General features: G+C 75.0%; 50 protein-coding genes, 1 tRNA gene and 3 pseudogenes (1 of these 54 cut by a window edge). 26 read left to right on the plus strand and 28 right to left on the minus strand.

Features of this window, described 5'->3' with window-relative positions:
* Positions 1 to 190 precede the first annotated feature (190 nt).
* Both ACFPBZ_RS15785 and ACFPBZ_RS15790 read left to right on the plus strand, forming a co-directional pair.
* Positions 191 to 1561 (plus strand): LCP family protein, encoded by a 1371-nt coding sequence (locus tag ACFPBZ_RS15785; protein WP_378037033.1) that lies wholly within the window; start codon positions 191 to 193, stop codon positions 1559 to 1561.
* Positions 1562 to 1650: 89 nt separating this feature from the next.
* Positions 1651 to 2364, plus strand: a complete 714-nt coding sequence (locus ACFPBZ_RS15790; RefSeq protein ID WP_378037034.1) for a TIGR03089 family protein — start codon at positions 1651 to 1653, stop codon at positions 2362 to 2364.
* Here the strand turns inward: ACFPBZ_RS15790 and ACFPBZ_RS15795 are convergent.
* Together ACFPBZ_RS15795 and ACFPBZ_RS15800 are read right to left on the minus strand one after the other, a co-directional pair.
* On the minus strand, positions 2354 to 3511 hold the full coding sequence (locus ACFPBZ_RS15795) for an acyl-CoA dehydrogenase (protein WP_378037035.1): 1158 nt from the start codon (positions 3509 to 3511) through the stop codon (positions 2354 to 2356). The two genes, ACFPBZ_RS15790 and ACFPBZ_RS15795, sit on opposite strands and share 11 nt — an antisense overlap.
* Before the next feature lie 88 nt (positions 3512 to 3599).
* Positions 3600 to 4109 carry a CGNR zinc finger domain-containing protein gene (locus tag ACFPBZ_RS15800; protein ID WP_378037036.1) on the minus strand — a complete coding sequence of 170 codons (510 nt, stop codon included), beginning with the start codon at positions 4107 to 4109 and terminating at the stop codon, positions 3600 to 3602.
* Between the two features lie 26 nt (positions 4110 to 4135).
* Here ACFPBZ_RS15800 and ACFPBZ_RS15805 point away from each other — a divergent pair, with 26 nt between their 5' ends.
* Positions 4136 to 4312 (plus strand): hypothetical protein, encoded by a 177-nt coding sequence (locus ACFPBZ_RS15805; RefSeq protein ID WP_378037037.1) that lies wholly within the window; start codon positions 4136 to 4138, stop codon positions 4310 to 4312.
* Here ACFPBZ_RS15805 and ACFPBZ_RS15810 read toward each other — a convergent pair.
* From ACFPBZ_RS15810 to ACFPBZ_RS15830, 5 genes and pseudogenes are all read right to left on the minus strand, one after another.
* Positions 4234 to 4440: pseudogene (locus ACFPBZ_RS15810) on the minus strand (LLM class F420-dependent oxidoreductase); the annotation flags it as partial. The gene ACFPBZ_RS15805 and the pseudogene ACFPBZ_RS15810 sit on opposite strands and share 79 nt — an antisense overlap.
* Positions 4441 to 4452: 12 nt before the next feature.
* Positions 4453 to 5748 (minus strand): DUF222 domain-containing protein, encoded by a 1296-nt coding sequence (locus ACFPBZ_RS15815; protein WP_378037038.1) that lies wholly within the window; start codon positions 5746 to 5748, stop codon positions 4453 to 4455.
* Between the two features lie 182 nt (positions 5749 to 5930).
* On the minus strand, positions 5931 to 6434 hold the full coding sequence (gene purE / locus ACFPBZ_RS15820) for a 5-(carboxyamino)imidazole ribonucleotide mutase (protein WP_378037140.1): 504 nt from the start codon (positions 6432 to 6434) through the stop codon (positions 5931 to 5933).
* Positions 6435 to 6509: 75 nt separating this feature from the next.
* On the minus strand, positions 6510 to 7685 hold the full coding sequence (locus ACFPBZ_RS15825) for a 5-(carboxyamino)imidazole ribonucleotide synthase (RefSeq protein ID WP_378037039.1): 1176 nt from the start codon (positions 7683 to 7685) through the stop codon (positions 6510 to 6512).
* A gap of 12 nt (positions 7686 to 7697) precedes the next feature.
* Positions 7698 to 8654 (minus strand): GGDEF domain-containing protein, encoded by a 957-nt coding sequence (locus ACFPBZ_RS15830; protein WP_378037040.1) that lies wholly within the window; start codon positions 8652 to 8654, stop codon positions 7698 to 7700.
* Between the two features lie 145 nt (positions 8655 to 8799).
* On the opposite strand from ACFPBZ_RS15830, the gene ACFPBZ_RS15835 reads away from it, so the two are divergent.
* Complete coding sequence (locus ACFPBZ_RS15835; RefSeq protein ID WP_378037041.1) at positions 8800 to 10293, plus strand: sigma-70 family RNA polymerase sigma factor; 1494 nt, start codon at positions 8800 to 8802, stop codon at positions 10291 to 10293.
* 65 nt (positions 10294 to 10358) lie between these two features.
* On the opposite strand, the gene ACFPBZ_RS15840 is transcribed toward ACFPBZ_RS15835, so the two are convergent.
* Positions 10359 to 11552: an FAD-binding oxidoreductase gene (locus ACFPBZ_RS15840; RefSeq protein WP_378037042.1), complete on the minus strand. Its 1194-nt coding sequence runs from the start codon at positions 11550 to 11552 to the stop codon at positions 10359 to 10361.
* A gap of 102 nt (positions 11553 to 11654) precedes the next feature.
* On the opposite strand from ACFPBZ_RS15840, the gene ACFPBZ_RS15845 reads away from it, so the two are divergent.
* Complete coding sequence (locus tag ACFPBZ_RS15845; RefSeq protein WP_378037043.1) at positions 11655 to 12329, plus strand: DUF1707 SHOCT-like domain-containing protein; 675 nt, start codon at positions 11655 to 11657, stop codon at positions 12327 to 12329.
* 3 nt (positions 12330 to 12332) lie between these two features.
* Here the strand turns inward: ACFPBZ_RS15845 and ACFPBZ_RS15850 are convergent, their stop codons facing one another.
* Positions 12333 to 13589, minus strand: a complete 1257-nt coding sequence (locus ACFPBZ_RS15850; RefSeq protein WP_378037044.1) for an alpha-hydroxy-acid oxidizing protein — start codon at positions 13587 to 13589, stop codon at positions 12333 to 12335.
* Positions 13590 to 13837: 248 nt separating this feature from the next.
* Between ACFPBZ_RS15850 and ACFPBZ_RS15855 the strand changes: the two genes are divergently transcribed.
* A complete protein-coding gene (locus ACFPBZ_RS15855) occupies positions 13838 to 14122 on the plus strand; it encodes a DUF1540 domain-containing protein (RefSeq protein ID WP_378037045.1) in 285 nt (94 codons plus the stop codon).
* Here the strand turns inward: ACFPBZ_RS15855 and ACFPBZ_RS15860 are convergent.
* The gene (locus tag ACFPBZ_RS15860; RefSeq protein ID WP_378037046.1) at positions 14107 to 14532 is read right to left on the minus strand and encodes a hypothetical protein; all 426 of its coding nucleotides are present in this window, start codon (positions 14530 to 14532) and stop codon (positions 14107 to 14109) included. The two genes, ACFPBZ_RS15855 and ACFPBZ_RS15860, sit on opposite strands and share 16 nt — an antisense overlap.
* 122 nt (positions 14533 to 14654) lie before the next feature.
* Between ACFPBZ_RS15860 and ACFPBZ_RS15865 the strand changes: the two genes are divergently transcribed.
* Positions 14655 to 15134 carry a GtrA family protein gene (locus tag ACFPBZ_RS15865; protein WP_378037047.1) on the plus strand — a complete coding sequence of 160 codons (480 nt, stop codon included), beginning with the start codon at positions 14655 to 14657 and terminating at the stop codon, positions 15132 to 15134.
* Here the strand turns inward: ACFPBZ_RS15865 and ACFPBZ_RS15870 are convergent.
* Both ACFPBZ_RS15870 and ACFPBZ_RS15875 read right to left on the minus strand, forming a co-directional pair.
* Positions 15131 to 16408, minus strand: coding sequence for an ATP-binding protein (locus ACFPBZ_RS15870; protein ID WP_378037048.1), 1278 nt, complete (start codon positions 16406 to 16408; stop codon positions 15131 to 15133). The two genes, ACFPBZ_RS15865 and ACFPBZ_RS15870, sit on opposite strands and share 4 nt — an antisense overlap.
* Before the next feature lie 43 nt (positions 16409 to 16451).
* On the minus strand, positions 16452 to 17126 hold the full coding sequence (locus ACFPBZ_RS15875; protein ID WP_378037049.1) for a response regulator transcription factor: 675 nt from the start codon (positions 17124 to 17126) through the stop codon (positions 16452 to 16454).
* 49 nt (positions 17127 to 17175) lie between these two features.
* On the opposite strand from ACFPBZ_RS15875, the gene ACFPBZ_RS15880 reads away from it, so the two are divergent.
* Positions 17176 to 17976, plus strand: coding sequence for an inositol monophosphatase family protein (locus ACFPBZ_RS15880; RefSeq protein WP_378037050.1), 801 nt, complete (start codon positions 17176 to 17178; stop codon positions 17974 to 17976).
* Here the strand turns inward: ACFPBZ_RS15880 and ACFPBZ_RS15885 are convergent.
* From ACFPBZ_RS15885 to ACFPBZ_RS15895, 3 genes are all read right to left on the minus strand, one after another.
* Positions 17960 to 18223, minus strand: coding sequence for a hypothetical protein (locus tag ACFPBZ_RS15885; protein WP_378037051.1), 264 nt, complete (start codon positions 18221 to 18223; stop codon positions 17960 to 17962). The genes ACFPBZ_RS15880 and ACFPBZ_RS15885 overlap by 17 nt on opposite strands.
* 45 nt (positions 18224 to 18268) lie before the next feature.
* Positions 18269 to 18997, minus strand: a complete 729-nt coding sequence (locus ACFPBZ_RS15890) for a PH domain-containing protein (protein WP_378037052.1) — start codon at positions 18995 to 18997, stop codon at positions 18269 to 18271.
* Positions 18998 to 19114: 117 nt separating this feature from the next.
* The gene (locus tag ACFPBZ_RS15895) at positions 19115 to 19954 is read right to left on the minus strand and encodes a biotin--[acetyl-CoA-carboxylase] ligase (protein WP_378037053.1); all 840 of its coding nucleotides are present in this window, start codon (positions 19952 to 19954) and stop codon (positions 19115 to 19117) included.
* 115 nt (positions 19955 to 20069) lie between these two features.
* Here ACFPBZ_RS15895 and ACFPBZ_RS15900 point away from each other — a divergent pair, with 115 nt between their 5' ends.
* The 3 genes and pseudogenes from ACFPBZ_RS15900 to ACFPBZ_RS15910 all read left to right on the plus strand — a co-directional run.
* The gene (locus ACFPBZ_RS15900) at positions 20070 to 21713 is read left to right on the plus strand and encodes an acyl-CoA carboxylase subunit beta (protein ID WP_378037054.1); all 1644 of its coding nucleotides are present in this window, start codon (positions 20070 to 20072) and stop codon (positions 21711 to 21713) included.
* Complete coding sequence (locus ACFPBZ_RS15905) at positions 21710 to 21949, plus strand: acyl-CoA carboxylase subunit epsilon (RefSeq protein WP_378037055.1); 240 nt, start codon at positions 21710 to 21712, stop codon at positions 21947 to 21949. Before ACFPBZ_RS15900 ends, ACFPBZ_RS15905 begins: the two co-directional genes overlap by 4 nt.
* A 31-nt stretch (positions 21950 to 21980) precedes the next feature.
* A pseudogene (locus ACFPBZ_RS15910) lies at positions 21981 to 22592 on the plus strand (Maf family protein); the annotation flags it as partial.
* On the opposite strand, the gene ACFPBZ_RS15915 reads toward ACFPBZ_RS15910, so the two are convergent.
* Complete coding sequence (locus ACFPBZ_RS15915) at positions 22579 to 23403, minus strand: hypothetical protein (RefSeq protein ID WP_378037056.1); 825 nt, start codon at positions 23401 to 23403, stop codon at positions 22579 to 22581. The pseudogene ACFPBZ_RS15910 and the gene ACFPBZ_RS15915 overlap by 14 nt on opposite strands.
* 250 nt (positions 23404 to 23653) lie before the next feature.
* Here ACFPBZ_RS15915 and ACFPBZ_RS15920 point away from each other — a divergent pair, with 250 nt between their 5' ends.
* The 3 genes and pseudogenes from ACFPBZ_RS15920 to ACFPBZ_RS15930 form a co-directional block, all read left to right on the plus strand.
* Positions 23654 to 25456 carry an acetyl/propionyl/methylcrotonyl-CoA carboxylase subunit alpha gene (locus tag ACFPBZ_RS15920; protein WP_378037057.1) on the plus strand — a complete coding sequence of 601 codons (1803 nt, stop codon included), beginning with the start codon at positions 23654 to 23656 and terminating at the stop codon, positions 25454 to 25456.
* A 76-nt stretch (positions 25457 to 25532) separates the two neighbouring features.
* On the plus strand, positions 25533 to 25997 hold the full coding sequence (locus tag ACFPBZ_RS15925) for a DUF1707 SHOCT-like domain-containing protein (RefSeq protein ID WP_378037058.1): 465 nt from the start codon (positions 25533 to 25535) through the stop codon (positions 25995 to 25997).
* Positions 25998 to 26145: 148 nt separating this feature from the next.
* Positions 26146 to 27603 (plus strand): annotated as a pseudogene (locus ACFPBZ_RS15930) (DHA2 family efflux MFS transporter permease subunit); the annotation flags it as partial.
* Positions 27604 to 28139: 536 nt separating this feature from the next.
* Here the strand turns inward: ACFPBZ_RS15930 and ACFPBZ_RS15935 are convergent.
* Entirely contained in the window at positions 28140 to 29858 is a 1719-nt protein-coding gene (locus ACFPBZ_RS15935) for a glycerol-3-phosphate dehydrogenase/oxidase (protein WP_378037141.1), read from the minus strand.
* A 380-nt stretch (positions 29859 to 30238) separates the two neighbouring features.
* Between ACFPBZ_RS15935 and ACFPBZ_RS15940 the strand changes: the two genes are divergently transcribed.
* From ACFPBZ_RS15940 to ACFPBZ_RS15950, 3 genes are all read left to right on the plus strand, one after another.
* Positions 30239 to 30970, plus strand: coding sequence for an MIP/aquaporin family protein (locus ACFPBZ_RS15940; RefSeq protein ID WP_378037059.1), 732 nt, complete (start codon positions 30239 to 30241; stop codon positions 30968 to 30970).
* A 44-nt stretch (positions 30971 to 31014) separates the two neighbouring features.
* Positions 31015 to 32517 (plus strand): glycerol kinase GlpK, encoded by a 1503-nt coding sequence (glpK, locus tag ACFPBZ_RS15945; RefSeq protein WP_378037060.1) that lies wholly within the window; start codon positions 31015 to 31017, stop codon positions 32515 to 32517.
* 117 nt (positions 32518 to 32634) lie between these two features.
* A complete protein-coding gene (locus tag ACFPBZ_RS15950) occupies positions 32635 to 33549 on the plus strand; it encodes a CE1 family esterase (RefSeq protein WP_378037061.1) in 915 nt (304 codons plus the stop codon).
* A 38-nt stretch (positions 33550 to 33587) separates the two neighbouring features.
* Here the strand turns inward: ACFPBZ_RS15950 and ACFPBZ_RS15955 are convergent, their stop codons facing one another.
* Positions 33588 to 34988 (minus strand): NAD(P)H-quinone dehydrogenase, encoded by a 1401-nt coding sequence (locus ACFPBZ_RS15955; protein WP_378037062.1) that lies wholly within the window; start codon positions 34986 to 34988, stop codon positions 33588 to 33590.
* A 191-nt stretch (positions 34989 to 35179) separates the two neighbouring features.
* Here ACFPBZ_RS15955 and ACFPBZ_RS15960 point away from each other — a divergent pair, with 191 nt between their 5' ends.
* On the plus strand, positions 35180 to 35647 hold the full coding sequence (locus ACFPBZ_RS15960; protein WP_378037063.1) for a gamma-glutamylcyclotransferase family protein: 468 nt from the start codon (positions 35180 to 35182) through the stop codon (positions 35645 to 35647).
* A 195-nt stretch (positions 35648 to 35842) separates the two neighbouring features.
* Here ACFPBZ_RS15960 and ACFPBZ_RS15965 read toward each other — a convergent pair whose 3' ends face one another.
* Together ACFPBZ_RS15965 and ACFPBZ_RS15970 are read right to left on the minus strand one after the other, a co-directional pair.
* Positions 35843 to 38320 (minus strand): Tex family protein, encoded by a 2478-nt coding sequence (locus tag ACFPBZ_RS15965; RefSeq protein ID WP_378037064.1) that lies wholly within the window; start codon positions 38318 to 38320, stop codon positions 35843 to 35845.
* A gap of 142 nt (positions 38321 to 38462) precedes the next feature.
* A complete protein-coding gene (locus tag ACFPBZ_RS15970) occupies positions 38463 to 39707 on the minus strand; it encodes an amidohydrolase (protein WP_378037065.1) in 1245 nt (414 codons plus the stop codon).
* A 325-nt stretch (positions 39708 to 40032) separates the two neighbouring features.
* Between ACFPBZ_RS15970 and ACFPBZ_RS15975 the strand changes: the two genes are divergently transcribed.
* The 3 genes from ACFPBZ_RS15975 to ACFPBZ_RS15985 all read left to right on the plus strand — a co-directional run bounded on the left by ACFPBZ_RS15975 (position 40033) and on the right by ACFPBZ_RS15985 (position 44901).
* Positions 40033 to 43074: a serine/threonine protein kinase gene (locus ACFPBZ_RS15975; protein ID WP_378037066.1), complete on the plus strand. Its 3042-nt coding sequence runs from the start codon at positions 40033 to 40035 to the stop codon at positions 43072 to 43074.
* 32 nt (positions 43075 to 43106) lie between these two features.
* Positions 43107 to 43898 (plus strand): purine-nucleoside phosphorylase, encoded by a 792-nt coding sequence (locus ACFPBZ_RS15980; RefSeq protein ID WP_378037067.1) that lies wholly within the window; start codon positions 43107 to 43109, stop codon positions 43896 to 43898.
* A 76-nt stretch (positions 43899 to 43974) separates the two neighbouring features.
* Complete coding sequence (locus ACFPBZ_RS15985; protein ID WP_378037068.1) at positions 43975 to 44901, plus strand: NADP-dependent oxidoreductase; 927 nt, start codon at positions 43975 to 43977, stop codon at positions 44899 to 44901.
* On the opposite strand, the gene rsmI is transcribed toward ACFPBZ_RS15985, so the two are convergent.
* Together rsmI and ACFPBZ_RS15995 are read right to left on the minus strand one after the other, a co-directional pair.
* A complete protein-coding gene (rsmI, locus tag ACFPBZ_RS15990) occupies positions 44902 to 45735 on the minus strand; it encodes a 16S rRNA (cytidine(1402)-2'-O)-methyltransferase (protein WP_378037069.1) in 834 nt (277 codons plus the stop codon).
* A gap of 14 nt (positions 45736 to 45749) precedes the next feature.
* On the minus strand, positions 45750 to 46310 hold the full coding sequence (locus tag ACFPBZ_RS15995) for a Uma2 family endonuclease (protein WP_378037070.1): 561 nt from the start codon (positions 46308 to 46310) through the stop codon (positions 45750 to 45752).
* 87 nt (positions 46311 to 46397) lie between these two features.
* Between ACFPBZ_RS15995 and ACFPBZ_RS16000 the strand changes: the two genes are divergently transcribed.
* Together ACFPBZ_RS16000 and ACFPBZ_RS16005 are read left to right on the plus strand one after the other, a co-directional pair.
* Positions 46398 to 47984 (plus strand): dolichyl-phosphate-mannose--protein mannosyltransferase, encoded by a 1587-nt coding sequence (locus ACFPBZ_RS16000; RefSeq protein WP_378037071.1) that lies wholly within the window; start codon positions 46398 to 46400, stop codon positions 47982 to 47984.
* Between the two features lie 25 nt (positions 47985 to 48009).
* Positions 48010 to 48261, plus strand: a complete 252-nt coding sequence (locus ACFPBZ_RS16005) for a ZIP family metal transporter (RefSeq protein ID WP_378037072.1) — start codon at positions 48010 to 48012, stop codon at positions 48259 to 48261.
* On the opposite strand, the gene ACFPBZ_RS16010 is transcribed toward ACFPBZ_RS16005, so the two are convergent.
* The 5 genes from ACFPBZ_RS16010 to glp form a co-directional block, all read right to left on the minus strand.
* Positions 48251 to 48916: a VOC family protein gene (locus tag ACFPBZ_RS16010; RefSeq protein WP_378037073.1), complete on the minus strand. Its 666-nt coding sequence runs from the start codon at positions 48914 to 48916 to the stop codon at positions 48251 to 48253. The genes ACFPBZ_RS16005 and ACFPBZ_RS16010 overlap by 11 nt on opposite strands.
* A gap of 83 nt (positions 48917 to 48999) precedes the next feature.
* Positions 49000 to 49072, minus strand: a tRNA-Ala gene (locus ACFPBZ_RS16015).
* A gap of 133 nt (positions 49073 to 49205) precedes the next feature.
* The gene (gene sepX / locus ACFPBZ_RS16020) at positions 49206 to 50117 is read right to left on the minus strand and encodes a divisome protein SepX/GlpR (protein WP_378037074.1); all 912 of its coding nucleotides are present in this window, start codon (positions 50115 to 50117) and stop codon (positions 49206 to 49208) included.
* Positions 50118 to 50331: 214 nt separating this feature from the next.
* Entirely contained in the window at positions 50332 to 51003 is a 672-nt protein-coding gene (locus ACFPBZ_RS16025; RefSeq protein ID WP_378037075.1) for a GNAT family N-acetyltransferase, read from the minus strand.
* A 15-nt stretch (positions 51004 to 51018) separates the two neighbouring features.
* Positions 51019 to 52251 (minus strand): molybdotransferase-like divisome protein Glp, encoded by a 1233-nt coding sequence (glp, locus tag ACFPBZ_RS16030; RefSeq protein WP_378037076.1) that lies wholly within the window; start codon positions 52249 to 52251, stop codon positions 51019 to 51021.
* Between the two features lie 97 nt (positions 52252 to 52348).
* Here glp and ACFPBZ_RS16035 point away from each other — a divergent pair, with 97 nt between their 5' ends.
* The 3 genes from ACFPBZ_RS16035 (at position 52349) to ACFPBZ_RS16045 (ending at position 54851) form a co-directional block, all read left to right on the plus strand.
* Positions 52349 to 53713 (plus strand): UTP--glucose-1-phosphate uridylyltransferase, encoded by a 1365-nt coding sequence (locus ACFPBZ_RS16035; protein ID WP_378037077.1) that lies wholly within the window; start codon positions 52349 to 52351, stop codon positions 53711 to 53713.
* Positions 53710 to 54360: a 5-formyltetrahydrofolate cyclo-ligase gene (locus ACFPBZ_RS16040; protein ID WP_378037078.1), complete on the plus strand. Its 651-nt coding sequence runs from the start codon at positions 53710 to 53712 to the stop codon at positions 54358 to 54360. The genes ACFPBZ_RS16035 and ACFPBZ_RS16040 overlap by 4 nt, the downstream gene beginning before the upstream one ends.
* Positions 54361 to 54440: 80 nt before the next feature.
* Positions 54441 to 54851, plus strand: coding sequence for an FmdB family zinc ribbon protein (locus ACFPBZ_RS16045; RefSeq protein ID WP_378037079.1), 411 nt, complete (start codon positions 54441 to 54443; stop codon positions 54849 to 54851).
* Positions 54852 to 55027: 176 nt separating this feature from the next.
* Here ACFPBZ_RS16045 and ACFPBZ_RS16050 read toward each other — a convergent pair whose 3' ends face one another.
* Positions 55028 to 55066, minus strand: the end of a protein-coding gene (locus ACFPBZ_RS16050; protein WP_378037080.1) for a DMT family transporter. Its footprint extends 864 nt past the window's final position; 39 of the gene's 903 nt are visible here — the last part of the coding sequence; the start codon falls outside the window, past its right edge — the gene reads right to left on this strand; the stop codon is at positions 55028 to 55030.

Raw genomic sequence — 55066 nt, forward strand, 5'->3', positions numbered from 1 at the left:
GCCCTCGACGGTTGCGCTCCGCGAAGGTCCTGCGCCCCGGCGTCCCCACGCCGATCGTCCCCCGGCGCGCCCGGTCGTGCGCCGGCCCGCACCGCCCCGCCCGCCCGGTCCCCCGCGTCCGGCACCGCCCGACGAGGCCCCGCGTCGCGGCCCGCTGCGCGTGCTGCGCATCGTCGTGACCGTCGCGTCCGTGCTCGTCCTCGCTCTGAGCGGCACCGCCTGGGCGGCTCTGTCGGGCAGCTTCGCGACCTCCGGGGCCCTGTCGAAGAAGGGCACCGCGGCCGACGGCGCCACCGACGTCCTGCTCGTGGGCACCGACAGCCGGAACGACGCGCAGGGCAACCCGCTCTCGCGCGACGTCCTCGCCCAGCTCGACGCGGGCTCCGCCGACGGCGAGCTGAACACCGACTCGATGATCCTGGTGCGCGTCCCCAACGACGGGAGCCGGGCGGTCGCGTTCTCGCTGCCCCGCGACAGCTACGTCTCGATCCCCGGCCAGTTCGGCAAGGGCAAGCTCAACTCGGTCTACCCCGGCGCGAAGGCGATGGAGGCCCAGCGCCTCGTCGCGGGGGGCGACGCCGACCCGCGCGACGTCGACGTCCGCTCCTCCGAGGCCGGCCGCTCGGCGTTGATCGAGACGGTGCAGGAGCTCAGCGGGATCGGCGTCGACCACTACGCCGAGATCAACCTGCTCGGCTTCTTCAACCTGACCAACGCGATCGGCGGCGTCGACGTCTGCCTCAAGAGCGCGGTCGACGACGACTTCTCCGGCGCCCACTTCGCGGCCGGGCCCCGCTCGGTCGCCGGGCACGACGCGCTGGCGTTCGTCCGGCAGCGCCACGGCCTGCCGCTGGGCGACCTCGACCGCGTGCGGCGCCAGCAGGCGTTCCTCGCCGGGCTCTCGCACAAGCTGCTCTCCGCCGGCACCCTCGCCGACCCGGTGACGCTCTCGCGGCTCCTCGACTCCGTGAAGCAGTCGGTGGTCCTCGACGGCGACTGGGACCTGCTCGGGTTCGCCCAGCAGATGCAGGGCGTCTCGGGCGGCCAGGTCACCTTCATGACGATCCCCACCGAGGGCGGGGTCAGCACCGCCGCCGGTGACGCGCTCAAGGTCGACGAGAACGAGGTCCGGCAGTTCGTCGGCGACGCGATCGGCCCGAAGGACGCCCCGGTGGTCGCCACCGGCCCCGCGCCGTCGGCGATCCCGGTCGACGTCCGCAACGCCTCGGGCACCGGCGGCGCCGCCGCGCGGGTCGTCCAGATCCTCGGCGCCCAGGGCTACACGCAGCTCCGCTCGGGCAACGCCGACGAGCAGGCGCCGACCTCGGCCGTCGTCTTCGGGCCGGGCGGGGACGCCGGCGCCGACGTGGTGGCGCGGGCCCTCGGCGGGCTGCCCACCCGGCCCGACTCGAGCGTCCCGGCGAACACCGTCCGGGTGCTGCTGGCCTCCGACTACCGCGGGCCCGGCGCGGTGCCGGTGGCGAGCGACGCGGCCGACTCCGCGCCGCCTCCCCCGCCGCAGCCGCCGATCACCGCCGACGGCATCCCCTGCGTGAACTGAGCTCGGCGACGTGTCAGCGATGGCACGTCGCTGACACCGGACGTCCGCGATCCGCCACGCTCGCCGGGCCCGGCTAGGCTCGCCGCCCGATGACCGTCACCGACGCGCTGCTGGCCCCCGTCCTCACCTCCGACGCCCGCCGGCCGCTGATCACGTTCTACGACGACGCCACCGGGGAGCGGCTGGAGTTCTCCGGCGAGACGCTGGCGAACTGGGTCGCGAAGACGGCCAACTTCCTGCGCGACGAGTGCGACCTCGAGGTCGGCGGCCGCGTCTCGGTCGGCCTCCCGACGCACTGGCAGACCGCGGTGGTGCTCCTCGGCGCCTGGTGGTGCGGGGCGCAGGTGGTCGAGGGCGCGGCGGACGTCGCGCTCGCCGACGCCGAGCACCTGGCGGACGCCGACGCGGGCGTCGTCGTCGGGCTCTCCCTCGACGCGTTCGGCCGCCCGCTGGCCGACCTCCCGCCCGACGCGGTCGACTACGCGAGCGAGGTCCGCATGCACGGCGACCACTTCACGCCCGAGCCCGTCCCCGGGACGGCCCCGGCGCTCGGCGACGCGTCGGTCGACCAGGTGGTGAGCACGTCCCTGCGTCGGGCCACGGAGCTCGGCTACGGCGCGCGGACCCGGCTGCTGTCCACGATCGACTGGCCCCTGGACCTGCAGGGCGGCCTCGTCGACGGGCTGCTCGCCGTCCTGGCCGGCGGCGGATCCCTCGTGCAGGTGCGGCACGCCGACCCCGCCCGGCTCGACCGCGTGGCCGAGTCGGAGCGGGCCGACGTGCGCCTGACGGTCAGCCCTTGAGGACCTTGCGGGCCATGACCATGCGCTGGATCTGGTTGGTGCCCTCGTAGATCTGGGTGATCTTCGCGTCGCGCATCATGCGCTCCACCGGGAAGTCGGTGGTGTAGCCGGCGCCGCCGAACAGCTGGACGGCGTCGGTGGTCACCTCCATCGCGGTGTCCGAGGCGAAGCACTTCGACGCCGACGCGATGAGCCCGATGTTGGCCTCGCCGCGCTCGGCCTTCGCCGCGGCGACGTAGACGAGGTGGCGGGCCGCCTCGATCTTCATCGCCATGTCGGCGAGCATGAACTGCACGCCCTGGAACTCGGCGATGGCCTTGCCGAACTGCTTGCGCTCGCGCACGTAGTCGACGGCCGCGTCGAGAGCGCCCTGCGCGATGCCGACCGCCTGCGCGCCGATCGTCGGGCGGGTGTGGTCGAGCGTCGCGAAGGCGGTCTTCAGGCCGGTGCCGGGCTCGCCGATGATGCGGTCGCCCGGGATGCGGCAGTTCTCGAAGTAGATCTCGGTGGTCGGCGAACCCTTGATGCCGAGCTTGTGCTCGCCCGGGCCGACCGAGAAGCCCGGGTCGTCCTTGTGCACGACGAAGGCCGAGATCCCGTTGGAGCCCTTGTCGGGGTCGGTCTTGGCCATGACCGTGTACCAGTCGGAGATGCCGCCGTTGGTGATCCAGCACTTGGTGCCGTTGAGGATCCAGTCGTCGCCGTCGGCCTGCGCGCGGGTGCGCATCGAGACCGTGTCGGAGCCGGCCTCGCGCTCGGAGAGCGCGTAGCTGATCATCGACTCGCCCGAGGCGATCGTCGGGAGCACCTTCTGCTTGAGCTCCTCGGAGCCCGACAGGATGATCGGCATCGACCCGAGCTTGTTCACGGCCGGGATCAGCGAGGCCGACGCGTCGACGCGCGCGACCTCCTCGATCACCATGCACGCGACGATCGAGTCGGCGCCCTCGCCCTGGTACTGCTCCGGGATGTGGATGGCGTGGAAGCCGGCCGACGTGAGGGCGTCGCGGGCCTCCTGCGGGAAGCGGGCGTTGAGGTCGACCTCGGCCGCGAACGGCTGGATCTCCTTCTCGCACAGCGCGCGGACCGACTCCCGCAACGCGGCGCGCTCCTCACCCAGGTCGTAGACGTCGAAATCCGGGTTCACCGCGTACTCCTCCCACCAGTCACTCGCTCGTGTCACCGTACCGCCGCAAAGGTCGGACGTCCTACCGTTCCCGACGATGGCCCGCGTCTCACCGAGCGCGGTGGCGCCGGACCGCGTCCCGGTTCGCGCAGGCCGTCGAGCAGTAGCGCTGCCGACCGGTGCGCGACACGTCGGCGAACACCCGCTCGCAGCCCTCGACCCCGCACCGCCCGAGCCGGTGCATCCCGCGCCCGGCCAGGTGCAGGGCCGTGCCCATGGCGATCAGCGAGCCCAGGACGCGGCCCACGGGCAGGTCGAAGTCGCGGAAGTGCAGGTGCCACCCCGACCCGGCGTGGTCGGTCATCCGCGGGTGCGCGCAGTGGCGGGCGAGCAGGTCGTTCGTCCGCCGTGCACGCTCGGCGGGGTCGGTGGCGTCGACGATCGCCGTCCAGTCCGCGAGGACCTCGTGGGCCCGCTCGAGGTCGTCGTCCGCGGTCGCGTCCACGACGAGCCCGGCGGCGCGACACCGCGCGACGAGCTCGCCCGCGTCCGGCGGCGGGTCGTTGACGAGGTCCGCGGCCAGGACGACGGCGTCGTGCCCGTAAGGGTTGAGGTGCACGAGGCCATGACACCAGGCTCGTTGCCATGACCGCGACCCACCGGTGGACCACCGTCTCCAGCCATCACACCTCCGAGGGCCCCGTGCGCTACCAGCGCTGCGGGTGCGGGGCGTGGCGGACGCTCTACGCCAGCTGCGGCGCCACCTCGGAGGCGACGAGCTCGATGGCGTCGAGATCGGTCAGGTCGAGCACCTGGAGGTAGACCCGGCTGATGCCGGTCTGCTCGCGCCACCGCCCGAGGGCGTCGACGATCTGCGCCGGGGTGCCGGCGAGCGGGTTGTCGGCGAGCTGCGCGGCGTCGAAGCCGAGAGCCTCCGCCCGCCGGGCGACCGGCGAGCACGATCATGGTCCGGCACGGCTGGTGTAGGTGTGTCCGGTGGGGGTGGTGGTCTCGACGGTGTGGGGGTGGTCGCCGAGCCCGTCGTGGACGACCCGGTGGTGCCAGCCGGGCATCTCCTTGACCTGGTTGCCGCGCGCGCACTCCGCCCGCGCGTTGACCAGGCTGGTGGGTCCGTCGTCGCGGGCGGGTCGGATGTGGTCGCGGTGGCGCCGCGGGGCGTCGCAGTAGGGATCCCGGCACCGTCCGTGGTCCCGGATATCGATCAACTTGGCGAGGAGCCCGTCGAAGAACCGCTGCTTCGACTCTCCCCCGACGATGCACCCGGTCTTCGGGTGGGCGAACAGCCGCCGCCACCACGTCGTGCCCTGTGTGGTGGCCAGGATGTCGGCGATGATGTCCGCCGGCATCGGCCCGTGCCCCACCAGCTCGCCCGGGGTGTCGCTCTCGGGGTCGAGCAGGGCGTCGATCGGCAGCACGATCTCCAGCTCGACGCTCACATCGGTAGCGCGGGCCTGGCCGGTGATCCGTTCGACGAGGGTGTCGGCGACGATCTGATCCCGGGTGCGGTCCCCGGCGGCCCCGGTCGCGATCAGCGAGTCGGCGTGCTTCCGTAGGGCGGCGAGGCAGGCGACTCCCTGCTCGACCGGCAGTAGCCCGGACAGGACGCTCATGGTGTCCGGGGCGGGGCGCAGGGTGACCCGGCGGTCGGTGCGGGCGGTGCGCCCACGGTTCACATATCCGGCCCGGTCGATCTCGTAGGCGGTCTTCTTGACCGTGGCTTCGGCCTCGCGGCGTCCCTGGTGCTCAAGCTCGGTGTCGGCGAGGTGTTTGTCGACCAGGCGGCGCTGCTCGGGTTCGAGGTGGCTGGTCTGGGCGACGACGTGTTCGGCGAGGTGTTCGCTGATCCGCCCCGCCACCAACAAACCCCGAACCACAGGCAGGTCCTCGGCCAGGGTCCGGGCGACCCCCAACCGGCGGGACCCGACGTGCGGGGAGACGTGCGCGGCGAGCCCGATCTGGTCACCGATACCCCGACCGACGGCGCGTGGGTCCAGTTGTCCGGCGGCGACCTGGGTGGCTTGGAGTTCGACCTGGGAGCGGGCGAAGGTGACCATCGCGGTGTGCTGCGCGGCGGCGACGGCCCCGCGGAGGCGTTCCAGGCAGGCGATCTGGTCGACGAGGGCGACGCCGCCGTCGGCGACGGGGTCGGTGGGGAGGTCGGCGAGTTCGCCGAGGCGCGCGAGGAGGGCGGTCAGCTCGTCGCTGACCGCCTCACCCACCGCCTCGTTCGAACTCATGTTCGAAGGATAGCGGGACCCTCTGACAGTCACGGCCGGAACGAGCAGGTCGGCGGCGGCCGTCGTCGGGAAGAGATGTCCGCGGTGGCACATCGCTGACATCCGACGTCAGCGACGTGCCACCGCTGACACTCGGCCGACCCAGCTCACGGCCGGAACGAACAGGCCGGCCGCTGCCGTCGTCAGGAACTTCCCGGCCCCAACTTCCGCACCGCCTCGTCCTTGCCCGCCACCGAGGTGCGCAGGTCGGCCTGGAAGTCGGCCATCCGGGCCGCGAGACCGGCGTCGGCCGCGGCCAGGATGCGCACCGCGAGAAGGCCGCCGTTGCGGGCGCCGCCGATCGACACGGTCGCCACCGGCACGCCCGCCGGCATCTGCACGATCGAGAGCAGCGAGTCCATCCCGTCGAGGTGCTTGAGCGGCACCGGCACGCCGATCACGGGCAGCACGGTCGACGAGGCCACCATCCCGGGCAGGTGCGCCGCCCCGCCCGCGCCCGCGACCACCACGCGCAGCCCGCGCTCGGCCGCCGACTCCGACCACTCCAGCATCGCCCGCGGGGTGCGGTGGGCCGAGAGGACCCGCGCTTCCCACGGAACACCGAACTCGTCGAGCGCCTCGGCTGCGGCGCGCATCGTCGGCCAGTCCGAGTCGCTGCCCATGACGATGCCGACGAGCGGGGGCAGGCGCGCGCCCGCCACCTGGGACGCGTCGTCCGACGTCGCGACCGCCTGTCCGGGGACCAGCTCCGAGCTCGACATCTAGTGCGCACTCCATCCGTCGGTCCAGACACCGGTGGCGAGGTGGTCGGCGGCCAGGCGGGCGCGCCGCCGGACCTCGTCCATGTCGTCCCCGGTGATCGTCACGTGCCCGATCTTGCGACCGGGCCGCTCGCTCTTGCCGTACAGGTGCACCCGCGCCTCGGGGAAGCGCGCGAAGGTGTGGTGCAGGCGCTCGTCGGGACCCGTCGTCGGCACCGGGTCGCCCCCGAGCACGTTCGCCATCACGCAGGCGGGCCGCAGGACGGCGGTCGACCCGAGGGGGTAGTCGAGGACCGCCCGCAGGTGCTGCTCGAACTGCCCGGTGACCGCGCCGTCCATCGACCAGTGCGCCGAGTTGTGCGGGCGCATCGCGAGCTCGTTGACGAGGAACCGGCCGTCGGGAGTCTCGAAGAGCTCGACGGCGAGGAGCCCGACGACGCCGGTCGCGGCCGCGATGCGGATCGCGAGCTCCCCGACCTCCTCCGCGGCGTCCTCGGACAGCCCGGGGGCCGGGGCGAGGACCTCGGTGTTGATCCCGTCGCGCTGCACCGTCTCCACGGCCGGGTAGACCGCGACCTGGCCGAACGGCGACCGCGCCAGCACCACCGCGAGCTCGCGGACGAGCTCGACGCGGCGCTCCACCATCAGGGGCGTGCCGGCCTCGAGGAGCTCGTCGACGATCCCGGAGTCCCCGACGATCCACACCCCGCGCCCGTCGTAGCCGCCGCGGACCGCCTTGAGCACCACCGGCCAGCCGTGCTCGGCGGCGAACGCGTCGACGTCGGCCGCGGAGGAGACGGGGGCGAAGGCCGGGACCGGTTCCCCCAGCTCGGCGAGCCGACGGCGCATGACCAGCTTGTCCTGGGCGTGGAGCAGTGCCTCCGGCCCGGGGTGCACGGTGACGCCCTCGGCGACCAGCCGGGAGAGCAGCTCGCCGGGCACGTGCTCGTGGTCGAACGTCAGCGCCTCGGCCCCCACGGCCGCGCGGCGCAGGGCGTCGAGGTCGCGGTGGTCGCCGATCACGACGTCCGGGGCCACCATCGCGGCGGGCTCGTCGGGGTGCAGCGCGAGCACCCGCAGCGACTGCCCGAGCGCGATCGCGGCCTGGTGGGTCATGCGGGCCAGCTGGCCCCCGCCGACCATCGCGACCACGGGCAGGCCGGTGCGCTCGTCCACGAGGACGGGACCCTAACCGTCGTCGGGATCGAAGCTCTCGTCGGGAACCGCCGGGACGTCGAGACCGAGGATGCGGTCGCGCCGCGGCACCGGCGGCTCGGCCTCCCGCAGCCGGGCCAGGGTCTCCTCGGCGCCCTCGATGGTGGCGGGCAGCCCAACGATGCGGGCGCCCGGCGCGCCGGTCACCCCGCCGGCCCCGGAGAGCCGGCGCGCGAGCAGCCCCCGCAGCACCCGGACGCGGGCGGCGAGCCCCTCGCGGGGGGCCAGCACGACGACGGTCGAGCGCCCGACGACCGCGATCGTCTCGCCGGCGTCGAACACCACCGACGCGGCGTCGCCGGCGACGGTCAGCGGCGCCACGCGCGACCACCCGGCCACGCGCAGGGTCACGACGACGAGGGCGTGGGAGCCGGTCACGGAGGTCCCGTGGGCGCGGGCGGCGCGGTAGACCTCGGTGAGGCGCGTGCGCAGGTAGCGGGAGCTCGCGAGCCCGGAGAGCGGGTCGAGCGCGGCCGCCTCGGAGAGGTCCCCGCACGCGACGTCGGTCCAGCCGAGCGACACGACCCGCACCAGCCGCGACCCCTCGGCGCCGGGCAGGCCGAGCCGGCGGCGCTCGCCCAGGTCGCCGAGCGCGCCGCTGACGGCCATGTGCAGCGCGGCGAGGTCGGACAGGGTCTCGTCGAGCCCGATGCCCGCCGCGGCCCGGGCCCCGGCCCACGCAGTGAGCGACCGCTCGAGCGGCGCCCCGGCGCGCCCGGAGAGGACGGTGTCGCAGACGTCGTCGACGGTGGGGTCGGGCCACTCCGACGCGACCGACCACCCGAGCGCGTTCGAGCAGGCGAACCACCGCTCCCGCAGGGAGGCCAGCGCGACCCCGGGACGCCCCACGCCGGCACCCCGGGCGAGGGGCCGCGGATCGGCGCCCAGCCCCGGGGTGTCCTCGTCCGTGCGCTCGTCCGCCAGGGTCATCGCACGCACCTCCTGTGTCCCGTTCGACGTCCGCCGCTGTGCATCTCCCCCTGGCGACGCGCGAGGCGGTCATCCGTGACGGTGACGCTGCAGGGATCCTCCCGGAACCGCCCGCAGACTCGTCGTCGAGGGGGTGGTGGGCTCAATGGCTGGTGCCGAGGCTGCGGGAGCGGGGTCACCCGGCGACCCCGACGCGCCCTCCGACGCCGACCTCCTGGAGGTCATCCGGGGCCGCCCGGCCGACCACGCCTCCACCGTCGCCTTCGGCACCCTCTACGGCCGCCACCGCGACGCCGCCCGCGCCCTGGCCCGCCAGCTCGCCCGCTCCCCCTCCGACGCCGACGACCTCGTCTCCGCGGCCTTCGCGCGCCTGCTGGAGATCCTGCGCGCCGGCGGCGGGCCCACCGAGGCGTTCCGCGCCTACCTCCTGACCTCGCTGCGCCACCTCGCCTACGACCGCACCCGCGCCGAGCGCCGCCTCGACCTCACCGAGGACATGGGCGAGGTGATCGGCGTCGACCCCGACCGCACGATCGTCCCGTTCGCCGACCCCGCCGTCGCCGGCCTGGAGCGCTCCCTCGCCGCACGGGCCTTCGCGACGCTGCCCGAGCGCTGGCAGGCCGTCCTGTGGCACCTCGAGGTCGAGGGCGACTCCCCCGCCGACATCGCCCCGCTGTTCGGCCTCACCCCCAACGCGGTGTCTGCCCTCGGCTACCGGGCGCGCGAGGGGCTGCGGCAGGCCTACCTGCAGGAGCACCTCGCGGGCGGCTCCCCCGACGGCCCCACCGGCCGCCGCCACACCGAGACCGAGGCCAGGCTCGGCGCCTACACCCGCGGGGGCCTGTCGCGCCGCGACGCCGCGAAGGTCGAGGAGCACCTGCGCGAGTGCGCGGAGTGCCGCGCCCTGGCCGCGGAGCTCCGCGAGGTCAACTCCGGGATCGTGCGCTCGGCGATCGGGCCGCTCGTGCTCGGGGCGGCGCTCGTGGGCTACCTGGCCTCGCGGTCGTCGTGGGTGGAGTTCCCGAGCACGGCGGAGTTCGTGGTCGCGGGCGGCGGTGTGGTCGGGGTGCTCGGTGCGGTCGGCGGGCTCGTCCGCACCGCCGAGGTGCCGCGGTCGCGGCGGGTGGGGGCCGCGGTCGTCGGGCTGGCCGGGCTCGGGGTCGCGACGGTCACCATGCTCGCGGGCAGCCCCGGGTCGGCGCCGCCGCTCGCGGCACCGCTGGTCATGCCGCCGGGGCCGGTCTGGGTGCCGCCCGTCGCGCCCCCGCCGCCGGTCCCGCGTCCGGCGCCGGTGCCCGTTCCCGTTCCCGTTCCCGTTCCCGACGACGAGGCGGGCACGTCGGCCGGGTCGCGCGGCACGGGCGCCGACGACGACGGCCCGAGCCGATCGCGGTCCGACGACGACGGTGGCCGCGACGACCGCGACGACCGCGACGACCCGACCGGGGTGCCGTCGTCGGGCCGGGTCAGCTCGGGGCACTGGACGGACGACTCGTCGTCGGGGTCGGGGAGCACGGACCCGATCGACCGGGAGCTCGACCGCCGCACCCGCATCGTCGAGCTCCGGGTGCTCGAGCGCGCGCCGGCGCCCGAGCGCCGGGGCCTGCTCGAGCCGGTGCTCGACGTCCTGCTGGGCTGATCGGTTCGGCCTCCGGCCCTGTGCGTGCGTTTCCGTGTCCAGAGGCGGAAACGCACGCCCGGGGCCTACGGCCGAACGCGGTCGAGCAGGGCCGCCACCGCGGGCTCGTGCACCGGCCCGAGAGCGTGCGCCCGCCCGTAGACGAACGCCGCCATCGTCCCCAGCGCCTCGTCGTGCAGAGGCGCGAGGACCCGCGCGTGGTCGGCGCCGGGCCCGGTGATCACCCGCACGATCCAGCCGGCGTCGCGGAAGGAGACCGCGTCGGGGCCCGACGCCGGGCGGGCCAGCGCCCCGCCGAGCCGGCGCACGTCGAGCACGGCGTCGCCCGCCCGCGCGACGACCGCCGCGAGCGCCTCGTCGGACAGCTCCCGGACCAGGACGTTCGTCCCCTCGTAGGCGTGCGGGACCTCCGGCTCGCCGACGATCGAGCCGCTCTCGGTCCAGGGCATCTCCCGCAGGCCGCCGAGCAGGACCGGGGCGGCCCCGCGCAGAGCAGCTTCGGCGGCCCGCGCCGAGGACCCGTCGGTGTCGACGAGGCGCACGTGCAGCACGGTGCGGCCGCGGATCGGGGCGGGGACCGCGTCGAGGTCGGGCACCGGGACCACCCCGAACGACAGGCCGAGCGTCTCCGGCGCGTCGAGCCCGAGCCGGCGCACCACGGGCAGCACGGCCGGGGCCGCGGCGGCGTCGAGGAAGAGGCCGCCGCCCACCACCGACGACACGGGCACGAGCCCGACCGTCATCGCCGCAACCACCCCCGGCACGTCCCTGCCGCCCCGCAGCGCGGCGAACAGCTCGTCACCGGGGTCGACGTGGCGCAGCTCCCCGTCGGGGGTGACCACCTCGGCCGCCCGCAGGTGGTCGCAGGCCCACCCGAACTCGCGCCCGAGCAGCCCGAGGCCGCCACCGAGCGTGTAGCCGACCACCCCGACGCCCGGGAACGAGCCCGACACCGGCGCCAGCCCGTGCGGGGCCGCGGCCGCGACGAGGTCGGCCGACCGGACACCGGCCTCGACCCGGGCGGTCCGGGCCGCGGGGGCGACCGTCACGCCCCGCATCGCCCCGGTGTCGACCACGACGCCGCCCCGCACGCCGCGCGTGTGGCCGTGGCCGGTGGCGTGCACGACGAGCGGGCCGGTCCCGGCCCGGCGCACGGCGTCGACGACGTCGGCGGCGTTCCGGGCGCGGACGACGAGATCGGGGCGGTGGGGGTCGGCGGTCTGGAACCCGACGACCTCGCGAGCTGCGGTGTTCGTCATGCGGACCAGCTTCGGAGCGGCCGGAGCAGAAGTCCAAGACACGTTCCTGACGACCGCCAGAAGCGAGCGTTATGGGTTGGTCGGACCTCCTACGCTGGGCCCATGAGTGACCCGTCGCCCGCGATCCGCGCCTCCGACGCCGACCGGGAGCGCGTCGCCGAGCTCGTCCGCGCCGCCGTCGGGGACGGGCGGCTCACGGTGGTCGAGGGCGACGAGCGCCAGGCCGCCGCCTACGGGGCCGTCTTCCGGCACGAGCTCGAGCCCGTGACCGCCGACCTCGCCCCGGTTCCCGCGCCCTCGACGACGGCCGGGACGCTCACCCGACCGGCGGTGACCGACCGCCCGGACAGCACCGGGTCGGTCGCCGTGATGAGCGGCGCCGACCGGCGGGGCGCGTGGACCCCGGGCCGCACGCACCGCGCCATGAGCATCATGGGCGGCACGAATCTCGACCTGCGCCACGCCCGGCTCGACGACACCGGGCTGACCATCCAGACGGTCTCGATCATGGGCGGGGTGGAGATCGACCTGCGCGGCGCGGTCGGCGACACGGGTCCCGGCGTGACGATCCAGGCGTTCGCGCTGATGGGCGGGTGCGCGGTGGTCGTCGACCCCGACACCACCGTCGAGGTGACCGGGATCGGCTTCATGGGCGGCTTCTCGAACGACGCCGGGCCGGCCGCGCGCCCCGACGGACCGCGCCTGCGGGTCACGGGGTTCGCGATGATGGGCGGGGTGTCGGTGACCCGCCGACCGCTCGCGATCGGGCCCGGCTGACCCTCAGCCCCGCGAGTGGATCTCCAGCTCGGCGGCCGTGCGCGCCCCGGCGAGGCCCACCGTGAGGTCGAGCTCCGCGAGCACGTCGCCGACCACCTGCTCCACCCCGGCCGCCCCGGCGAGCGCCAGGCCCCACACCCACGGCCGCCCGAGGCAGACCGCCCGCGCGCCCAGCCCGAGCGCCACCGCGACGTCCGCGCCGGTCCGCACGCCGGAGTCGAGCAGCACCGGGACCCGGTCCTCGACGGCCGCGACCACCCCGGGCAGGGCGTCGAGCGCGGCCACCGCGTGGTCGATCTGCCGGCCGCCGTGGTTCGAGACGAGCACCCCGTCGACGCCGGCGTCGACGGCCCGGCGGGCGTCGTCGGGATGCAGGACGCCCTTGAGCACGATCGGCAGCCGCGTGCGCGACCGGAGGGTGGCCACGTCGTCCCAGCCCAGGGTCGGGCGCGAGTAGACGTCGAGGAACGTCTCGACGGCGGCGCGCGGGACCGGGGAGCGCAGGTTGGCGAGCGTGTCGCCGGGGTGGTGGCGCGAGATCTCGAGCAGGGTGCGCACCGCCCGCGGGGTGACCCGCGGCGCGGGCCCGGAGCGCGGGGCGGCCGCCCGCGCGCGGGCGAGCGCGTCGAAGACCGGGTCGGCGGTGTACTGGGCGATCCCGAACCCGCGACTGAACGGCAGGTGCCCGAGGTCGAGGTCACGGGGCCGCCAGCCCAGCATCGTCGTGTCGAGCGTGACCACGACGGCCTCGCAGCCCGTCGTCTCGGCGCGGGCGAGGAAGCTGTCGACGAGGTCGTCGGAGGTCGACCAGTACAGCTGGAACCAGCGCCTCCCGATCCCGTCGAGCTCCTCCATCGCGGTGCCGGCCTGGTTGCTGACGATCATCGGCACCCCGGCGGCCGCGGCGCCCCGGGCCACCTCGAGGTCGGCGCCGCGCCGGACGAGGTCGAGCGCGCCGATGGGCGCGAGCAGCAGCGGCGAGGGGTGGCGGCGCCCGAACAGCTCGACGGACAGGTCGCGCGTCCCGACGTCGCGCAGCACGCGCGGCACGGTCTGTCGGCGGGCGAAGGCCTCGCGGTTGGCGCGCACGGTCGCCTCGGCCCCGGCCCCGCCGCTCACGTAGGCGTCGGCGGCCCGTGACATCGCCCGCCGGCCGCGGCGTTCGAGCTCGCCGGCGGCGGTGGGGACGCGGGGTCGGCGACCCGAGACGCCGTCGCGGTAGACCTGTTCCTGGCGGGCTCGCCCGGCTCCGATGCGCACCCCGGTGATCTAGCACGACGGACCGTGCGGCGCGTCCCCGGGGAAGGTCAGGCACGCCTACGACCCGGCGCGGGTGCCGTTCGCCCGATGGGGTGACGTCCCCGGCCACGACCCGGACGACCGGCGGTCCCCGACCCACGGTGGGCGGTATCGCCCCTGGTCAGGGCCGTGCGATCGGCGTGAGGACGACGGGTGAGCCGAGCCTTCGCTTCCTGTTGATCGAGGTCGGAACCGGACACTCTTCTCGCATGACCTCGATGCAGGAGATGCCCACCGTCCAGAGCTGTGCCGCCACCAGCTGTTCGTACAACCAGGACTCCAGCTGCCACGCCGGCGCCATCACGGTCGGCGGCCAGTCGTGCGGGACGTTCGTCGAGATCTCGTTCCGCGGTGGATTCGACCGCGACGGTCTCGTCGGCGCGTGCCATCGCTCCGAGTGCCGGTTCAACGACAAGCTCGAGTGCACCGCCTCGTCGGTGGAGATCGGCCAGGGCGCCGACGTCGCCGACTGCCTGACCTACGAGGCCAGGTAGCTCTTCTCGATCCCCTCGTCGGCGCGCTCCAGCGCGAGACCGCCCGTGCGGTCGGCGCGCAGGACGCCGCCGGCGACCGCGAGCGCCGCGACCGGGTCGGCGTCGTTGACGAGGACGGCGACCCCCGTCGCGGCCAGGTCGCGCAGCGCGACGAGCACCTCGCGGCGCCCGCCCGGCTCCAGCCCGTCGGTGACGCGGTCGGCCAGGACGAGGGCCCCGCGGGCCTCGCGGATCGCCGCCAGCCGGGTGGCGACCGCCGCGTGCTTCCCGAACTGCAGGCGGGTCACGGCCGCCGGGCCCCCGCCTTCGCCGCGGCCCGACCCGTCGTCGAGACCCGCCATGATGCGACAGCGCACGAGCCCCGGACCCAGCAGCGCGGTGACCTCACCGACCGGCAGCCGCAGCGCCATCCGGACCTCCTCGCACCCATCCGCCGATTTCTGAGGTGAGCCTAAGCTTGCCTTCTCCCGATGTCGATGCTGCGGGTCACCCGCGGCCGACCGTTCCCGCGACCGTCCTAGACTCGGCCGCGATGGAGCACCCGAGCGCGGCGGCGCCCTCGCGGCTCGTCGCCGCGTGGCACCGCCACGGCGAGCTGGTGCGGTTCGCCCTCGTCGGCGCCAGCACCTTCGTCGTCGACACCGCCCTGTTCCTGCTGCTCAAGACGACGGTCCTCGAGCCCAAGCCGGTGACGGCGAAGATCCTCGCGGTGCTCGTCGCGACCGTCGTCGGGTACCTGCTCAACCGCGAGTGGTCGTTCCGCTCGCGCGGCGGCCTGGCCCGGCCCCGGGAGGCGACCCTCTACTTCGTCGTCTCCGGCGTGGCCCTGGTGATCAACGCGGGCCCGCTGTGGATCTCGCGCTACGTGCTCGACCTCGCGACACCTGACGTGACGCCCCTGACCGAGCAGGTGGCCGACCTCGTGAGCGCGCAGGTGATCGGCACCCTGCTCGCGATGGGCTTCCGCTGGTGGGCCTTCCGGCGTTGGGTCTTCCCGACCGCGCTGCGCTAGCGCGGCGTCGCCGGCAGCGGTCGTCGGGACGCCACCACCTGGTCGGTGCGCGGCACCGGCAGGAACACCGCGAACACCGCGGGCTTCGTCCGGGCCAGTTCCAGACGACCGCCGTCGGCCTCCACCAGCGCCCGCGCGAGCGCCAGCCCCACCCCGGTCGACGCGGCACCCGACACCCCACGGTCGAACACGTGCGGGGCGAGCTCGGACGGCACGCCGTCGCCGTTGTCGGACACCTCGACGACGATCGTGTCCTTGTCGGAGTGCCGCGCGGCGATCGTGATCGTCCCCGCGCCGTGGCGCAGCGCGTTGTCGACCAGCACGCCGAGCGCCTCGCGCAGCCGCGCCGACGTCGCCCGGGCGACGAGCCCGTCGGGCACCCGCACGCGCAGGCTCCGGCCCTGCCCCGACGCCGGCGTCTGCCACTCCTGCGCCACCGCCTGCAGCTCCCCGTCGAGCTCGAGCGGCGAGGCGCTGGCCGCGCGCGCCGCCCGCGCCGAGCTGAGGAGCTCGTCGAGGACCTCGGCGAGCCGCTCGGCCTGCTCGAGGGCCGCCGTGCCCTCCGAGGAGACCTCCGGGTCGGGGTGCGAGGAGAGCTCGTCGAGGCGCAGCTGCAGGGCCGTGAGCCGGCTGCGGAGCTGGTGGGAGACGTCGCCGACGAGGTCGCGCTCGCGCTGCAGCAGCTCGGCCAGCGCGATCGCGGAGGAGTCGAGGACGTCGGAGACGCGGTCGAGCTCGGGGATGCCGTGGCGCAGCGGCGCCTGCTTGAAGTCGCCCGCCCCGAGCCGGGCCGCCCGCCCGGCCACCTGTTGCAGCGGGTCGGCGAGCCGCCGGGCGGTGAGGGTCGCGACGACGGCCCCGACCGCGACCGACAGCACGATCGCGGCGAGCACCAGCGCGGTCGCCTGCAGCTGCCGCGTGCGCATCTCCTCGGACGGCTCGGAGATCGCAGCCGAGCCGTTGATGCCGAACAGCGCGGTCTCGGAGACCTGCGCGGGGTCGTCGGTGGCGCCGATCGCACTGGTCCCGCGCGGGGTCCGGACGACGAGGGAGCCGCCCGGGGGCACCGCGATCGCGACCGCGGAGAGGTCGACGGGCCGGTCGGACTGCAGCTGCGCGTCGAGGGTGTTGACCACCTGGCGCAGGCGCCCGGCGAGCTCGGCGTGGGTGAAGTCCTCGACCAGGCGCCAGGTGGTGACGGCGAGCGGCCCGCCGAGGACGGTCACGGTGATCGCGACGACGAGCAGCGTCGAGATCAGGATGCGGCGGCGCACGGCCTCAGCTCACTCCCCGTCGCTCCGCCCGCCCCGACCCGGATCAGGTGTTGAACCGGAACCCGACCCCGCGCACCGTCGAGATGCGCTTGGCCGAGGCCGGGGCACCGTCGGTGTCGCCGAGCTTGCGGCGCAGCCAGGACATGTGCATGTCGAGCGTCTTCGAGGTCTTCATCTCCGGGTCGTTCCACACCTCGCGGAGGATCTCCTCGCGGGAGACCACCTGCCCGGCGTGGGCGAGCAGCACCCGCAGCAGCTCGAACTCCTTGTTCGCGAGGCCCACCTCGACGCCGTCGACGAGCACCCGGCGCGCCGAGGGCTCCATCCGCACCCCGCCCGCGTCGAGGATCTCCGGCGCGCGGCGGCGCAGCAGGGCGCGCACCCGGGCCAGCAGCTCGGCGAGCCGGAAGGGCTTGCCGACGTAGTCGTCCGCGCCGGCGTCGAGCCCCACCACGAAGTCGACCTCGTCGGTGCGGGCGGTGAGCATGAGCACCGGCAGGTCGGGCTTGCCGGCGCGGACCCGGCGGCAGACCTCCAGCCCGTCCATCCCCGGCAGCCCGAGGTCGAGGACCATGAGGTCGACCTCGCCCTCCCCGGCGCGGGTGACCGCCGACGGGCCGTCGTCGACCACGTCGACGTCGTAGCCCTCGCGCGACAACGCCCGGGACAGCGGCCCGGCGATCGCCGCATCGTCCTCGACGAGCAGCACGGTGGTCATGACCCGTGAATGTAGACCCCTCTCGCGCACCCGCCGCCCGACGGCGAGGATGCCGCCCGTGACCCCTGAGCAGGACCTCGAACTCGCCATCCGGATCGCCGACGCGGCCGACGCCGTCACCCACGACCGCTTCCGCGCGACCGACCTGCGCGTCGAGCGCAAGCCCGACCGCACGCCGGTCACCGACGCCGACGTCGCCTGCGAGGACGAGGTGCGGCGCCTGCTCGCCGAGGCCCGGCCCGACGACACCGTGCTCGGCGAGGAGCGCGGCGGCACCGCGCCCGACGCCGGCCGGTACTGGATCGTCGACCCCATCGACGGCACCAAGAACTTCTCCCGCGGCGTGCCGGTCTTCGCCACCCTGCTCGCCCTCGTCGTCGACGGCGAGCCGACCGTGGGCGTCGTCAGCGCCCCCGCGCTGGGCCGGCGCTGGTGGGCGGCGCGGGGTACCGGCGCCTTCACCTCCGACGTCGCGCGCGGGATCGCCGCCGCCCCGATCGGGGTCTCCGCGATCGCCGACCTCGGCGACGCCTACGTCTCCACCACCGACCTCGACTACTGGCGCGAGATCGGCGCCCGCGACCGCTGGGTCGCCCTCACCGAGGCCACCTGGGAGAGCCGCGCCTTCGGCGACTTCCTCCACCACGTGCTCGTCGCGGAGGGCGTGATGGACGTCGTCGCGGAACCCGGCGCGAGCGCGTGGGACCTGGCCGCGCCGGCCGTCGTCGTGCGGGAGGCGGGCGGGCGCCTGACCGACTTCGCGGGCACCGACCGGATCGACGGCGGCGACGCCCTCAGCACCAACGGCCTGCTGCACGACGCCGTGCGCGCGATCATCCGGCCGGCCTGAGCGCGCCCCGCATCATCTGGGTCCACGCGAGCCGGCCGAACAGGTGGAAGCAGGCCGCCGCCTCCTCGTCGAACCGCGTCCACGAGTACCGCTCGCCGTCCTCGGCCCAGTAGACCTCCCACGTGTCGTCCGGGCCCGGGTGCACGCACCACACCCGGTCGGCGTCCTCCGGCACGGTCCCGACGACGAGCGTCGCCGGCGGCAGGCCCAGCGCGACGATCCAGCCGGGCAGCGCGTCGATTCCCACACCGGTTCCGACGACGCCGGGGTGCCGCCGGTTCCCGCGGGATGATCAGCGGCCCGCGGGGAGCTCCCGGCGCCGCGCCGAGGACAGCCGCCGCAGCCGGGGGAACCGGCCGGAGACGTGCTCGTCCCACTGTGCGTCCTCCCATTGGGCATCCACGATGTCGTCGTCGTAGCCGTCGTCCTCGTACGCGACCGGGAGGTCGTCGTCGGGATCGTCCTCGTCGTCGTCCTCGAGGTCGTCGTCGAGGTCGTCGTCCCGGTAGGAGCCCCAGCGGTCGGGGTCGAGCCCGCCGCGGCGCTGTGCCATCCGCTCCACCTCGGCCGCCACGCGGGCCACCCGGGCGAGGCCGTCGAAGCGCCACGGCTCGCGGGCGTCGTCGACCCCCACCACCAGCGTGCCGCTGCCGAGCAGCCGTTCCGCCCGGGCGCGGACCGTGCGCACCACGGTGATCGACCGCCCCGCCACGACGATGCCCGTGCGGGAGAAGACGCCCTCGCGGACGAGGATGCGCCGGTCGGTCACGACGAAGTGGGTGGCGCGCCAGCGCATCACCGGCGCCAGGGCGAACCACCCGAGCACCCCGAGGGCCACCACCAGGACGCCGACGAGCACCGCGGTCGCCCACGGCGTGGCCTGTGTGACCGCGACCAGCCACGCCCCGGCGAACGCCGTCAGCGGAGGGGCCAGCGCGGGGACGACGAGCATCCGCCAGTGCGGTCGGACGTGGACGATCACCCGCTCGCCCGCCACGAGGAGACGCTCCGGGTACGCCACGGCTGCCCCCCTCGTCCGATCGGCGCTGTCGGCCGGGACGAGGGTATCCGCGCGCGGCCCCGGATCCGAGCACCGCGCGCGGCCCGGCCGGGTGGTCGGCCGGTGGTCGGACGATCCTCAGACGGGGCGGACGTGCACCACGTCGCCCGCGGAGACCGTGTGCAGCTCGCCGTCGGCGCGCACCAGCAGGCGGCCGTCGTCGTCCACGTCCTCGGCCGACCCGACGAGCTCCCGCCCGCCCGGCAGCGCCACCCGCACGTCCTGCCCGAGGGTCGCGCACCGGCTGCGGTAACCGGCGAGCAGGCCGGCGCGGGCCGCGTCGCCGCGGGCCGCCCGCCAGTCGGCGTCGAAGGAGGCGAGCACGGCGAGGACGTCGCCGAGCACGTCGGGCCGCGGGCGCCGCACGCTCTGCGCGAGCAGCGACGTCCCGCCCTCGGGCAGCTCCGCCTCCGGGGTCGCCACGTTGATCCCGATCCCGATGACCAACGCCTGTCCGGCCGGTCCGCCCGGCACCACCTCGGCGAGGATCCCGGCGCCCTTGCGGCGGTCGGGGCCCAGCAGCAGGTCGTTCGGCCACTTCAGCGCGGCCTCGAGCGTCGCGACCGACGCCGGCGCCCGGTAGTCCTCCATCGCCACCACCAGCGCGAGCCCGGCCAGCAGCGGCGCCCAGCCCCACCGCTCGACGGGCACCTCGGTGGGGCGCAGCAGCACCGAGAACGTCAGTCCCTCGGCCGGCGCGGCCTCCCAGACCCGTTCCCGACGACCGCGTCCGGCGTCCTGGCGGTGGGCGACGAGCACGGTGCGGTCGGGGGCGCCGTCGGCCGCGGCGACGGCCAGGTCGGCGTTCGTCGAGCCCGTGGCGTCCACCACGTCCAGCCGGGCCCAGGGGCCGGTCGGGGCGACGGCGGTGCTCTGCAGCGCCTTCCAGGCGGCGGCGTCCCTCACTCCGGGCGGCATGGCCCGCACGCTACTTCCCGGTCGAGCTCACGCTGCGCTCCGTCTCCGACGTGCCCGGTATCACTGGCCCGTTCGTCTGGGTCGGCGTCGGGGGGTGTCGCTAGGGTCCGCGACCATGACCGCCGCGACGAAGCCGCCGCCGGAGCCCGACGAGGCTGCGGACACTCCCGACGTGCACACCTCCGCGGGCAAGCTCGCCGACTGGCACCGTCGTCAGGACGACGTCGTCCACGCGGGGTCCGAGCGCGCCGTCGAGCGCCAGCACGCCAAGGGCCGCAAGACCGCCCGCGAGCGCCTCGACCTGCTGCTCGACGAGGGCAGCTTCCTCGAGTTCGACGCGATGGCGCGGCACCGCTCCACCAACTTCGGCCTGGAGGCCAACCGGCCCTACGGCGACGGGGTCGTCACCGGGCAGGGCACGGTCGACGGCCGCCCGGTGTGCGTGTTCTCCCAGGACGCCACGGTCTTCGGCGGGGCGCTCGGCGAGGTCTACGGCGAGAAGATCGTCAAGGTCATGGACGTGGCCATGAAGATCGGCTGCCCGGTCGTCGGGATCAACGACGGCGGCGGCGCGCGCATCCAGGAGGGCGTGGTCGCGCTCGGGCTCTACGGCGAGATCTTCCGCCGCAACTCGCACGCCTCGGGCGTCGTCCCGCAGATCTCGCTGGTGATGGGCCCGGCGGCCGGCGGCGCCGTGTACTCCCCCGCGCTCACCGACTTCACCGTGATGGTCGACGAGACCTCGTTCATGTTCATCACGGGCCCCGACGTCATCAAGACCGTCACCGGCGAGGACGTCGAGTTCGAGACCCTCGGCGGCGCCCGCACGCACAACACCACCTCCGGCAACGCGCACTACCTCGCCTCCGACGAGGACGACGCGATCGCCTACGTGCAGGAGCTGCTGGGCTACCTGCCGTCCAACAACCTCTCCGAGCCGCCGCGGCTGGCCGCCGACGAGGAGGCCGGCGCGGTCGAGGAGAGCCTCGGCGAGGCCGACCTCGAGCTCGACGCCCTGGTGCCCGACTCGCCGAACCAGCCCTACGACATCCGCGAGGTCGTCCGCCGCGTCGCCGACGACGAGGAGTTCCTGGAGGTCCAGGAGCTCTACGCGTCGAACATCGTCGTGGGCTACGGGCGCATCGAGGGCCGAGCGGTCGGCTTCGTCGCGAACCAGCCCTCCCAGCTCGCCGGCTGCCTCGACATCGGGGCCAGCGAGAAGGCCGCGCGCTTCGTGCGCACCTGCGACGCGTTCAACGTCCCGGTGGTCACCTTCGTCGACGTCCCGGGATTCCTGCCCGGCACCGACCAGGAGTACAACGGCATCATCCGCCGCGGCGCGAAGCTGATCTACGCCTACGCCGAGGCCACCGTCCCGCTGATCACCGTCATCTGCCGCAAGGCCTACGGCGGCGCGTACGACGTGATGGGCTCCAAGCACCTCGGGGCCGACCTCAACCTCGCGTGGCCGACCGCGCAGATCGCCGTCACCGGCGCGTCGGGCGCGGTGAGCATCCTCTACCGCAAGGAGCTCAAGAAGGTCGCCGACGAGGGCGGCGACGTCGAGGCCCGCCGCGCGGAGCTGCAGCAGGAGTACGAGGACACCCTCGCGAACCCCTACGTGGCGGCCGAGCGCGGCTACGTCGACGCGGTCATCCCGCCGTCGTGGACCCGCGGCTACGTGGCCCGGGCGCTGCGCTCGCTCTCGGGCAAGCGCGAGACGCTGCCGCCCAAGAAGCACGGGAACATTCCGCTGTGAGCGGCCCCGACGACGAGGCCGTGGAGACCCCGCGGCCCGTCCTGCGCATCGTCCGCGGCGACCCCTCCCCCGAGGAGGTGGCCGCGCTGACCGCCGTGATCGCGGCCGCCTCGGGCGGCGGGGGCGAGCCGGCGGACACCGGCCCGCGCTCGGCGTGGACCGAGCGGGAGTCCCTCGTCCGCCGTCCCCTGACGCCGGGTCCCGGGGCGTGGCGGATGTCGGCCTGGCCGCGCTGAGACCGGGGGTGAGGCCCTAGGGTCGCGCCCCGTGCGCCTCGTCCTCGGTTCCGCCTCCCTCGCCCGCCTCGGTGTCCTGCGCGCCGCGGGGGTCGACCCGACCGTGCTGGTCTCCGACGTCGACGAGGACGCGCTGCTCGCCGAGCTGGCCGACGCGAGCTCCGCCGAGAAGGTCACCGCCCTCGCGCTCGCGAAGGCCCGGGCCGTGTCGGCGCAGGTGCCCCGCGACGACGAGGAGGTCGTCGTCATCGGGTGCGACTCGATGCTCGACCTCGACGGCGAGCTGGTCGGCAAGCCGCACACCGTGGAGAACGCCCGGGCGCGCTGGGCGCGGATGGCCGGGAGGCACGGCGAGCTGCTCACCGGGCACGCCGTGATCCGGCTGCGCGGCGGCCTCGCCGAGGCCGAGATCGCCGGGCACGCCAGCACGCTGGTCACCTTCGCCGAGCCCACACCCGCCCAGCTCGAGGCCTACCTCGCCTCGGGCGAGCCGCTGGGGGTCGCAGGGGCCTTCACCCTCGACGGCCTCGGCGGCTGGCTGGTCGAGGGCATCCAGGGCGACCCGTCCAACGTCATCGGGATCAGCCTGCCGCTCGTGCGCCGGCTGCTCGCCGAGCTCGGGGTCGAGGTCAGCGACCTGTGGCGGGCGGCACCGGCGGGCTCATGCGGGACGGTGCGCCCGGCGCCGCGCAGGCCGGCGGGGCGCCCGCGCGGCCCGGCGCGGGAGGTGCGTCGGGGGCGGCGGACGACAGCGACCGCACCACCCGGTCGGCGGCGGACGCGTCCGCGTCCTGGGTACGGCCGGGGGCGGCCACGGCCAGCACGACGAGCCCGGGCCCGCCGCGGGTCCCGGCGACCGTCGAGACGCGGACGATCGCGCCGCCGGAGATCCGGCGCACCGAGGTGAAGGCGTCGCGGCCGTCGAGCGAGCCGGCGCCGTCGGAGACCGTCTCGACCTCGCCGTCCCCGTCGCCCCGCGCCCCGTCGGCGAAGGCCCCCACGAGGCGGCGGGCCTCGGCGGCGAGGGCGTCCTCCCCGGAGCCGCGGGCGGGGTCGAGGCGCCCGACGAGCACGGTGGCGCGCTCGCCCAGGGTGAGCACGGTGGGGAAGCGGCCGGGCGGGACGGGCACGAGGTCCTGGGAGCGCGCGGCCTCCCACCCGGCGGGCAGGGCCACCGTCGCGCCGAGGGCCGGGTCGCCGACCCGTCCGGGGCGGGCGGCCGGGGCCGGGGGGCGCGTGGTGACCGGCGGCGCGGCGGCCTCGGCGGCGAGGGCGGGCTCCGGGCCCGACTCCGGTGCCGACGAGGCCGTGGTCCGCTCGGCCTGGTCGCGGTCGGCCCCGGCCGCGGTCGCCACGGCGGCCACGGTCCCCGCCAGCGCGGCCACGGAGGCGCAGGCGGCCACGGCGGCGCCCCACCAGCGACCGGAGGAGCGGCGGGGCGAGGAGGCGGTCATCGGGACACGACGGTAGCGACCGCCCCCGACCCGGCTCACACCGCCGCCCGCGACCCGTCGCGCTGTGGTCATGACCACGCCACAGTCGGTGTCGCCCCGGGCGTGCGGTGCGGGAGAGTCCCCCGGAACGGTCACGCCCGACCGTTCCGCGCCACCCGGACGGTCCCCCTCCCCCGACGGCCCTACACTGCCGCCGATCGGCCCCGTCCACCCGTCATTGCCGACGTGTTCGCCCCCAGGAGGCAGTCCGATGGCCCCGCAGGCTCAGCAGGCCCCCCTGCACACCGTGCTGATCGCCAACCGCGGGGAGATCGCCGTCCGGGTGGCGCGGGCGTGCAAGGACGCCGGACTGACCAGCGTCGCCGTCTACGCCGAGCCCGACCGCGACGCCCCGCACGTGCGGATCGCCGACCAGGCCTTCGCCCTGGGCGGGGAGACCGCCGCCGAGAGCTACCTCAACATCGAGAAGCTCATCGGCGCGGCGAAGGAGTCCGGCGCCAACGGCATCCACCCCGGCTACGGGTTCCTCTCGGAGAACTCCGACTTCGCCCAGGCCGTCATCGACGCCGGGCTGATCTGGATCGGGCCCTCCCCGCAGGCCATCCGCGACCTCGGCGACAAGGTCACCGCCCGCAAGATCGCCGAGCGGGCCGGCGCGCCGCTGGTCCCCGGCACCAAGGACCCGGTCGCCGACGCCGACGAGGTCATCGCCTTCGCCGACGAGCACGGCCTGCCGGTCGCGATCAAGGCCGCCTTCGGCGGCGGCGGGCGCGGCATGCGCGTGGCCCGCGAGCGCGACGAGATCGCCGAGATGTTCGACGCCGCGGTCCGCGAGGCCGTCTCGGCGTTCGGCCGCGGCGAGTCCTTCGTCGAGCGCTACCTCGACCGCCCGCGCCACGTCGAGGCCCAGGTACTGGCCGACCAGCACGGCAACTGCATCGTCGTCGGCACCCGCGACTGCTCGCTGCAGCGCCGCCACCAGAAGCTCGTCGAGGAGGCCCCGGCGCCGTTCCTGTCCGACGAGCAGCGCAAGCGCATCCACACCTCCGCCCGCGACATCTGCGTCGAGGCCGGCTACTCCGGCGCGGGCACCGTGGAGTTCCTCGTCGGCGAGGACGGCACCATCTCCTTCCTCGAGGTCAACACCCGCCTGCAGGTCGAGCACCCGGTCTCCGAGGAGACCAGCGGCCTGGACCTGGTCCGCGAGCAGTTCCGCATCGCCAACGGCGAGGAACTGCGGTTCAAGACCGACCCCGAGCCGCGCGGGCACTCCATCGAGTTCCGCCTCAACGGCGAGGACGCCGGCCGCGGCTTCCTGCCCGCCCCCGGCACCGTCACCCGGTTCGTCGCCCCCTCCGGGCCGGGCGTGCGCGTCGACGCCGGCGTCGAGTCCGGCACCGTGATCGGCGGCCAGTTCGACTCCATGGTCGGCAAGCTCATCGTCACCGGCGAGGACCGCGAGCAGGCCCTGCAGCGCTCCCGGCGCGCCCTGGACGAGATCGTCGTCGAGGGCATGCCGACCGTCATCCCGTTCCACCGCCTCGTCGTCACCGACCCGGCGTTCACCGCCCCCGAGGGCGCCTCCTCGTTCACCGTGCACACCCGGTGGATCGAGACCGAGTGGAACAACACCGTCGAGCCCTACGTGGCCGAGGTCGCCGGGGACGACGAGGACGAGGTCTCCCCGCGCCAGACCGTGGTCGTCGAGGTCGGCGGCAAGCGGCTCGAGGTGTCGCTGCCCGGCGACCTCGCGCTCGGCGGCGGGGGCGGCGGGGCCGCCCCGGCGGCGAAGAAGAAGTCGCGCAAGCGCACCGGCGGCGGCGCCAAGGTCTCCGGCGACGCGGTCACCTCGCCCATGCAGGGCACCGTCGTGAAGGTCTCGGTCTCCGAGGGCGACACCGTCTCCACCGGCGACCAGATCGCCGTGGTCGAGGCCATGAAGATGGAGAACCCGGTCACCGCGCACAAGGACGGCACGGTGACGGGCCTGTCGGTCGAGGCGGGCGGCTCGGTGAACCAGGGCGCGGTCATCTGCGAGATCGCCGACGCCTGAGTGTCCGCACTGCGGCCATGCTGACGCCGGACGTCACGAACGGCTGCGGTACGGCGCGCTGACCTACGCTGGAGCCGTGGGCGAGCTGCGGATCGGGAACCGGGAGCGCGAGCTCGCCATGGGCGCTCTCGACGAGCACCTGCGCGAGGGCCGGCTCGAGCCGGGCGAGTACGCGGAGCGCTCGGCCGTGGCCTCCACGGCCCGGTTCCGCTCCGAGATCGACGCCCTGTTCACCGACCTCCCCGCGCCGCACCCGGGCCACCCGTGCGCCTCCGCCGCGGTCCCGCGTCCCGACGACGGCGCGGAGCCGGTCGCGTCGTCGGCCCCGGTCGGCGCCCCCGCCCGGCCCGAGGAGCTCCCGGAGCTCGTCGCGCCGCTCGGGGCCCGGCTCGGCCGGCACGCCGGGACGCTGTCGGCGCTCGCCCCCGTGCTCGCGGTGGTCCTCTTCGTGGCCACCGGGTTCCGGTTCCCGCAGGTGTTCCTGCTCGTCCCGGTCGCGATCGGCCTCCTCGCCTGGCTCGGCCACCGGCACGAGGGATGAGATCGGGGCCCCCGATGGTTGGGCTCTGCGCGGTTCCCGTCCACGACCGGGCGTAAAGCGGTCGGTGGCTGTCCGGGGTCCGTGGTTCTCTAGGTGGTGGTGGCGACGAGGCCGCCCCTCCCGCCCGCACCGAAAGGCACCCCAGCTCATGACCACGGCTCCCACCACGCCGGACGCCCCCGCGTCCGGCGACCTCGAGGCGGACGCGGCGCCCCCGCCGGGCGGCACGCGCGCCGGAGTGGTGATCGCGGTCCTCGTCGTCTCCGCGTTCGTCATGATCCTCAACGAGACGATCCTGTCGGTCGCGCTGAACGACCTGACGCGCGACCTCGGCGTCTCCACCACCACGGTGCAGTGGCTGACCAGCGGCTTCCTGCTGACGATGGCCGTGGTCATCCCCACCACCGGCTACCTGCTCGAGCGGTTCACCCCGCGGCAGGTGTTCCTCGCGTCGCTGACGATGTTCAGCCTCGGCACGCTCGTCAGCGCCCTCGCGCCGGGCTTCGGGGTGCTGCTGGTCGGCCGCGTGATCCAGGCGTTCGGCACCGCGGTGATGATCCCGCTGCTGATGACCTCGGTGATGCGTCTGGTCCCGGAGAACCGGCGCGGCTCGATGATGGGCACGATCTCCATCGTCATCGCCGTCGCGCCCGCCATCGGCCCGACGATCGGCGGCGCGGTGCTGGCCTCGCTCGGCTGGCGCTGGATGTTCTGGATCGTCCTCCCGCTCGCCGTCGCCGCCCTGGTTCTCGGAGCGGTCATGCTGAAGCTGCCCTCGGACACCCGCAAGGTGCCGCTGAGCCTGCTCTCGGTGCTGCTCTCCGCGGTCGGCTTCGGGGGCATCCTCTACGGCTTCTCCGCGATCGGGGAGTCGGGCGGCTCCGGCCCGCACGTGGCGCCGTGGATCCCGCTGGCGATCGGCGCGGTGTCCCTCGTGCTGTTCGTGCTGCGCCAGCTCGCGCTGCAGAAGCACGACGCGGCCCTGCTCGACCTGCGGCCGTTCACCCACCGGGCGTTCACGATCTCGGTGCTGCTCATCTCACTGCTGTTCATGGCCCTGCTCGGGGCGGCCGCCATCCTCCTGCCGCTCTACCTGCAGACGGTCCTCGGCCAGGGCACGCTGGTGACGGGCCTCGCGGTCCTGCCCGGCGGGCTCGTGCTCGGCCTGCTGGGCCGGCCGGTCGGCGCCCTGTTCGACCGCGTGGGGGCGCGCCCGCTGGTCATCCCCGGCGCCGCGATGATGGCGGCGTCCCTGTGGGCGTTCGCCTCCCTGGGTGCCGGGTCGGCGCTCTGGCTCGTGGTCGTCATCCACGTGGTGCTCATGGCGGGCCTCGGCCTGATGATGACGCCGCTGATGACCACGGCGCTGGGCTCGCTCCCCGGAGCGCTCTACTCCCACGGCTCCGCGATCCTCGCGACGCTGCAGCAGGTCGCCGGGGCCTTCGGCACCGCCGCGTTCGTGACGATCTCCGCGCTGGGCTCGGCCGCCGCGAGCGGTACCCCCGACGCGGCGGGTCTGCGGGCGGGCTTCATGGCTGCGGGCGTCGTCGGCGTCGTGGCGTTCGGGATCTCGCTGTTCATGCCGAAGCGCGTCTCCCCCTCAACCGAGCTCGAGACGGCGGCCGACGCCGAGGGGCCCGGGCCGGTCGACGACCACGGGTCCGGGGACCGGGACGACGACACCACGGAGTTCCCGGCGCTCGCGCGCGACACGACCGGGCACGACGCCGCGGCGGGGCCGTCGGTGGTGGGTCGGGTGACCCTCCGGCGGGCCGGCGAGGCGGTGGTGACCCTCGTCGACGAGCACGGGTGCCAGCACGGCCGGGCCGTCACCGTGGACGGCGAGTACGAGCTCGCCCTTCCCGGGTCCGGGGCCTGGCTGCTCGTGGTCAGCGCCCCCGGCCACGCGCCGCGGGCCGACCGCGTGGTCGCCGACGGCCGGCCGTCGGCGGTGCGCCACGACGTCTCGCTGGTGACCTCCGAGCCGATCGCCGACGACGCGCGGCCCACCCCGGATGGTTCCACCTCGGACGACGCGACCCGGGAGCCGCAGGTCGCCCGCCGCGGCTGAGCGCAGCCGGACACGAACGAGGCCGGGCCCCGGGGGTTCTCCCCGGGGCCCGGCCTCGTCGTCCGTGGACCTCAGCTGGTGCCGAGCGGCTCCAGCTTGGTGCCGCGGGGGTCGGGCGCCGACACGCGGAGCTTGTCGGCCTCCTCGTCGGTGTCGACCGACTGCGAACGACGCTCGGCCTCGACCCGCTCGACGTAGGAGCGGACCTCCTGCTCGCGGGTCTCCGCGCTCCAGCCCAGCAGCTCGGCCATCTGGTCGGCCACCGACTCGGCGGACTCGACGCCGCGGTGCGCGTACTCGATGGAGATGCGCGTGCGGCGGGTGAGGACGTCGTCGAGGTGCAGCGCGCCCTCGTAGGCCACCGCGTAGGCGATCTCGACCCTCAGATAGTCCGACGCGCCCGGGACCGGCTCGCGCAGGCTGGGATCGGCCTCGGTCATCGCGAGCAGGCCGTGCAGCAGCGAGCCGTAGCGGTCGAGCAGGTGGCGCACCCGGTGCGGGTGCAGGTCGTGGTCGCGGCCGATCTGCTCGGCCTGGTTGACCAGCGCGAAGTACCCGTCGGCCCCCACCAGCGGGACCCGCTCGGTGATCGACGGGGCGACCCGGGCGGGGATGTCCTGGGCCGCCATGTCGAGCGCGTCCTTGGCCATCACGCGGTAGGTCGTGTACTTGCCGCCCGCGATCGACACCATGCCCGGCATCACGCGCGACACCGCGTGCTCACGGGAGAGCTTCGAGGTCTCCTCGCTCTCGCCGGCGAGCAGCGGCCGCAGGCCGGCGTAGACGCCCTCGATGTCGTCGTGGCTCAACGGGGTCACCAGCACCTCGTTGATGTGCTCGAGCAGGTAGTCGAGGTCCTGGCGGGTGGCCGCCGGGTGCGCGAGGTCGAGCCGCCAGCTGGTGTCGGTGGTCCCGACGATCCAGTGGTTGCGCCACGGGATGACGAACAGGACCGACTTCTCGGTCCGCAGGATCATGCCGACGTCCGACGGGATCTTGTCGCGGGCGACGAGGAAGTGCACGCCCTTCGACGCATTCACCTTGAAGCGCCCGCGGGTGCCCGCGGCGTGCTGCATCTGGTCGGTCCACACGCCGGTGCAGTTGACGACGACGTGCGCGCGCACGTCGGTCTCGCGCCCGGTCTCGACGTCGCGGACGCGGACCCCGGCCACCCGGTCGACCTCGTGGATGAAGTCGACGACCTGGGTGGAGGTGCGCACCACGGCGCCGTACTGGGCGGCGGTGCGCCCGACCATCATGGTGTGGCGGGCGTCGTCGGCCTGCGCGTCGTAGTAGCGCACCGCGCCGACGAGCGCGTCCCGCTTGAGTGCCGGCGCCATCCGCAGCGCGCCGGAGCGGGTGAGCTGCTTCTGCTTGGGCAGGGAGCTCTTGCCGCCCATGGTGTCGTAGAGCGTGATGCCGGCCGTGACGTACGGGCGCTCCCACACGTGGTGGGTCAGCGGGTACAGGAACGGCACGGGCTTGATCAGGTGCGGGGCCAGCCGCGTCATGTTCAGCTCGCGCTCGAACAGCGCCTCGCGGACGAGCCCGAAGTCGAGCTGCTCGAGGTAGCGCAGGCCGCCGTGGAAGAGCTTCGACGACCGGCTGGAGGTGCCGGCGGCCAGGTCGCGGGCCTCGACGAGCGCCACGGACAGGCCGCGCGTCGCGGCGTCGAGTGCGGCGCCCACCCCGACCACGCCGCCGCCGACGACCACGACGTCGAACGTCTCGTCCTGCAGGCGCGCCCAGGCGCGGGCGCGCTCGGCCGGGCCGAGCCGGGCGGGCTCCACCGTGGCATCGAGCGCCTCGGCCTCGGGCGAGACGGACCCCCCGGACTGCTCGGCGATGGACGTCCCGTCGGCGTGCTGTGGGGAATTCGCAGCCACTGAGGGCCTCCTCGTGCGATCGGTGTCAGAGCGGTGCTCCGTGCGACGCAGCGGGATCGGACGACCGCTCCCACCTGCGACGACCGTCCGTGATCTTCCCAGGGCGGCACCATCCACGGTACCTGCGGATCACGACGCCCGGGGCGTTCCACCCATCGGGAGGAAAGCGCTTTCGGCCGCACGACGGAGGCATAGACACATGTGACGTACGCGACTAGCGTTCCGCCGCGCCCGACGGTTCCGGCACACGGGCCGCCGCCGAGGGCACGACGCGGGAGGTCGGAGTGACCCCGGTTCTCAGCGGTGGCGAGATCATCCTGTGGGAGTTCCTGGGAACGGCGGTGCTGCTGCTGTTCGGTGTCGGCGTCGTCGCGAACGTGATCCTCCCGAGGTCGAACCAGGACGGGGACACGGCACCGTGGGTGCTGATCGTCATCGGCTGGGGCGTCGGCGTCTTCGCCGGGGCGAGCATCGCCGACCCCTCGGGCGGCCACATCAACCCCGCGGTGACGCTCGGCCTCGCGATCGCCGGGAAGACCCCGTGGGCGAACGTGCCCTTCTACCTCATCGGCCAGTTCCTCGGCGCCTTCGTCGGCGCGGGCCTCGCCTGGTTGCTCTACAAGCTGCAGTTCGACCACAACCGGGAGCACAACACCGAGACCGTCGGGATCTTCGCCACCAACCCGCCGATCAAGAAGCCGGTGTGGAACCTGGTCAGCGAAACGGTCGCGACCTTCGTGCTCCTGCTGTTCCTGCTCACGGCGCCGTACGACTCGCCGGCCAACTACGCCGCGGTGACCGCCCTCGTCGTCGGGATCGGCGCGGCGCTCGGCGGCCCGACCGGCTACGCGATCAACCCGGCCCGCGACCTCGGCCCGCGCGCGGCGTACGCCGTCCTGCCGATCCCCGGCAAGGGCACGGCCGACTGGGGCTACTCCTGGGTGCCGATCGTCGGCCCCTTCCTCGGGGCGGCGCTCGCCGGCCTCGTGGCCCTCGTCCTGCCGACCTACAGCTGACAGGCTCTCCCTCCCCCGCACCGATATCGCTAGGAGCAGGCCCGATGACCCAGTACGTCGCGGCGATCGACCAGGGCACGACGTCCACCCGCTGCATGATCTTCGACCACTCCGGGCGGGTCGTCGCCGTCGACCAGCTCGAGCACCAGCAGATCTTCCCGCGGGCCGGGTGGGTCGAGCACGACGCCGCCGAGATCTGGGTCAACACCCGCCAGGTCTGCGGTGGCGCGCTCGCCCGCGCCGACCTCGACGCGTCGAACATCGCCGCCGTCGGCATCACCAACCAGCGCGAGACCACCGTCATCTGGGACAAGGCGACCGGCGAGCCGATCCACAACGCGATCGTCTGGCAGGACACCCGCACCCAGGACATCTGCGACGAGCTCGGGGCCCTCGGCGGGGGCGCCGAGCGCTACCGCGCGAAGACCGGCCTCCCCCTCGCCACCTACTTCGCGGGCCCGAAGGCCCGCTGGATCCTCGACCACGTCGAGGGCGCCCGGGAGCGGGCCGAGCGCGGCGAGCTCGCGTTCGGGACGATGGACACCTGGGTGCTGTGGAACGCCACCGGGGGCATCGAGGGCGGCCTGCACGTCACCGACCCGACGAACGCGTCGCGCACGCTGCTGATGAACATCGACACCCTCGAGTGGGACCCCGAGCTCTGCGAGGAGATCGGGGTGCCGATGGCGATGCTGCCCGAGATCCGGTCCTCGTCCGAGACCTACGGCAACATCCGGGCCCGCGGCACGTTCCGCGACGTCCCGGTGTCGGGGATCCTCGGCGACCAGCAGGCGGCGACCTTCGGCCAGGCCTGCCTCTCGGTCGGCGAGGCCAAGAACACCTACGGCACCGGCAACTTCGTGCTGCTCAACACGGGCACCGAGAAGGTCGAGTCGAAGAACGGCCTGCTGACGACGGTCTGCTACAAGATCGGGAACAACGACGCGGTCTACGCCCTCGAGGGCTCGATCGCGGTCACCGGCTCGCTGGTGCAGTGGCTGCGCGACAACCTCGGCATGATCTCCTCGGCCCCCGAGGTCGAGGACCTGGCGAAGTCGGTCGACGACAACGGCGGCGCCTACGTCGTCCCCGCCTTCTCCGGCCTGTTCGCCCCGTACTGGCGCTCCGACGCGCGTGGCGTGATCGTCGGCCTCACGCGCTACGTCAACAAGGGCCACATCGCCCGGGCCGTGCTCGAGGCGACCGCGTTCCAGACCCGCGAGGTCATCGACGCGATGAACGCCGACTCCGGGGTGCCGCTCACGACCCTCAAGGTCGACGGCGGCATGGTCGGCAACGAGGTCCTCATGCAGTTCCAGGCCGACCTGCTCGGCGTCGAGGTCGTCCGGCCCGTGGTCGCCGAGACGACGGCGCTGGGGGCGGCCTACGCCGCCGGTCTGGCCGTCGGGTTCTGGTCCTCGGAGCAGGAGATCCGCGACAACTGGGCCCAGGACAAGGTGTGGGAGCCGAACATGGACCCGGGCGAGCGCGACCGCATCTACGCGGAGTGGAAGAAGGCGGTCACCCGCACCTTCGACTGGGCGTGAGGTGCCGGAGGCTCGTGAGCACTGATCCGTGTCCCGACACGGATTAGTGCTCACAAGCTCCGCACCATGGAGTGATACCCGGGGCCGATGTGGCCAGTGGGGCCGATGATTCGCGGCGTGCGCCTCGTCCCGCTCCTGCTGGCGGTCCTGCTCCTCACCGCCGGAACGGCCGCCCTGCCCGCGGCGGCCGCTCCGGCACCCTCGTGCGCCACCGGTGACCCAGCCCTGCTGACCGGGCAGCTCCGCAGCGGCGGGCTGGTGCGCCGCTACGAGGTGCACCTGCCCGCGCGCCGGGACCCCGCCCGTCCCCTGCCGGTGCTGCTCGCCTTCCACGGGCGCGGCGAGCCGCCGGCCCGGCTGCGCGGCTACACCGGCTTCGACGCCGCCGACGCGGTGGTCCTCTACCCCGAGGGCCGCCCGACCGCGGGTCCGCAGCCGACCCTCGCGTGGGAGGGCACCCGCGACCACCCGGTCGACGGCGTCGACGTGGCGTTCGTCCGCGACCTGCTCGCCGAGGTCGGGCGGCGGGTCTGCACCGACCCGCGCCGCACGGTCGCCACCGGGTCCTCCCAGGGCGGCGGGTTCACCCACACCCTGGCCTGCGCGGCACCCGGGCTGCTCGCCGCGATCGCCCCCGTGGCCGGCGCGTTCTACCGGCCCGAGGCCGGCGGGGTCCGCGAGTGCCGGTCCGGCCCTCTCCGCGTCGTCGAGATCCACGGCGACGCCGACCCCGTCATCGCCTACACCGGCACCGAGCGCTCCCGGCCGATCCCCGAGTGGCTCGCGGAGTGGACGGCGCGCGACGGGTGCGGCCGCCCGGTCGACCGCCCGCTCCCGCCCGACGTCACCGAGCGCCGGTGGGCGCCCTGCTCCCGCGGCGGCGAGGTCCTGCACTACCTCGTCCGCGGCGGCAACCACGGCTGGCCGGGCGCCCCGGCCCCGGCGGTCGTCGGGCCCGGAATCCGGACGACGACGATCTCCGCGACCGCCGTCATCCTGACCTTCACCGGCATCCCCCGGTCGCCCGCCTGACCACCCCGCCCCGCACCGCCACGGCGTGGAGCGACTACTCAGTCCAGGTCGTCGTGCTGCATGAGGCGACGGCCGGCCTCGGTGACCGACCCCGACAGCGACGGGTAGATCGAGAACGTGTGGGCGAGGTCGTCCACCGTCAGGTTGTTCTGCACCGCCATCGCCAGCGGCAGGATCAGCTCGCTCGCCACCGGGGCCACGATCACGCCGCCGATGACCACGCCGGTGGCGGGCCGGCAGAACACCTTGACGAAGCCGCGGGACAGGCCCTGCATCTTCGAGCGCGGGTTGGTCCCCAGCGGCAGGAGCACCTCACGGGCGGCGAACTCCCCCGACTCGACCTGCTTGTGCCCGATGCCGACGGTCGCCACCTCGGGCCGGGTGAACACCGCCGAGGCGACCGTCTTCAGGCGCAGCGGGTTCACCCCCTCGCCGAGGGCGTGCCACATGGCGATGCGGCCCTGCATGGCCGCGACCGAGGCGAGCGGGAGCAGACCCGTGCAGTCGCCGGCCGCGTAGACGCCGGGCACCGCCGTCCGGGAGACCCGGTCGACGGTGATGTGGCCGGTGTCGCGCAGCTCGAGCCCGATGTTCTCCACGCCGAGGTCGCCGGTGTTCGGCACCGAGCCGACCGTCATCAGCGCGTGCGTGCCGGTGACCTCGCGGCCGTCGGACAGCGTCACCCGCACCCCCTCGGAGGTGGCCACGACCTTGTCGGCCCGCGAGCGCGGCTCGATGGTCACGCCCCGCTCGGTGAAGACCTCCTCGAGCGTCGCGGCGGCGTCGGGGTCCTCGTGCGGGAGGACCCGGTCGCGGCTGGAGATCAGGGTGACCCGCACGCCCATCTCGGCGTAGGCGGACACGAACTCCGCCCCGGTGACGCCGGAGCCGACGACGACGAGGTGCTCGGGCAGCGCGTCGAGGTCGTAGATCTGGCGCCAGGTGAGGATGCGGCGGCCGTCGGGCACCGCGTCGGGCAGCACCCGGGGGGACGCGCCGGTGGCGATGAGCGCGACGTCGGCGGTGACCACCTCGTCGCCCTGCGGTCCGGAGATGGCGATCTCGTGGGTGGCGCTGTTCGGCCCGCCCGCGCAGAACCGGCCGCGGCCGTCGACCACCCGGACGCCCGCGCGCTCCAGCGTCGCCCGGACGTCGGCCGACTGCGCGAGCGCGAGGCCCTTGACGCGGCTGTTCACCCGCGGGAGGTCGACGACGACGTCCTCGAGCTCGGACTCGATGCCCATGTCGGCGTTGCGCCGGAAGCCCGCGCGGACGCCGGCGGAGGCGATGAAGGTCTTCGAGGGCACGCAGTCGTAGGCGACGCTGGAGCCGCCGACGCTGTCCTCCTCGACGAGCACGACGTCGGCCTCGTGCTGCGCGGCGACCAGGGCCGCCTCGTACCCGGCGGGGCCACCGCCGAGGATCACGATGCGGGTCATGGGTGGGACGTCCCTCCGGAGGATCGGTGTCGGGCCGTGTGGTGGTGCCCGGGCTCGCTGACCGTGGACCGGTCACGTCCATCCTGCCCGTTCGGCGCACGGAGGGTGTTCCCGGCGTCGTTCGACGACGACTCGACGCAGGACCACGACCATCGGCACCGAACGGCTCATCCCTGGCTACCCTGTGCGCCGTGCCGCTCTACGCCGCGTACGGGTCGAACATGGATCCGGCCCAGATGATGCAACGCGCGCCCCACTCGCCCGTCTCGGGGACCGGATGGCTCGAGGGCTGGCGGATCACCTTCGGGGGCGAGGACCTCGGGTGGGAGGGCGCGCTCTCCACGGTGGTGGAGGACCCGGGCTCGCGGGTGTTCGTCGTCCTCTACGACGTGAGCCCGCTCGATGTCGAGCGCCTCGACAACTGGGAGGGCGCCGAGCTCGGCATGCACAAGAAGCTGCGGCTGCGCATCCAGACGATGGACGGCCCGCAGCTCGCGTGGGTGTACGTGCTCGACGCCTACGAGGGCGGGCTGCCCTCGGCCCGCTACATCGGGGTGCTCTCCGACGCCGCCGAGGCCGCGGGCGCACCGGACGACTACGTGCGGGCGCTGCGCGAGCGCCCCTGCCGCTCCGTGGGGCCCGGCTCCGCCTCGCTGTAGGACCGGGAGCCCGCCGCCGAGTGGGCCCCCACGGCTGGACCCGCCGCCGTGAGCGCCCACCGGGCGCAGACCCGGTCATCGAGTGGGCCCCCTCGGCCGGACCCGCGGCCGTGAGCGCCCACTCGGTGAAGCCCCGGTCACCGAGTGGGCCCCCACGGCTGGTCTCGGGACCGTGAGCGCCCACTCGGCGCGCTCCTACCGGTCGAACCCGGCGCGGCGCAGTGCCTCGGCCATCGCGTCGTTCCCCGCGGCCGGCCGCGAGTCGCGCCCACTACGGCCGCCGCCCTGGCCCTGTCCGCCGCGCTGGCCCTGTCCGCCACGCTGCCCCTGACCGCCGCCGCGGGGGCCGCCCCCGGGCTTGCCGCCCTGGGGCCGGTCACCCCGCCCCTGCCCGCCGCGGTCGTCGCGCGCCCCGCCGTTCTGGCCCGACCCCTTCTGGCCCGACCCCTTCTGACGGGGCCCCTTCTCCCCCGCCGCCGGGTCGTCGTCGAGGCGCAGCGTGAGCGCGATCCGCTTGCGCGGGACGTCGACGTCGAGGACCTTCACCCGCACCACGTCGCCGGGCCCGACGACCGCACGCGGGTCGGACACGAACTCCTTCGACATCGCCGAGATGTGGACCAGGCCGTCCTGGTGCACGCCCACGTCGACGAACGCCCCGAATGCGGCGACGTTGGTGACCACGCCCTCGAGCACCATCCCCACCGAGAGGTCGGTGATCTGCTCGACGCCCTCGGCGAAGGTGGCCGTCTCGAAGGCCGGGCGCGGGTCGCGGCCGGGCTTGTCGAGCTCGGCGATGATGTCGGTGACGGTGGGGACGCCGAACGTGTCGTCGGTGAACTCGCGCGGGTCGAGCCGCCCGAGCAGCGCGGAGTTGCCGACGAGCGACGCGACGTCGGTTCCCGTCCGCTCGACGATGCGCCGCACCACCGGGTAGGCCTCGGGGTGCACGCCCGACCGGTCGAGCGGGTCGCCCGCGTCGGGGATGCGCAGGAAGCCCGCGCACTGCTCGAACGCCTTCGCACCCAGGCGCGGCACCTTCGTCAGCGCCTTGCGCGAGGCGAACGGGCCGTGCTCGTCGCGGAACCCGACGATCGTCGTCGCGAGCCCCGACGAGATGCCCGACACCCGGCGCAGCAACGGCGCCGAGGCGGTGTTCACGTCGACGCCGACGGCGTTCACGCAGTCCTCCACCACGCCGTCGAGCGAGCGGGACAGCAGCGTGCCGGACACGTCGTGCTGGTACTGGCCGACCCCGATCGACTTCGGGTCGATCTTGACGAGCTCGGCCAGCGGGTCCTGCAGGCGGCGGGCGATGGAGACGGCGCCGCGGATCGACACGTCGAGGTCGGGCAGCTCTCGCGTCCCCTCCTCGGAGGCCGAGTAGACCGACGCGCCGGCCTCGGACACCATCGCCGGGATCAGCCCGGGCTGGGCCTTGGCGAGCTCGACGGCCAGCTTGTGGGTCTCGCGCGACGCGGTCCCGTTGCCGATGGCCACCAGCTCGACCTCGTGGGCGGTCGCGAGCCGCGCCAGCGTCTCGAGCGAGCGGTCCCACTGGTTGCGCGGCACGTGCGGGTAGATCGTGTCGTGGGCGACGACCTTGCCGGTGCCGTCGACCACCGCGACCTTCACCCCGGTACGCAGCCCCGGGTCGAGCCCCATGGTGGGGCGGGCGCCGGCGGGGGCGGCGAGCAGCAGGTCGCGCAGGTTGCCCGCGAACACGCCGACGGCGCCCTCCTCGGCCACCTCCCGCAGCCGCACCCGCAGGTCGACCGCGAGCCGCGAGGAGATGCGGGTGCGCCACGCCCAGCGGGCCACCCCGAGCAGCCACGCGTCGGCCGGGCGCCCGCGGTCGGCGATCCCGGCCACGGCGGCGATGCGCGCCTCGTAGGCCGAGGTGTCGCCGTCGTCGTCGGCGGAGCACGGGTCGAACGTCAGCGCGAGGACCTCCTCGGTCTCCCCGCGCAGCAGCGCGAGGATCCGGTGGGAGGGCAGCCGGGTGAAGGGCTCGTCGAAGGCGAAGTAGTCGGAGAACTTGGCCGCGGCCTGGTCGTCGGCCTTCCCCTCGCGCACGGCGGCGGTGAGCCGGCCACGGGTCCACATCCGCTCCCGGAGCTCCCCGACGAGGTCGGCGTCCTCCGCGAGGCGCTCGACGAGGATCGCCCGCGCGCCCTCGAGGGCCGCGTCGGCGTCGGCGACCCCGCGCTCCGCGTCGACGAACGCCGCGGCGGCCGCCCTCGGGTCGACCGTCGGGTCGCCGAGCAGGCCGTCGGCCAGCGGCTCGAGCCCGGCCTCCCGGGCGATCATGGCCTTGGTGCGGCGCTTGGGCTTGAAGGGCAGGTAGACGTCCTCGAGCCGGCTCTTGGTCTCGGCGGCGAGCAGCTGGGCGTGCAGCTCGTCGGTGAGCTTGCCCTGCTCCTGCACGGAGGCGATCACGGCCGCGCGACGGTCCTCGAGCTCGCGCAGGTAGCCCAGGCGCTCGTCGAGCGTGCGGAGCTGCGCGTCGTCGAGCCCGCCGGTGGCCTCCTTGCGGTACCGCGCGACGAACGGGACGGTCGCGCCGCCGTCGAGCAGCTCGATCGCGGCGCGGACCTGCCCCTCGCCCGCCCCCAGCTCGGTGGCGATGCGACGGGACACGGGCGGTAGCTGGGCGGGCGCGGACGCGGTCACGGGAGCCATGGTGCAACACGGGACCGACAGCCTCGGCCGGGCCCGGCGGCCGTCGTCGGGACGGGGTGTGGCAGGCGGCCCGTACCGACGGCGATCGTGACGTCCAGTGTCAGCAAGGCCGCAGTGCTGACACTCCGGAGGGTCAGCCCTCGAGCGAGAGCAGCGCCGCCTGGACCATCGTGCGCACGCCCACCGGCAGCGCCCGCTCGTCGAGCTGGAACGTCGGCTGGTGGATGTCGGACTGCGGGCCCTCGCCCGACCACACGCCGAGCCGCCCCATGGCGCCGGGCACGTGCTCGAGGTACCAGCCGAAGTCCTCGCCGCCCGACGACTGCTCGGTGTCGGTGGCCGCCCCGGGCCCCGCGGCCCGCTCGGCGGCGCGCGAGAGGAGGTCGGCCGACACGGGGTCGTTGACCACCGGCGGCACCCCGCGGCGGTGCTCGAGCACGTAGCCGACCCCCGTGGGGGCGAGCAGCGCGGTGACGAGCTGGCGCACGAGCGGCTCGAGCTCGTTCCAGGTCGCGTGCTGGGCGGTGCGCAGGGTCCCCGAGAGGGTCCCGACCTCGGGCACGGCGTTGGCCGCGTGCCCGGCGCCGACCTGGCCCCAGACGAGGACGGTGCCCGAGCGCGGGTCGACGCGGCGCGAGAGCAGGTCGGGCAGCCCGGTGATGACGGTGCCCAGGGCGTGCACGAGGTCGGCCGTCAGGTGCGGGCGCGACGTGTGGCCGCCCGGCGAGGTGAGGCGCAGCTCGAGCATGTCGCAGGCCGAGGTGATCGGGCCGACGCGCGTGCCCACGCGCCCGACCTCGAGCCGCGGGTCGCAGTGCAGCGCGAAGATGCGGTCGACGTCGGCGAGGCCGTCGGCGGCGATGACCTCGAGCGCCCCGCCCGGCTGGACCTCCTCCGCGGGCTGGAACACGAGCCGGACGCGGCCGGGCAGCTCGTCGGCGACCGAGGCCAGCGCGACGCCGGCGCCCAGGAGCACCGCGGTGTGGGCGTCGTGGCCGCACATGTGCGCGATCCCCGGGCGCTTCGAGATCCAGGGGACGTCGGCGTGCTCGTGCAGCGGCAGAGCGTCCATGTCGGCGCGGAGCGCGACCGTGCGCGAGCCGGTGCCGATGTCGCAGATGAGGCCGGTGCCGGGCAGCCGGCGCGGGCGCAGGCCGACGGACTCGAGGACGCGGACGCAGAGGTCGGTGGTGACGCGCTCGGTGCGGGCGAGCTCGGGGTGTGCGTGGATCGCGCGGCGCCAGCCGACGACGGCGGCCGTGTGCTCGGCGAGCCACGCCTCGAGCCACCGGGGTCCGTTACCTGCACCGAGGTCGGGCACGATCTCGCCGGCGGGTGCCACGGCCGGGTCCTCCGGGCGGGTCTGCAGCAGCGTCACCGTTCCACCTCCTCGAACCGCGGACGGGTACGTCCGGCGGCTGGTGATGCCCAGGATGCCCCGCCGCCAGACGTCCCGGGACGCTCCGCCGCCGAGGGCGCCGAGGGGTCCCGACGATGCTGTCAGTGGCGGAGTGACCGACCACGGAGCGGGACGAACGGCCGGTTCACGCAGGTCACCGGGTCAGCGGTGCGTAAACCCCGGTGGTCGACGGACGAGCGGTCCGACGGTCGTCGGTCGTCGCGCCTCGTGAGGTTGCACGCCACCGTTCGTAGCGGGCGGGTGGGGCGGTGGTCACCGACGGCCGAGACGCCATCATGGGGGTGTGAGTCCTCGCCCCACGGAGATCCGCCGTCTCGTCGGCCGGTACCGCCTGGACTCCGAGCTCGGACGCGGCGCGATGGGCACCGTCTGGTCGGCCTACGACGAGGTGCTGCACCGGCCGGTCGCCGTCAAGGAGGTCCGGCTCTCGCTGGTCCCGGTGTCGGAGCGGGCGATCGTCCGGGAACGAACGCTGCGCGAGGCCCGGGCCACCGCGATGCTCAGCCACCCCAACGTCGTGACCCTCTACGACGTCGTCGAGGTCAACGCCGAGCCCTACGTCGTCATGGAGCTGCTGCCCTCGCGCAGCCTCGCGTCCTACATCTCCGAGCGCGGCACCCTCTCCCCCGCCGAGACCGCCGAGATCGGCTCGGCCGTCGCGTCGGCGCTGATGACGGCCCACCGCGCGGGCATCACCCACCGCGACGTGAAGCCCGGCAACGTCCTCATCGGCACCGACGGCCAGATCAAGCTCACCGACTTCGGCATCGCCCGGAACTCCGCCGAGTCGTCGATGACCCAGACGGGCACGGTGCTCGGGTCGCCGCCCTACATCGCCCCCGAGGTCGCGATGGGCCGCGCGGTCGGGCCCGCCGCCGACCTCTGGGGCCTCGGCGCCACGCTCTTCGCCTGCCTCGAGGGCCGGCCGCCCTACGACGCGGGCGACCCGGTCTCCACGGTCTCCGCCGTCGTGCACGGCGACGTCCCCCGCCCGAAGGGCAGCGGGCCGGTGCAGGACGTCGTCCGCGGGCTGATGGTCAAGGACCCGACCCTGCGGATGCCGCTGCCCGCCGTCCGCCGCCGGCTGCGCCCGTTGATGGCCGACCCCGAGGGCCCCATGCTCTCGGCGCCGCCCTCGCCCGCCACCACGGAGTTCCGGCTCCCCACCGCCGCCCGCCCGGGCGACGACGAGGCCCGCTCCGGCCTGATCCCGGTCTCGCGCGGCCGCGACGGCACGCTCGTCGACGCGCACCCGCCCGGTCCGGCCCCGGCGACCCCGCCCGTCTCGCCGCCCGAGTCGCCCCGCACCGCGCCGCTCGCGAGCCCCCGGGCCGACTCCGGTGGTCCGGCCACCGAGGACGCCCCGGTCCAGGGCGTTCCCGACGACGCCTCGGGCGAGACCCCGGTCGAGGCCGCGGACCCGTCGTCGGCCGAGGGTGCTGCTGCCGGTGTGGTCGCGGCGGGCGCCGTGGCGGCCGGGGTCGCGACGGCCGGGACCGACGACGACGAGGCGGGCGCCGAGGACGGTGGGTCCGCCCCGGACGCGACGGCCGCCGACGAGGAGACCCCCGCGTCGAGCGAGACCCCCGTGGTCGCGGCGGCCGGGACGGCCACCGTGGCGGACGACGCCGCGGAGACCTCCGACGAGGAGGAGGTCCCCGACGAGGCCGAGGCGGCCTCGGGTGAGGTCGCCGTCCCGACCCGCGCGACGAAGCCCGGTGAGACCGAGGCGGACGCGACGAGCGCCGACGCCGACCCGGAGGCTGAGGCCGACGCGGCCGAGGCCGACCCGACGCCGGCCGACGAGGGCCCGGCCACGGCCGATCCCGCCGAGGCCGACCCGGAGGAGGGCTCGGCAGGCTCGACGTCGACGGACGAGGGCACGTCGGACGAGGACCCGGCGCCCGAGAGCCCGGCGAAGGACGGCCCGCACGGGAGCCGACCCCTCGGCAAAGGCCCCGCGGCGAAGGGCCCCGCGGCGAAGGGCCCCGCGGCGAAGGGCCCCGCGGCGAAGGGCCTTGCGGCGAAGGCGCCGACGAGCCCCGCCGGGAAGGCCTCGACCGGGGAGACCCCCGCCGCGACCGACGAGCCCGCGGGCCCGGCAGCAGGCGGGGCGGCAGCGGTGGCCGCCAGCGCGGCGGCCGGCACCGGCGCGGAGGCCGCGGCGACCGCGGGCAAGACGGCAGGGTCGACGGACGGCTCGGCGGAGCCCGCGACCACCGACCCGGACCAGGACCCCTCGCCCGACGAGCCCGACACGGGCGACGACGACCCGACCCCACCCCGCAGCGGGACCACCACCTCGTCGGGACCCGGCACCTCGTCGGGACCCGGCACCTCGTCGGGACCCGGCACCCCGGCGGGCGGCACCCGTACCTCCACCGGCCCCGGCACCCCGGGGCGCGGCACGCCGTCATCGGGACTCCCGCGCCCGGGGACGCCGCCGGGCGGCACGCCGACCGCCGCCGAGACCACGATGGTCACGCCGCGGCTGCCCCTCGACGGCGGACGACCGCGTCCGCCCGGCGGCCCGACCACGCCCGGCGCCTGGCCGATGGCCGGCGGCCCCGGCTACCGGCGGCCCCCGCCTCCCCAGCCCCGGCGACCCGGTCCCCCGCAGGCGCTGGCCGCCGATCCCGGCCCGTTGCCGTTCGCCCCCGCCCGCTCGACCGGGCCCTCCGCGGACGACCAGCGGCGCCGCCGGATCGCGGTGATCGTCCTCGTCGTCGTGCTGGCCCTGGCGGGACTCTTCGGGGGCTACGTGCTGACCCGCCTCATGGCCGGACAGCCCCCGTTCTCGATCTCGCTGGCTCCCGACGGGCCGGTGGTCGACGGCGAGCGGATGGTCGCGCACTCCGACGACAACGCCCGCTACAGCGGGACCGGCCTCGGGTTCACCGCGCTGGTCCCGAGCACCTGGCAGCAGTTCCGGCTGCAGCAGCCGGGCGGCGACATCGTCGTGCGCTACGTCTCCGACGACGCCGACCGCGAGCTGCGCATCGACCGGCTCGTCCGCTTCTACCCCGCGCAGAGCGCCGCCGACTACGCGCAGCTGCTCGCCGATCCGGGCCGGGTCGGGGCGGACGCGGTGCGGGTCGAGCCGCTGACCCAGGTCGCGCCCGCCCGTCCCGGCGCCACCGAGGCGGTGCAGCAGACCGTGTACCGGGCCCGCACCGGCACCACCGACGACCGCACCACCTGGACCCGGCTCATCCCCTCGGGCGCCGACCTCTGGGTCGTCCGTCTGACCGCGCCGAGCCTGGCCCCCGGCGGCGCCCCGCTGCAGTTCGCGACGGTGGCCGACAGCTTCTCCCCGCCGGTCTGAGTGTGCGTGCCGATAGGCGAAGATGGCCCGCGATGAGCACCAGCCCGCAGGACGCAGCGGCCGCACTCGCCGAGCGGACGGGGGTGGCCCGGCACGACGTCGCGGTGGTCCTCGGATCGGGCTGGGGCCCGGCCGCCGACGGCATCGGTGAGGCCACGGCGGAGGTCCCGGTCGCGGAGCTGCCCGGGTTCACCCCGCTCGGCGCCCCCGATCACCGCGGCACGGCCCGGTCCGTGCCGGTCGGGGACGCCCACGCGCTCGTCCTGCTCGGGCGCACCCACCTCTACGAGGGCCACGGCGTGGCCCAGGCGGTGCACGCGGTCCGCACGGCCTGCGCCGCCGGGGCCCGCACGGTGATCCTGACGAACGCCGCGGGCGGGATCGACCCGTCCTACGCCGTCGGGCAGCCGGTGCTGATCTCCGACCACCTCAACCTCACGGGTCGCTCCCCGCTGGTCGGCCCGGAGTTCGTCGACCTCACCGACGCCTACGACCCGGGGCTCCGCGCGGCGGCGCGCGACCTCGACCCGGGCCTCGTGGAGGGCGTCTACGCCGGCCTGCCGGGCCCGCACTTCGAGACGCCGGCCGAGATCCGGATGCTGCGGACGCTCGGCGCCGACCTCGTCGGGATGTCGACGGTGCTCGAGACGATCGCGGCCCGCGCCCTCGGCGCCCGGGTGGCCGGGATCGCGCTGGTCAGCAACCCCGCGGCGGGTACCACCGACGAGGCGATCGACCACCTCGCCGTGCTCGACGCGGTGCACGCCGCGGCGGAGCGCACCGGCGCGCTGCTGCGCGGACTGGTGACGGCCGCCCTGGCATAGCCGACCGGGTCGCGCCGCCGGGCGCACGGCGTCCTGACGACGAAATGAGCGTGCCGGTCCGCGGGTTGAACTGATCATGACATCGCGCGCCGTGCAGTACGCCCGCTTCGGAGGGCCGGAGGTCCTCGAGATCGTGGACCGCGAGGACCCGGAGCCGGGCCCCGGCCAGGTCCGCCTCGCCGTGCGGGCCGCGTCGGTCAACCCTGTCGACTGGAAGCTGCGCTCCGGCGCCTTCGCCGGCACCGACGCCCCCGAGCGGCCGGTGGTCGCCGGGCAGGACGTCGCCGGCGTGGTCGAGGCGCTCGGGGACGGGGTCGACGCGTTCACGGTCGGCGACGAGGTCCTCGGCCACGCGCGCGGCGGCGCCTACGCGGAGAAGGCCCTCGCCGACGTCTCGCGCCTGGTCCGGAAGCCGAGCTCGGTGTCGTGGGAGACGGCCGCCTCGCTGCCGGTCGTCGTGACCACCGCCTACCGCGCGCTCAACCTGCTCCGGCTCGGCGGTGACGCCCCCGGCACGGTCCTGGTGGTCAACGGGGCCTCCGGCGGCGTCGGCATCGTCGTCACCCAGGTGGCCGTCGCCCGCGGCATCACGGTGGTCGGCACCGCGAGCGCATCGCACCAGGACGACGTCCGGGCCCTCGGGGCGATCCCGGTCGTCTACGGCGACGGGCTCGTCGAGCGGGTCCGTGCGGTCGCCGACCACGTGGACGCGGTGTTCGACACCGCGGGCAAGGGCGACCTCGGCGAGCTGGTGGCCCTGACCGGCGGCCCCGACCGGGTGCTCACCATCGCCCACCCCGACGCGCAGACCCACGGCGTCACCTTCTCCTCCGGGGGCGGGAACGCCGAGGTGGAGGGCGCCCTGGCGGAGTTCGTCGGGCGCCTCGACGCCGGGACCGCGCGGGCGCCGGAGGTCGTCGTCTACCCGCTGGAGAAGGCCGGGCAGGCGCAGGAGGACAACCGGACGGGCACCGTCAGCGGCAAGCTGGTCCTGGTGCCGTAGTCATTCGCGGGCGGCCAGCGCGGCCGCGTAGAGGTCGTTGGTCGAGACCCCGTGGGCGGTCGCGACCTCGCGGGCCGCGTGCTTGAGCTTCAGGCCGCCCTCGGCGAGGCGCAGCACCTCGTCGGCCAGCTCGCCGGGCTCGGGCGCGCGACGGACGGCGGGTGCGAGCACCACCGTGATCTCCCCGAGCACGTCGCGCTCCCCGGCCCAGGCGACGAGCTCGGCCAGGGTGCCGCGGACGACCTCCTCGTAGGTCTTGGTCAGCTCGCGGCACACCGCGGCCCGCCGCCCGTCCCCGAGCACCTCGCGCGCCGTGGCCAGCAGCGACGCCAGCCGACGCGGCGACTCGAAGAACACGACGGTGCGCTTCTCGTCGGCGAGCTCCGCGAACCACGAGCGCCGCTCGCCGTCCTTGCGGGGCGCGAACCCCTCGAAGCAGAACCGGTCGGTGGGCATCCCGGACACTGCGAGCGCCGCCAGCACGGCGGAGGGCCCGGGCAGGCAGCGCACCGGGACCCCGGCCTCGACGCACGCCGCCACGAGCCGGTAGCCGGGGTCGGAGACCGAGGGCATCCCCGCGTCGGTCACGACGAGGACGGTGGCCCCGCCCGCGAGGTCCTCCATCAGCCCCGGGATCCGAGAGCGCTCGACGTCCTCGTAGAAGCTGACCCGACGACCGCCGACGGTCACCCCGAGCGCGGCGGCCAGCCGACCGAGGCGACGCGTGTCCTCGACGGCGACGACGTCGGCGGTCGCGAGGGCGTCGCGCAGCCGGACCGAGGCGTCGTCGGGATTCCCGAGCGGCGTCGCCGCCAGCAGCAGGACACCGGGCACGCCCCGACCCTAGATCAGCGGTCGAGGGCGTCCAGGTCGACGGTGGCGCCGAGGGCGAGTGAGGCCGTACCCCGGTGCTCGGCGACGAGTCGGTAGGCCCCGTCGTCAAGGACCAGTTCGGTCAGCACCACCGGGGGACCGGGCTCGACGAGCAGGTAGTGCGCGATCCCCACCTCGGCGTACTCGGCGAGTTTCGCCACCCGGTCCGTCCGGCGGCTCCCCGGCGACTGGACCTCGACGGCCAGCAGGACGTCGGCCGGATCCTGCCGGGTGCGCTCGTCCGCCGTGGCGGTGCGCACCACGACGACGTCGGGCGCCCGGACCGTGGGGGTCGGGCCGCCCTCGATCAGGACGTCCAGCTCCGGAACGGCACACCATTCGGGCGGCAGAACGGCGTCCAGGGCGTTCATCACGAGGACGGCGAGACGCTGATGACGGGCCGAGGGCCGGCTCCAGACCATCAGCACCCCCTCCAGCAGCTCGACCTTGGCGGGCAGCCCCTCGGGCAGGGCGTCCCACTCCTCGAGCCCGATCGGGTGCGGCGGCAGGCCGCGCACCAGTGCCTCGACGCTCATGGACCCTCACCTCCTTCGATGGAGCCGAGGGTCCCACGGTTCCCACGGATTCGGATCGCGTTCCGTCGGGCCGTACGATCAGCTCCCGTGACGGCCGGCAGCACGCTCGACAGGACCCCGGCCGTCCGGAACGACCCGCGCGGCGTGCTCGCCCCCGGGCCGCGGGGCGTGGAGAGCCTGCTCGGGCGCCCGATGCCGACCGACCGGCTGCGCGGCTGGATCGTGACGCTGGTGATCACGCTGATCGGCGGCGTGGTCCGCTTCTGGAACCTGGGGTGGCCGTCGGACAACGGCACCCCGGTGTTCGACGAGAAGCACTACGTCCCGCAGGCCTGGCAGGTGCTGCGCAACGGCGGCTACGAGGACAACCCGGGCTACGAGCTCGTGGTGCACCCGCCGCTGTCCAAGCAGCTCATGGCCGTCGGGCAGTGGGTGTTCGGGTACGACCCGGTGGGCTGGCGGGTGGTCAGCGCGCTGGCCGGGACGCTGTGCGTGCTCCTGATCGTGCGGATCGCGCGCCGGCTCACGCGCTCGACCCTGCTCGGGGCGGTCGCCGGCATCCTGCTGATCTGCGACGGGCTCTCCCAGGTGTCGAGCCGCGTCGGGATGATCGACGTCTACCCGGCGCTGTTCGTCCTCGCCGCCTTCGCCGCGATCCTCGCCGACCGCGACGACGTGCGGGCCCGCCTCGCGCGGGTGGTCGCGGAGGGCCGCATCCTCGACACGCCCTTCGGCCCGCGGCTGGGCGTTCGGTGGTGGCGGTTCGCGGCCGGGCTGAGCGTGGGGCTCGCGCTGGCCAGCAAGTGGTCGGGGCTCTACTACATCGTCTTCCTCGGCGCGCTGCTGATCGGCTTCGACGTCGCCGCCCGCCGCACCGCGGGCGTGCAGCGGCCGTGGGTCGGCACGCTCGTCCGCGACGTCGCGCCGCTGGTGTGGGCGCTGTTCGTCATCCCGATCCTGGTCTACCTCGCGAGCTGGCTGCCGTGGATCGCCTCGGAGACCGGCACCGACCGCCACGTCGCCGAGGCCAAGGGCGACTCCGTCGGGCTCTACGCGCTGCTGCCCGGCTGGCTGCCCGACTGGTTCCGCGGGATGGCCTACTTCTCCTCGAAGGTGCTCGAGTTCCACGCGACGCTCGCGACCCCGCGCGGCAACCCGCACCCCTGGGAGTCCAAGCCCTGGACGTGGCCGATGGGGCTGCGCCCGATGCTCTACTACTACGAGTCGGGCCCGAACGCGGCCGGCTGCGGCGCGGACGACTGCGTCGGCTCGGTGATGGCGATCGGCACCCCCGCCCTGTGGTGGACGGCGTTCCCGGTGCTCGGCTGGAGCGTCTGGCGCTGGATCACGCGGCGCGACTGGCGCTACGCGGCGGTCCTCGTCGGCTACGGCGCCGGTATCCTGCCGTGGTTCACCGACATCGACCGCCAGATGTACTTCTTCTACATGACCCCGGTGGTCCCGTTCCTCGTGCTCGCGGTGACGCTGGTGATCAGCGAGATCCTGGGCCGCCGCACGGCCGGGCCGGAACGGCGCTCGACCGGGCGGATGGTCGTCGCGCTCTACGTCGGGCTCGTGGTCGCCAACTTCGCCTGGCTCTGGCCGATCCTCGTCGGCGCCTCCATCACCGCGGCCCGGTGGAACGCGGAGCTCTGGCTGCCGTCCTGGCGCTGACCCGACCGACTAGTAGCGTCCGCGCGTGCTCCTGCGCGCGGTCCTGCTCTCCCTGCTCACCGTGGCCGGCACCGCGGTCGGGGTCGTCTGGCTCGCGGGCGCCTCCCCCGCGCTGCTCGCGGGCGTCCTCGCGTTCGGGGCGGTCGCGTTCATGTACCTCGCCACGGAGGAGCTGCTGGTCGAGGCGCACGAGCAGGGCGAGACCGCGCTCGGCTCGGTCGGCTTCTTCGTCGGGTTCCTGATCTACCTGCTGCTCGACGAGGTCGTCAGCCGCTGACCGCGAACCGCGCCCCGGTGGGGTCCTCGAGCACCGCCCGCCGGGAGTCCTTCCCGACGACGACGCCTCCCGCGGCCTCGGCCGCCGCGGCAGCCACGTCGACGTCGCCGACCGCGAACTGCACCAGCCAGTGCGGCAGCGCGTCGCCTGCGAAGGCCACGGTGCCGAACGCCGGCCCGTCGCCGAGGTGCAGCGTGGTGGTCCCGGGCTCGTCGGTCGGGCGGTGGGTGTGCCCGAGCACCCCGGCGTAGAAGGTCCGGGTGGTGCCGGGCTCGGCCGTCGCGGCCTCGACCCACGCGGGCGGAGCGGCCTCCTCGTCGGACTCCCAGAGCCCGAACGGCGCGCCACCCGCGTCCAGGGCGACCACGACGAGGCCGCCACGGCCGTCGTCGTCGGGACCGTGCAGCACCTGCCCGCCGGCCTCCTCGGTGGCCCCGGCGGCGTCCGCCGCGTCCTCGACCGCGAAGTAGACGGTCCACCCGGGCGGGGCGCCCGCGGGCCCGCCGAGGCCGGCCACGCGCCGGCCGCCGACCAGGGCGACGGCCTCGTGGTGGGCGGCGACGTCGTCGGCAGTGAAGCTCCAGCCGAGCACGTCGGCGTAGAAGTCGGGCCCGCCGCCCGCGGTCAGGTCGGCCCAGCAGGGCATCCCGTCCATGGCGACCACCTCCGACGCGGGGGTTCCCCGTCCCGGAGACGACGAGACCCCCGCCGGATGCCCGGCGGGGGTCGATGTCGACGTGGAGCTGAGGGGAATCGAACCCCTGACCTACTCGATGCGAACGAGTCGCGCTACCAACTGCGCCACAGCCCCGACAGCGGTGAACTCTAGCAACCGGACCTCACGGCCCGGACGAGCGGGTGTCCCGCCGCCGAGTGGGCGCTCAGGGCCGCTGTCGGGGGAGAGCAGCGACCCCGAGCGTCCACTCGGCGGCGGGACGAGGCGGTCAGGCGCCCCGGCGGTAGGCCGGGACGCGGTGGTCGTCGAGGTCGCAGAACGCCGGGTCGTCCTCGGTGTCGGCGACGAGCTCCATGCCGGCGGGGACCGCGGGAGCGGGGGTCCGCGGGGCGACCCAGCGGGGCTCCTCGAACTCCTCGACGTCCTCGTACTCGTCGTGCCCGTCGCGGGCGGCGGGGATCTCGTACTCCCCCGACTCGTAGTGGCCCCACTCCTCGGCGTCGGCGAGGCGGGCCTCGTGCTCGGCCTGCCGCTCGCGGCGGGCCTCGAGCGCGCGCCGCTCCCCGGTGAGGCGGGCGAGGCGGCGCTGCCGGACCTCGTCCTCGATGCGGGTCTGCTGGCGCAGGAAGACGAGGTAGCCGGCGAGGCCGACGACCGTCAGCGCCACGAGCCACCACAGCGTCGACGAGACGACGAGGGCGGCCAGCGCCGCGAGCACGGCCACGGCGATGAGGCCGATCGCCACGCGCTGCCGGAAGGCGTAGCGGGCGTGGGCCGCCGCGGCGGCCGCGTCGGCGTCGAAGCCGCCCCGGCCCGGGCGGTAGGCGCGCGGCCGGCGGTCGCGCTCGTCCTCGTGGTCGTCCTCGTCGTAGGCGTCCTCGTGGAGGTCGTCGACGTCGTCGTGGTCGTCCTCGGGCTCGGGGCGCGGGCGGGCGCGGTCGAGCACCCGACCGCGCGGCTCCTCGAGCTCGGCCTCCGGCGCCACCTGGTCCGTCGTGCTGGTCATGACGACCTCCTCATCCACGCCCACCGCGACCGACCGGTCCGGTCGGGTGAGCACACGCGCGCTCAGGTCGGCCTCGGCGGGGCGCGGCACCATCTGCCGCCGCCGGGCGACGACCGGCACGAGCACCGCGAGCCACGCGATCACCAGCGCGGCGAACACCAGAGAACTCGGCACCGTCCACCTCCCCGACCTCGTGACCGACGCTCGCCACGCTAGTCACAGGAGCCCCATCCGCCCCGTAGCCGGGACGGCGTGTCGTGCGCGATCCGTGACCCTCACCCTCCAGCGAGGGACGCGATTCCGGCGTTACCGCACGGTGACCACTCGATGGTGGAACGAAACCCGGTTCTGCCCTGGGCCATGTGGGTGGTCGAGCGCCGGTCGAGCGTCAGGCACGCTCCGCGCGGCCCGAGCGGAGCAGGCGCCCGACGAGGCCGTCGGGCAGGACGTCCTCCGCGGTCACCGCGAGGACCACGTGGTCACGCCAGTCGCCGTCGACCTCGAGGTAGCGCTTGAGCAGCCCCTCCTCGCGGAACCCGAGCTTGGAGAGCACCCGGAGGCTCGCCGCGTTCTCCGGCCGGACCGTCGCCTCGACCCGGTGCAGGCCCACCCGCGAGAAGCAGTGGTCGACCGCGAGGGCGACCGCGGCGGTCGTCGCACCCTTGCCCGCGTGGTCGGCGGAGACCCAGTAGCCGACGTAGGCCGACAGCAGCGGTTCCCGGACGATGTTCCCGACGACCACCTGGCCCGCGAAGCGCCCGTCGACGGTCAGGGCGTAGGGCAGGGCCGTCCCCGCCCGCCCCATCGCGCGCAACGTGCTCCAGCGGCCCGGCCACTCGACGACCCCGTTGTGGTCGGCCCAGCGCCCGGGCGGCATCGGCTCCCAGGGCGTGAGGTACTCCTCGTCGCGCAGGCGCAGGCGCGACCACTCCCGACCGTCCCGGAAGCGGACCGGCCGGAGGCTGACGACGCCCGCGGGGACGCGCAGCGCGCGCAGGTGCCCCGGCCACCCGGGGTGCCGCCCGGTCGGGCGCGTCCCTCCCCAGATCGGCGCGCCCACACCCGGCAGTGTGCGCTAGCGGGGCGAGAGGAACGCGACCCGGACCGGGGTGTCGAGCCCGGCCTCGGTGGTGTCCTCGTCGAGCACGATGAGCGCGTTGGCCTCGGCGAGCGACGAGAGCAGGTGCGACCCGGCCGTCCCGAGGGGCTGGGCCAGGTAGTCGCCGCTCGTGCGGTCGCGCAGCAGGCGGCCGCGGACGTAGCTGCGGCGGCCCGGGCGCGACACCACCGGCGACAGCAGCCGGGCGGTCACCTCGCGCCGGTGCAGCTCGGGGCGGCCCAGCGCGAGGCGGATCAGCGGCCGGACCAGGATCTCGAAGACGACGAGGGCGCTGGTGGGGTTCGCGGGCAGCAGGAAGGTGGGGACCTCGTCGTCCCCGAGGCGCCCGAAGCCCTGCACCGAGCCCGGGTGCATCGCGACGCGCGAGGTGTCGACCGGGCCGAGCTCCCCGAGCGCGGCGGCGACCCCCTCGCCGTGCGCGCCGCCGACGGCGCCCGCCACCAGGACCACCTCGGCGAGCCCCAGGCGGGCCTCCACGGCCTCGCGCACCACCTCGGCGTCGGCGCCGACGATGCCGATCCGCGTCACCTCGGCCCCGGCGTCGCGGGCGGCGGCGGCGAGTGCGTAGGAGTTAACGTCGACGACCTGCCCCGGGCCGGGGGTGCGGTCGACGTCGACGAGCTCGTCGCCCACGGCGATCACCGACACCCGCGGGCGCGGGTGGACGAGGACGCCGGCGCGGCCGACGGCGGCGAGCAGCCCCACCTGGGCGGGACCCACGACGACCCCGCGGCGCACGGCGATGTCGCCGGGGGCGACGTCCTCGCCGGTCCGCCGGACGAAGGCGGCGCTCGGGACGGGCGCCTTGACGGTGACGCGGGCGCGGCTCGAGGGTCCGGCGTCGTCGGTGTGGTCGTGCGGGGCGACGGCGTCGGCGAGGGTCGGCAGCGGGGCGCCGGTGGCGACGCGCACGGCCTGGCGGGGGCTCAGCCGGTGGGCCTGCCGCGACCCGGCCGCGACCTCGCCCACCACCGGCAGCTCGACCGGCTCCACGTCGGCCTCGCGCACGTCGACCGCGCGGACGGCGAACCCGTCGACGGCGGCCTGGTCGAACCCCGGGAGCGCGCGGTCGGCGACGACCTCCTCGGCGCACAGCAGACCCTGGGCCTCGGAGATCGCGACCCGGATCGGCGCCGGGCGCACCGCGGCGTCGAGCACCCGGCGCAGCTGGGCATCCACGGTCCTCACTCCTGCATGGTGCTACGTGCAGGCACCGGACCGGCGTAGCGACACACTCGCTAGCCTCGGACGAGCATCCCCCGAGCGCAGGAGCACGCTGAAGGCCATGGCCGAGAACGACGACCACCCTGCCGTCCTGGCGCTGCAGAAGAACGGTGCCCACCCGATGGAGGTCGCCGCCTTCCGCCGGCGGCTCGCCCAGCTCGCCGACCCCGACGCGGGGAAGGTCCCGGGCGACCAGCTCTCCCCCGTCGACGAGCTCCCCCGCCTCGACGACCTCCCCGAGCCCGACGAGGCCACCACCCGCGCCGTGCTCGACCGGCTCGCCGTGATCAAGCTCAACGGCGGCCTGGGGACGTCGATGGGGCTCGACGGGCCGAAGTCGACCCTCGAGATCAAGCCGGGCTCGAGCTTCCTCGACGTGATCGCCCGCCAGACGCTGTCGCTGCGGGAGTCGACGGGCGCGCGCCTGCCGCTGCTGCTCATGGACTCCCCCACCACCCGCCCGGCCTCCCTCGAGCGGCTGGGCACCCACCCGGGGCTCGACGACCAGGGGCTCCCGCTCGACTTCCTGCAGGGGATCGAGCCGAAGCTGCGCGCCGACACGTGGGAGCCGGTCGAGTGGCCGGCGAACCCCGAGCTCGAGTGGTGCCCGCCGGGCCACGGCGACATCTACACCGCCCTGGCCGTCGCCGGGATCGCCCCCGCGCTGCTCGAGGCGGGCGTGCGGTGGTGCTTCGTCTCCAACGCCGACAACCTCGGCGCCCGGCCCGACCCGCGGATCGCCGCGTGGCTCGCCGAGCACGAGGTGCCGTTCCTCCTCGAGGTGGTGCGCGGCACCGAGTCCGACCGCAAGGGCGGCCACCTCGCGATGCGCGACGGGAAACTGGTGCTCCGCGAGTCGGCGCAGGTGCCCGACGGCGACCCGTCGTTCGGCGACCTCACCCGCTGGCACTACTTCAACACCAACAACGTCTGGTTCGACCTGTCGGCGATCGCGGCCCTGCAGGCCGACGACCCGGCGGCGCCCGAGCTGCCGCTGATCGTCAACCGCAAGACCGTCGATCCCACCGACAAGGGCTCGACGCCGGTGATCCAGCTCGAGACGGCGATGGGCGCGGCCGTGTCGAGCGTCGCGGGCGCGGCGGCCCTCGAGGTGCCGCGCACCCGGTTCGCGCCCGTGAAGACCACCGACGACCTGCTCGTGGCCCGCTCCGACCTCTGGGAGCTGCGCGACGACGGCGCGATGATCCCGCACTTCGACTCCCAGCCCCCCGTGGTCTCGCTCGACAAGGCCCACTTCGGGATGCTGCGCGACTTCGAGGCGCGCTTCCCCGGCGGCGCCCCCTCGCTGCGCGACTGCGTCCGGCTCGAGGTCCGGGGCGACGTCACCTTCACCGGCCCGACGACGGTGCGCGGGTCGGTGGTCGTCGAGGGCCCGGCGGAGGTGTCGGGGACGCTCGAGGGATGAGCGACGACCTCCCGGCCGGGCCGACGGCGGACAAGGCCGGGCTGCGCCGGGAGCTCCTGGCCCGGCGCCGGCAGCGCTCCGACACCGACCGGTGGCGCGACGCGGCGCAGCTCGCCGCCGACCTCCCCGGCCTGCTCTCGGCGCTCGGGGCCGACCCCTCCCGCCCGCTCTGCCTGTACGTGCCGGTCCGCCACGAGCCGGGTGCGGCGCCCGACGGGTCGACCCCGCTGCTCGACGCCGCCGTGTCGCTCGGGCGCCGGGTGCTGCTGCCGGTGACGGTCGGGGCCGGCCCGGGAGAGGAGACGGGACCTCTCGACTGGGCGACCTTCCACGACCGGGGCGACCTCGCGCCCGGGCCGCACGGCCTGCTCGAGCCGTCCGGACGACGGCTGGGGCCGGACGCCGTGGCCGACGCGGCGGTGGTCGTCGTCCCGGCCCTCGCGGCGTCGCCCACCGGGGTGCGGCTGGGGCGCGGCGGCGGGCACTACGACCGCACGCTGCCCCTCGTCGGGCGCGCCACCGTCGTCGTCGCGCTCGTCGGGGACGACGAACTGCGCGAGTCGCTGCCCGCCGAGCCCCACGACGTGCCGGTCGACGCGGTGTGGCGTCCGACCGCGGGGCTGCTCAGGACTGCCGGAACACCGTGAGCTGTGGTCTTGTTGGCACTCCCGCGGGGTGAGTGCCAGTTACACTGCCCTGTCCGCCACGGGATCACCGAGGAGTGTGCGTGCCCACCTACCCCTACGCCTGCACCGAGTGCGACCACCGGTTCGAGCAGGTCCAGGCGTTCTCCGACGCCTCGTTGACCGAGTGCCCCGTGTGCGGCGGCCGACTGCGCAAGGTCTTCTCCTCGGTCGGCATCGTCTTCAAGGGCAGCGGCTTCTACCGCAACGACAGCCGGTCCACGGCGTCCTCGACGGCCGACTCCGGGGGCTCGTCCTCGGGTGAGTCCGGCGGTTCGTCGTCCGGCGACTCCAGCTCGTCGTCCTCGGGCGGGACCGGCTCCGGCGGGGACGCCAAGCCCGCCGAGAAGAAGTCGGGCGACAAGCCCGCGGCCGCGTCCTCCGGGACCTCGTCCTCGGGTGGCTCGTCGTCCGGCGGCTCGTCCTCCGGCACGGCCACGAAGACCAGCGCCTAGCAGGAGGTGAGGTCCGGGTCGGCAACCCCGAGTCGCCGACCCGGACCCACACGGCGCTCGACCCGCTCCCCAGCGGTCGGTGGCCCCGTGCTCCGTACAACGAGAGACGTCCCCGATCGTCGCGCGTTGCCTCGGATCAGGTTTGTCTCACGTGTTGCACCTGTTCGGAGCAGCGTCTACTGCAACGGGGCGCGGCTCGGCGTGGTACTGCCACG

Origin of the sequence: Actinomycetospora atypica (genome assembly GCF_042653685.1) — a bacterium.
GTDB classification, from domain to species: domain Bacteria; phylum Actinomycetota; class Actinomycetes; order Mycobacteriales; family Pseudonocardiaceae; genus Actinomycetospora; species Actinomycetospora atypica.

Excerpts from the sequence above, each read along its gene's own strand:
- ACFPBZ_RS15790 (WP_378037034.1), top strand. The coding sequence starts at position 1,651 with ATGACCGTCACCGACGCGCTGCTGGCCCCCGTCCTCACCTCCGACGCC.
- ACFPBZ_RS15805 (WP_378037037.1), top strand. The coding sequence starts at position 4,136 with ATGACCGCGACCCACCGGTGGACCACCGTCTCCAGCCATCACACCTCC.
- ACFPBZ_RS15815 (WP_378037038.1), bottom strand. The coding sequence starts at position 5,748 with ATGAGTTCGAACGAGGCGGTGGGTGAGGCGGTCAGCGACGAGCTGACC.
- ACFPBZ_RS15830 (WP_378037040.1), bottom strand. The coding sequence starts at position 8,654 with ATGACCCTGGCGGACGAGCGCACGGACGAGGACACCCCGGGGCTGGGC.
- ACFPBZ_RS15835 (WP_378037041.1), top strand. The coding sequence starts at position 8,800 with ATGGCTGGTGCCGAGGCTGCGGGAGCGGGGTCACCCGGCGACCCCGAC.
- ACFPBZ_RS15840 (WP_378037042.1), bottom strand. The coding sequence starts at position 11,552 with ATGACGAACACCGCAGCTCGCGAGGTCGTCGGGTTCCAGACCGCCGAC.
- ACFPBZ_RS15845 (WP_378037043.1), top strand. The coding sequence starts at position 11,655 with ATGAGTGACCCGTCGCCCGCGATCCGCGCCTCCGACGCCGACCGGGAG.
- ACFPBZ_RS15855 (WP_378037045.1), top strand. The coding sequence starts at position 13,838 with ATGACCTCGATGCAGGAGATGCCCACCGTCCAGAGCTGTGCCGCCACC.
- ACFPBZ_RS15860 (WP_378037046.1), bottom strand. The coding sequence starts at position 14,532 with ATGGCGCTGCGGCTGCCGGTCGGTGAGGTCACCGCGCTGCTGGGTCCG.
- ACFPBZ_RS15865 (WP_378037047.1), top strand. The coding sequence starts at position 14,655 with ATGGAGCACCCGAGCGCGGCGGCGCCCTCGCGGCTCGTCGCCGCGTGG.
- ACFPBZ_RS15875 (WP_378037049.1), bottom strand. The coding sequence starts at position 17,126 with ATGACCACCGTGCTGCTCGTCGAGGACGATGCGGCGATCGCCGGGCCG.
- ACFPBZ_RS15880 (WP_378037050.1), top strand. The coding sequence starts at position 17,176 with ATGCCGCCCGTGACCCCTGAGCAGGACCTCGAACTCGCCATCCGGATC.
- ACFPBZ_RS15895 (WP_378037053.1), bottom strand. The coding sequence starts at position 19,954 with ATGCCGCCCGGAGTGAGGGACGCCGCCGCCTGGAAGGCGCTGCAGAGC.
- ACFPBZ_RS15900 (WP_378037054.1), top strand. The coding sequence starts at position 20,070 with ATGACCGCCGCGACGAAGCCGCCGCCGGAGCCCGACGAGGCTGCGGAC.
- ACFPBZ_RS15915 (WP_378037056.1), bottom strand. The coding sequence starts at position 23,403 with ATGACCGCCTCCTCGCCCCGCCGCTCCTCCGGTCGCTGGTGGGGCGCC.
- ACFPBZ_RS15920 (WP_378037057.1), top strand. The coding sequence starts at position 23,654 with ATGGCCCCGCAGGCTCAGCAGGCCCCCCTGCACACCGTGCTGATCGCC.
- glpK (WP_378037060.1), top strand. The coding sequence starts at position 31,015 with ATGACCCAGTACGTCGCGGCGATCGACCAGGGCACGACGTCCACCCGC.
- ACFPBZ_RS15955 (WP_378037062.1), bottom strand. The coding sequence starts at position 34,988 with ATGACCCGCATCGTGATCCTCGGCGGTGGCCCCGCCGGGTACGAGGCG.
- ACFPBZ_RS15980 (WP_378037067.1), top strand. The coding sequence starts at position 43,107 with ATGAGCACCAGCCCGCAGGACGCAGCGGCCGCACTCGCCGAGCGGACG.
- ACFPBZ_RS15985 (WP_378037068.1), top strand. The coding sequence starts at position 43,975 with ATGACATCGCGCGCCGTGCAGTACGCCCGCTTCGGAGGGCCGGAGGTC.
- ACFPBZ_RS15995 (WP_378037070.1), bottom strand. The coding sequence starts at position 46,310 with ATGAGCGTCGAGGCACTGGTGCGCGGCCTGCCGCCGCACCCGATCGGG.
- ACFPBZ_RS16010 (WP_378037073.1), bottom strand. The coding sequence starts at position 48,916 with ATGGACGGGATGCCCTGCTGGGCCGACCTGACCGCGGGCGGCGGGCCC.
- ACFPBZ_RS16035 (WP_378037077.1), top strand. The coding sequence starts at position 52,349 with ATGGCCGAGAACGACGACCACCCTGCCGTCCTGGCGCTGCAGAAGAAC.
- ACFPBZ_RS16040 (WP_378037078.1), top strand. The coding sequence starts at position 53,710 with ATGAGCGACGACCTCCCGGCCGGGCCGACGGCGGACAAGGCCGGGCTG.